Below are 56602 nucleotides of genomic sequence, written 5' to 3' on the forward strand. Positions count from 1 at the left end.
CAACCTGATCATCGAAGAATATTATGACCATGAAGCATTGTCATTGAAATGGATCGCCGCCCATCTTTTGTACTTAAATCCTGAATACTTAGGAAAAACCTATTACAAAGAAACCGGGATTCGCTTCAATCAAAAATTAGCCGAATACCGCATCCAAAAAGCACAAGAACTGCTGAAGAAAAACTACAAAGTCTACGAAGTGGCAGCGATGACGGGCTTTAGCAATGCGCCTGAATATTTTGTTCAAACATTCAAAAAGATTACTGGTATGACACCAAAGAAATTTTTGAAGCAGCAAGAAAAAGCTCTTCTCTCTTAACGTTTCTTCTATACGAAAGCATTGTTTTGCTATTTCAACAAAAGAGGTAGTCCGCTCACATTCGTGAGCGAACTACCTCTTTGACTAACCAGTAATTGATGTCAAACAATTGATGCGACCGTATTCGTTTTAAAAAATGAACATTTTTGTTTAGCTTACAGCGTAAAGACTTCCCTTAACTCCTGTGTCACTGGCGAATCATCCGAATTTGTTTCCATGAGTTCTGCCATGTAATGCCACCATTTTTGGTTGATCTCGGTTGCCGCTAAATGCTGCCAGCGGGTTTCATCTTCAATCTCAAGGTAGCCAAACAACGCAAGGGTTTCTGGATCTAAGAAAATCTGGTAGCTTTTCGCCCCGTGTGCTATGAGCTGCTCTTTTAGTTCTGGCCATAGTTCGCGATGCCGTTTTTCATATTCTGCTTCATAACCAGGATGTAACTTCATCCGAATCGCTTTTTTGATCATCTTTGTCTGCTCCTCTCTTTATTACGTAAGGTGTTCAAATTAACAAAATGAAACCAATAGTTCAGTAAATGCTAAGACTGTCAGTGATTGTCCGTAAGGCATCGCCGTAATCGCAATGTTTTTGTAGTACGCCAAGTCTTCTCCCATTCCAGTACCGATGGAAACATTTTGGACTTCTCCATCTTCTGCGACTTGTTCGATCAAACCGGCTAAAGCTTTATAGGCAACATCTTCCCAAGCTTTGTCAATGTAACGCTTATGAACGGCTTTTAAAATCCCATAGGCAAAACCAGCCGTCGCAGAAGCCTCCACATACGAGCTAGGATCGTCTAACAAGGTGTGCCACAGGCCACTTTCATCTTGCATTTCTTGCAAGGCAGTTAGTTGGTCTAAGAGGGTATTGATCAAGAAGCTACGTAACGCATCTCCTTCTTGCAAGTCGAGAATGTCAATGATCTCAGGAATCGCAATGGTGATCCAGCAGTTGCCTCTTGCCCAAAGCGCTTGTGCATAATTGTGGCGTTCTTCAAAGGTCCAGCCGTGGAACCAAAGCCCAGTTTTTTTATCCACTAAGTATTTGATATGGATTATAAATTGTTGTTTTGCTTCTTCGATATAAGCCGGACGATTCAGCAACATGCCAATTTTCGCCAAAGGCAAAGCAGTCATCATCAAGGTATCGTCCCAAAGCTGGTTGCGATTTTCTGGTCCATAGGTCGCATGCTGCAGACCATTTTCGTCGGTTCGCGGCATATCATGCATGACCCATTCCGCCCATTGTTCAAGGTAAGGCAAGTAACGAGAATCTTTGGTGTCTTCATAAAGATACGCCATTGCCAAAAGCGGCGCCATCGTGTTGACATTTTTAGGCGGCGCGCCTTCTAACATCCGCTGCTCAAACCATTCTTCCACAACTTGGAGCGCTTTAAGATTTTTGGTGATTTGGTAGTTTTTATAAATGCCATATAGTCCCACCCCTTGCGGCCAGTTCCAAATCCCCCAGCTTTTATCATCAACGATCAAGCCGTCAAAGTCTATTAGAAATTCACCATTATCATCCTTGATCGTCGTTAAATTTTCGATCATGCGATCAATTTTTTCTTCCACGACACGTTTTTCCACAAATAACTGTTCTAAAATCACCATTGGGTTCATCCTCTCATTTCTCTTTGATAGATTGATCGTAACACGCTTACATTTACACAAAAATAGCAGTTATTGACACTTTACTATCTATTCTTGTATGATAAAATCAAACGAGCACGAAAGGAGCCAATCATGGAGAAGCAAAGTGCGGACACGATGATCAACGATCGCTTTGAGGCCTTTCATATCAAAGACATCGTAGAAGAAAGCAATACCCTTTATCATTACCATAGTTTTTATGAGATTCACTGTACCCTAAAAGGATCAGCGATCTTCTTTATCGATGGCGGAGAATTCCCTCTAGAACCTGGTACGATCATCTTGATTCCTCCAAACGTCTTGCATCGAATCGTCCATCAAACTTCTGATTTTTTCGAGCGAACCTACCTGTATATCAATCCTAGTTATCTCACTGCCCTCTCCACTACCCAAACAGATCTCACTGCCTGTTTTCGTAGCAACGGCGGCATCAACAGTCGTATTTTATCGATCGATGCCGACCAATTAGACCAGCTATTGCGACCTTTGCGCAAAAAAACGGATAGCAATTATGGCACCGACTTACTTTATCAAAATCATTTGATCGCGTTTTTGATTTCCATCAATACGATTGCCTATCAGGAAAAAGAACCGCTGTTTTTATCCGACTCACTCTATAAAAATAAAGACATTTTGGCTGCCATTACCTATATCAATCAGCATTTGACCGCTGATCTCTCCTTAGAGACCGTCGCCAAAGCCCTTTTCATGAGTCCATACTCGCTTTCTCGGACCTTCAAAAAAGAAACTGGCGTCGCCTTTCATGCCTATGTCGTCAAGAAACGACTCTTAAAGAGCAAAGAAATTTTACGTAGGACCAGAAGCGCCACCGCCACCTTCGAAGCTTGCGGCTTCAACTCCTATACCCATTTTTTACGCTGCTTTAAACAAGAGTTTCAACTGACACCAAAAGAATTTTTACAAGAAGAATCCCAAAATCAGTTTGTCCGTTTTACGCATTTCGCAGGGAAAAAATAGCAAGCCGATGAAAAGATTTGCTTAAAAAAAGACTCTCTTACATTGACGATCGTAAGAGAGTTTTTCATTCAATCTTTTAAAAACAGCTACCCAAGTTCTTCAGCAGTTCCCCGCTCAAAATAAAGAAAATAGCGATTGCTGATCACTGACACAATCCCAATCATAACCAACAAGCCCCCTGATAGGATCATCTGCATCCCTGCTGTTTCATTGCCGCTGACTAGTATCAGCAAGCGTGATGCATAAGGTGCTAACGTGACTCCTAAGTTGTAAGCAACGATCGAGACGACCGTGCCAAACTTAGCTTCCGCTTCACCACCAGTCGTCAGTAAGTGGGTGAAAAAAGGCATGATGCTGCGAAAGGCAAAGCCTAATAATAAAGAACAACCCAAGAGTAGCCCCACCGTCTGCAAGGGATAGGTCAAATAGATGCTGCTTCCTGCAAGCAATGCCGCAATGGGCAGCAACCAGCGATGTAAGCGACTGTATATCAAGCCAAAGGCATTGCCGGCGATAAATGCCCCCGTCGCAATGGCGGCAATCATGTTACTGCCTTCGGTGGCGTCCCCGATTCCTTTTTCCAACAACAACGGTGTGATCTGTAAATTGTAATTGATAAACAAGACAACGATTAGAAACAAGAGCACACCCAAAACGAATGATCGCTGTTTCCGTTCTTTTGAAACCGTGACGTTCGCCAATAACGTCTCATTAGTCACAGCCTGTGTTTCGTTGGGAATAAATAGCTGGACAAAGAAGAGACTGATCAGGGCAAAGCCATAAACCAAGAAGGACATTTCCCAACTAATCTTCACTAGCTGTCCTACGAGCAAAGTCATAAAGATACCACCTAAACCACCGACGGCACTTTCTAATCCAAGAGCTTTGGCTTTCTTTTGCGGCTCATTTTGAAACAGCAAACTAATCATTTGAATCGCCAAACGATTGAATAAGCCGATCCCGAAGCCAAGAATCCCTCGAGAAAGAAACAAGACGGGAAAGCTCCCCTGATACCATGCCGGCAGCGTGCCAAAAATCGCCACAATGACCAATCCGGTGACCATCGTGTATTTTTTGCCGATCCTTTTTTCGATCATGCTAGTAGTAAAAATCCCCAGCAAAAGAAACAATGACGGAATCGTGGTCAGTAACCCAATGTAGACCGCATCAACTTCTGGAAAGCTTGCCGCAATCGCTGGGACATTGGCAGAAATCGCCGGTGCCGAATAGACGACCATTGCCACCGACAACAGTGCCAACAACTTCATAGAAAAAAATTTCATAAATACCCCTTTCCTTAAAAACACCTTTTCTTCCTTGTCTCTGAACCCAATAGTCCAAGATGACAAGTGATCCTTTCACTACCTTATTATTCGCTAGATTATCCTCGTTGACCAATGCTTAACGCGCTTGGGCTTTATGCTTGAAAAGCATTGGTCTTCTGTATTTTGCTGCAAATCATCACCGATTGTTTGCGAAAAAACCTTGCAGTCTGTTTTTCTGCAAGGTTTCCTTCGATCATTCATTTTTTAACAATCATATCAGCTACACAAGACACCCTAAGAGAACTTATTTCTGCAGCTGTTCTATGACATCTTTCGTAATTTCCTCAGCAGTGATACCAAGTTCAGATAAAACGTCTGCTGCCCGGTAATTATCATAAAATTTCTTTTCTAAGCCATAGTTTTTGACGGCAATCTCACGATCACCCAGGTAGCTGGCAATCATTTGTCCATAGCCACCCTCTCGTATACCATCTTCCAACGTGACAACGAGTTTGTGCGATCGTGCCACAGCATCCAACAACTCTTTGTCGACCCCTGAAATAAACTTAGGATTGATCACCGTTGGCGTAATTCCATGTTGCATCTTCAATTGATCTGCGATCTCTTCCGCTAGCGCATAAAAGTTCCCAACACCGACGATGGCTACCTGCGTGCCAGCTTGAGTCACTTCATTTTTTTGATCGCTATAGTCAGTAGAGACTGCTACTGCCGTTTCGTTGACAGGTCCAACCGGTACCCGGATCGCAACTGGTGCGTTGGTTTGTTCCAGCGACCAATCCAACATTGCCAGATATTCTTCTTTAGAGGTTGGCGCAAGATAAATAAGGTTGGGAATATGTGCCAAAAATGGAATATCAAAAATTCCCAAATGGCTCTCGTCATTCATGCCGTGAATCGATGCACCATATACCAAAATCGTTCCAGGCAGATGATTTAAGGACAAATCATGGGAAATTTGATCAAAACTACGTTGCATAAAGGTAGAAAAAACGGCCCAGACAGGTTTTGCTCCATTTTTTGCTAACCCAGCAACCATCGATACCGCATGTTCTTCTGCAATACCCACATCTACAAATTGTTTGCCTGCTTTTTCTCTTTGTTCCGGAGAAAAAAGCAGCATCGGTGTACCAGCGTTTACTGCCACGACTTTAGGATCTGTCGCCATTTTTTCTAATAAATAATCCGTCGTTAAGCTGTTGTAGGTTACTTGATTGCCGCCAGCAGAAATATATTCGCCGGTTTCTAAACTAAAGGGACCGCCTGCATGAAACTTTTCACGATTTTCTTCCGCAAACTTGAAGCCTTTGCCTTTGATCGTATGAATGTGTAATAAAACAGGATGATCAACATCTTTCACTTTTTCAAATAAAGCGATCAATGCAGCGAGGTCATTTCCTTCATCTAAATAATGGTACTCAAAACCAATCGCTTTGAACAGATTGTCTGCTGCTTGCCCCTTGGTTTCCCGCAATGCCCGCAAATTCTGGTACATCCCTCCATGGTTTTCTGCAATCGATTGGTCATTGTCGTTGAGGATCACGATAGTATTGGTGCCTAATTCCACGATATTGTTCAAGCCTTCAAACGCTAAGCCACCTGATAGAGAACCATCGCCAATCACGGCAACGACATTATACGTTTCATTTTTTAGGTCACGGGCTTTCGCCACACCATTTGCTAACGAAACTGAGGTGGAGGTATGACCGACCGTAAAGAGATCGTGCTCGCTTTCTTTCGGATTCGTGTAACCAGAAACCGCATCATACTGCGCAGCATCAAGAAAGGCATGGGCGCGTCCCGTCAACATTTTATGGATATAGGTCTGATGAGACACATCAAAAATCAGCTTATCTGTGGGAGAATCAAAGACTTTATGCAACGCGATCGTCATCTCAACCATCCCCAGATTGGGGCCATTATGCCCCCCATGGTGACTGATTTTTTCCAATAAAGCAGTTCGTGCTTCTACTACCAGTTCTTGAAGTTGCCCACTGGTCAATTCTTTTAACTCTTTGGGGCTTTTGATTTTTTCTAATAACATGTACGTACCTCCTGTAGAAATGTTTGAATGGTTCGTGTGTTTACTCACAAGGAAAAAGACACGAAGTCGAAATGAGTGGATCGTTTTCTAGAATGAAAAAAAGCGGCAATCGGAGCTAGACGCTCTTTTTAGAATTCCTATCAAACCGAGAAATAGCAAGTTATCCTAAAGGGAAATCGTGATTTTTTGAGTTTCAACAATCGCTGCTCATTTCTTCTATCTAAAAAGATACCACCTAGAGTTAACTTTAGGTCAAGCACTTTTTGAAACATTTTGAACAAAGTGAGGCTGATTTTTTCTAATACATATTCCTAGAGGTTCATTTGATATGTCATAGTAAATTATAAAAAACTGCCATTAAACAGGATCCATTCCCTGCTTAATGGCAGTTTGCTTATTTCCGATACATCTTCAATTCCAAGAACAAATCATTATAGATGCCCAGATACTCAGCACCTAAGTTTTCATAGACTTCGAGGTGTTCCATCAATTCATCGGATGGATAGAATTGTTCGTCTTCGGTGATCTCGTCTGGCAGTAATGCCATGGCTGCTTGGTTAGGTGTGGAATAGCCGATGTATTCTGCGTTTTGTGCAGCGTTCTCGGGTTCCAGCATAAAGTTCAAGAAGGCGTAGGCGCCGGCTTCGTTTTGTGAGGTCTTAGGAATGACCATATTATCGAACCACAGGTTGGAGCCTTCTGAAGGGATCACGTAATGAATGTGCTCGTTCTCGTACATCATGTCGGCTGCTTCCCCAGAAAATGTGACCGCAACCGATGCTTCTTCATTGGCCATGTACATCTTGATTTCATCTGCAACGATGGCTTTGATGTTTGGGGTCATGGTCCGAAGCTTATTGAATGCCTCTTGCAGCTGATCATCGTCTTTGCTGTTTAGAGAATAGCCTAAGCTGTCCAAACCTAATCCCATTACTTCACGCGCGCCATCGATCAGCATGATGCTATTTGCTAATTCGGGTTTCCAAAGATCGTCCCATTGGGTGATTTCACCTTCATCAAAGAACTTATCGTTATAGACGATCCCCAGTGTTCCCCAGAAATAAGGGATCGAATATTGATTGCCAGGATCAAAACTCAGGTCCAAAAAGCGAGGGTCGATATTGTCTAGCCCTTTGATTTTGCTGTGATCCAATGGTTTTAAAAGATTTTGTTCCATCATTTTCTCAATCATGTATTCACTCGGTATGGCGATGTCATAAGACGTACCGCCTTGTTGGATCTTCGTGAACATCGCTTCATTTGAGTCAAAGGTTTCATAATTGACTTTGTAGCCTGTCTCCTCTTCAAACTTACTGATCAAATCAGGGTCGATGTAGTCGCCCCAGTTGTAGATGTTGACGACCTCAGCGCCTGCCATACCAGAGGAGCGTTCCAATTGACGGACACCAAAGAGCAAGATCAGGACGATCGCAACAATACCGATAATCAGAGATTGTAGTCGTTTCATCGCAGATTTGCCACCTCCACACGGCGGTTTTTACGCAATTTCTTCGCGCCGTTTTCTTTACTGATAAAGTAATAGCCTACCACCAGGATCATGGAGAATAAGAAGACAAGTGTGCTTAATGCATTGATTTCTAAACTGATTCCTTGACGTGCTCTAGAATAGATCTCTACCGATAAGGTACTAAAGCCATTGCCTGTCACAAAGAATGTCACGGCAAAATCATCGAGTGAATAAGTAAATGCCATGAAATAGCCGGCGATGATGCCCGGCGTCAAGAAAGGCAAAATGATATTTTTAATGACTTGAAAATTATTCGCGCCTAAATCACGGGCAGCGTCGATCATTGAATCGTTCATCTCTTGCAGTTTCGGCAAGACCATCAAGACCACGATCGGGATACTAAAGGCGATATGCGAAAGCAACACGCTGAAAAAGCCTAAGCTAAACCCACGGAACAAGTTGCCGATCATCGTAAAGAAAATCAAGAAGCTGGCACCGATGATGACATCTGGTGAAACCAACAAAATATTATTCAAACTCAACAATGCCGTTCTCGTTCGACGTTTGCGGGTATAGTAGATGCCCATCGCACCAAATGTGCCGATGATCGTTGCCAGTAATGCTGATAAAAATGCCAGCATAAAGGTGTTCAACACGATGATCATCAAGCGGGTATCTTGAAAGACGGATTGGTAATGTTCAAAAGTGAAACCCGTAAAAGCATTCATGGTGCCTCCTTCATTGAAGGAATAGAAAATCAAATAAAAGATCGGCACGTACAAAAGAATAAAGACGACGATCAGATAAAGATTGGACCAGCGAAATTTTTTCATTTACGTTGCCCTCCTTTTTTCTTTTCTCCCGTAAACAACATCACGAGGAACATGGCGATGATCAAAATGACGCCGATGGTCGAACCCATGCCCCAGTTTTGGGTAACGAGAAAGTGCTGCTCGATCGCTGTACCAAGCGTGATCACGCGATTGCCCCCAATCAAACGGGTCAACATGAAGAGGGAGAGCGACGGAATGAAGACGGCTTGGACGCCGCTTTTCACACCGTTTAACGACAGAGGGAAAATCACTCGTCGGAAAGTATCATAGCTGTTTGCCCCTAAATCGCGACTGGCACTGATCAAAGAGGGATTCATTTCTTCTAAGGCATTAAAAATCGGCATGATCATAAAGGGCAGTTCGATATAGACGGCAACCGTCAAAAAGCTGAAGTCGGTAAACAAAATCTGCTTTGGTCCAACACCCATGATTTCTAGGAAGTTGTTGACACTGCCATGAATGCCGAAAATCCCAATAAACGCATAGGCTTTTAACAATAAGTTGACCCACGTCGGTAAGATGATCAGCAGCAGCCACAAATCTTTGTGACGCAGCTTAGTTAAGAAATAGGCTGTCGGGTAGCTGATCACTAAGGTAATCAAGGTGATCAAAAAGGCATACCAAACCGAGTTTAAGGTCATGATCAAATATTTGCCAGAACCTAAGTAGCTTTGATAGTTGACCAGCGAAAAGTTGCCGTTCATATCAAAAAAGGATTGGTAGATGATCAATAAGACTGGTGCAATAACAAATAGCAATAACCAAAAGACATAGGGTATCGCATAAAAACGACGCATTTTCGTCATTAGCTTTCCCTCCTAATCTTCGTAGCTCTCTAAACGAGCATCAAAATCTTCTTCGGACTCATTGAAACGCATGACGTGGATATCTTCTGGTTCAAAGGAAAGCCCGATCTTGCTTCCTTCAGTAGCTTTTCTTGTAGAGTGAACCATCCATTCGTTGCCTTGTTCGTCATAACAAATGATCTCGTAATGCACGCCTCGGAACAATTGCGTGTCTACTTCAACGACCAGCTTGCCATTTTCCGCCGTCGTCAAATTCAAATCTTCTGGACGGATCACGATCTCAACGGCTTCATTCGGCCGCATCCCGCCATCTACACATTCAAATTGCTTGCCGACAAACTCCACTAAGTTGTCTTCGATCATCGTGCCTGTGACGATGTTGCTTTCACCGACAAAATCCGCCACGAAATGGTTGATTGGTTCATCGTAGATATCCACTGGTGTGCCGCTTTGGACGATCTTCCCTTTGTTCATAACGAAAATCTCATCACTCATGGCCAACGCTTCTTCTTGGTCATGGGTGACAAAAATAAAGGTGATGCCTAGTCGCTGCTGCAATTCCCGCAGCTCGTATTGCATGTCAGTTCGCAATTTCAAGTCCAATGCGGACAATGGTTCATCAAGAAGCAATACTTTGGGTTCATTGACGATCGCTCGTGCGATTGCGACCCGTTGGCGTTGACCTCCTGACATTTCGCTGATTTCACGATTCTCGTAACCAGGAAGTTGTACTAACCGTAACGCTTCTAAGACTTTTCTATTCACTTCATCTTTTGGTAATTTTTTGATTCGCAGACCAAATGCCACATTTTCAAAAACGTTCATATGTGGGAATAAGGCATAATCTTGAAAGACAGTATTCACTTGCCGTTGATTGGCAGGAACGTCATTGATTCTTTGTCCATCAAAATAAACGTCGCCTTCTGTTGCGTCCGAAAAACCCGCAATGATACGTAAAATAGTTGTTTTTCCACAACCTGAAGGACCTAACAATGTATAAAAGCGACCTTCTTCAATATCAAAACTCACTTTTTTCAAAACTGTTTCATCATCATCAAATCGCTTCACCACATTGTTGAATGAAATTATTGTTTTTCCCACACTCTTTCCTCCTGTACTATAAATAAGAATCTGTCACAACTACAAGCACACGGCTTTTTTTGCCCGCAATATTTTTTAATTGATGCGGCTCAGTCGCCTGATAATAAATCGATTGGCCTTTACGAGCCTTGTACTGCGTTTCTCCAAGTGTCAACGCCACACTGCCCTCTAAGACATAGATAAATGTTTCTGCTAATGATGGTTCAAAGGTCTTGTATTCGCCCGCTTTATCAAAAGTCAGCAAGACTGGCTCCATTTCTTTTTCATTGGAATCGGGAATCAGCCACTTCAATTCATAGCCATTTTCTTCATCATAATAAAGCGTACTGTCTTCTTCGCGATAAACCACTTGATGCTGCGCATTTTCTTCTCGGAAAAATTCCTCTGGTGTCACGCCTAAAACTTCTAAGATCGTAAAAAAAGTTTCCATAGAAGGCGAACTCAAATCACGTTCCAACTGTGAGATATAGCCTTTCGTCAAATCGGTCCGCTCGCCTAATTCTTCTTGGGTCAAATTCTTTTGAACGCGCAAATTGCGCAGCTTCTCGCCAATCTCCATGTTCATTCCCCCTTTGATTGACACAACTTCAAATAAAAAAGTTTGCTATAAGTAAACTTCATGTTTAATTTCACTTTTTCTAGTATACAAATAATTGCAAAAAACACAAGCCTTTTTTCTGTATTTCTTTGAATTCTTTTCTTCCTGATCAAAAAAAGGAGTGACGCTAAATGCTTGTGCTATAAAGGAAAGGATTGGCGATCCCGTCATTTTCGCTTTTCACAGGTTTAAAAGAACAGCTTCTATTTTAACGAAGAAAAGGTAGATTTAATAATGATCTGTTTTTGCTGATTTTTTGATAAGAAGCCCTGCCTTTTCTTGCTTCACTGGTTAAAAAAATAAAACTTATGGTATTATGAGTACAAACCATCAAAGGAGTGTCTGAAATGACGAATTTCTCTACCTTTCGTGTCATGAATGAACCAAATTTTACTGCTTCACTCACAACTGCAACCCTTGACGAGCTGCCAGCAGGCGATGTGCTTGTCCGTGTTGATTACTCAGATGTCAATTACAAAGATGCCTTGGCAGCAAAAGAAAATGGCGGCGTGATCCGTACGTATCCGATGACGCCGGGAATCGATTTAGCAGGGGAAGTCGTGGACAGTCAGTCTGCTGATTTTGCCCCAGGCGACCAAGTCTTAGTGACAGGTTATGGCTTAGGGGTTTCTCACCCAGGCGGTTACAGTCAATTTCAACGGGTCCCAGCCGAGTGGCTCGTGAAACGTTCTGCTGGTTTTTCAGCAAAAGACAGTATGACTTATGGCACTGCTGGGTTCACAGCAGCTTTAGCGGTGCAAGAATTAGAACAGCTGCACTTAGCAAAAGACGCTGCTATTTTGGTGACAGGTGCGAGCGGTGGCGTCGGCAGTGTCAGCATTGCTTTATTGAAAAAACTGGGCTATACAAATATAGTGGCGCTATCTCGGAAAACCGATGCGCAATGGTTGTTGGACCTAGGCGCAGCAAAAATCGTCAGTCCTGATGAAGTGGTACCCGAAAAGGTCAAACCATTAGCAAAACAATCGTTTGCAGCGGTCATCGATACTGTTGGCGGTCCATTGCTTGCGGCAGTGCTTCCGCAAATCGCTTATGGGGGCGGTGCCTTCTTATGCGGCAATGCTGGTGGAATCAAAATCGAAACGACTGTCTTACCCTTTATTTTGCGTGGGATTCGCGTAATTGGGATCGATTCAGTCAATGTTTCCCATGAGATCCGCACGGCATTATGGGAGAAATTAGCGGGTGAGTGGAATGTGATCGATCAGCTTTACACGAAAGCCATCACTTTGGAAGACTTGCCAGAAACGTTGGCAGCTTTATTAGCTGGCACGCACCAGGGACGAACGATCGTTGAGGTGTCACAAGGGCAATGAGAATTTTGATTACGGCTGGCGGTACTTCTGAAAAAATCGATGATGTCCGTGCAATCACGAATCATTCCACGGGTTCACTTGGTCAAGCGATTGCCAAGGAATGGCTGCAGTCCCCTGAGGTGACCATCGATTACGTTACGACGAAAACTGCCAAGCAACCGCCGACCGATCCACGCGTTACCTGTCATTTCATTGAAGGGACCACGGACTTGTTGGCGCAATTGACCGATTTATTGACGACCCATTCGTATGCTGCCGTGATCCACAGTATGGCAGTTAGTGATTTTACCCCTGCTGCTCATTTTTCAGAAGCAGCCTTTTATGAAGCAATCAACGATGCCCTACCGACTTATGACAACCAGGTCACTCCGGCATTGATGGCACACGTGCTCGCACAATCTGAAGCAACGGCAGGCAAAGTTTCTTCCAATACTGATCATTTGTTTTTAGTGTTGAAGAAAACCCCGAAAGTGATCCAAACCATCAAAGCATTACAGCCGACAACCTTATTAGTCGGATTCAAATTATTAGTAGACGTCGCAGAAGACGAGTTGTTTGCGGTCGCACGAAAAAGTTTACTGGCTAGCCAAGCGGACTATGTGTTGGCCAACGACTTGACGCAAATTTCAGGAAACCAGCATGTTGGCCACCTTTTGACACAAGAAGGACAAATCGGGACTGGTCGCACAAAAGCTGAGATTGCAACCTTGATCGTTGACACATTACGCAATGACCTGCGTGCTTAGCTAGATGTTTTTTTAGAAAAGGAGAAAGAATCATGAAACAAAAACACGTTCTGCTTGGCGTCAGCGGCAGTATCTCTGCATACAAAGCAGCCGACCTGACCAATGAATTAACCAAAAAGGGCTATGCAGTGGATGTCTTAATGACTCAAAATAGCACACAATTTATTACGCCTTTGACGTTACAGTCATTATCCAAACGCCCGATCCATGTGGATGTTATGCAAGAGCGCCAACCAGATCGGATCAACCATATTGAACTAGCCAAACAAGCCGATCTTTTCTTGCTCGCCCCAGCCAGTGCCAACAGTATTGGCAAGCTGGCGCATGGTTTAGCCGATGATTTGATCTCAACAGTTGCCTTAGCGTTGCCGTTATCCGTGCCCCGCTTGATTGCGCCAGCCATGAATACCGTCATGTATGAAAACCCGATTGTTCAAAGAAATTTGGGGATTTTGAAAGAAGTCGGCTTCCAAGAGATTGAACCCCGTGAAGCGTTACTGGCTTGCGGTGATTTCGGCAGAGGCGCATTAGCAGCAACAGAAACGATTCTTGAAAAAGCATTGACTGCTTTGGAAGTACGGAGTGTCTAACAATGAAAAAAATATCAACTTTTGAACTTGTCTTAACAGCTTTCTTTTTAGGAATCTTGATTCTTTTAGCATCGGTACCCTTTCTTGGGTTTATTCCCTTAGGACCAATCAATGCGACAACGATGCACATTCCTGTCATCATTGCTTCCATTGTATTGGGCCCTCGGATCGGCGGCTTTTTAGGTGGCGCCTTTGGGATCATCAGTATGGTGCGTTCGACGTGGATCATCACCCCGCTTTCTTTTGTCTTCTCTCCTTTCGTACCGATTTATGGGAGTGATCAAGGAAGCTGGAAAGCGATCCTCGTAGCGCTGATTCCCCGTATTTTGATTGGTGTCGTTCCTTACTTTGTTTATAAGGGCTGTCAAAAAATCTGGAAAAACAAACAGCAAAGTCTCTCGCTACTGATTGCTGGTGTTGCTGGAGGCTTGACGAATACGATTCTGGTAATGAACTTGATCTACTTCTTGTTCCAGCAAGAATATGCGGAGGTTGTGGGGAAAGCTGGCAATGCTGTCTATGCAGCGATTTTAGGTGTAATCTTCGCCCAAGGTGTACCTGAAGCCATTGTAGCGGGAATCGCCACGATGGCAGTTGGAACCGTCCTTTTGCGCTTAGTCATGAACCGCAAAAAAAATCGTATCTAAAAAAATAGCGACCGCCCAAAGTTAGCTTTTTGGCTAACTTAGGCGGTCGCTTCCCTTTTGAGTGACTCATAGACTTCGCACTTGGAGTGCTTCGACAAGCTCTTGATACTGCTCTTGGGTCAAATACTCTTCATAAAATGTCAGATAATCATCGATATCTGCTTGGGTCAAATAAGGCAGCTCTTGCTTGATTTGCAGCAGCAGTTCTTCAAACTCCTCATCACTCAGCATATAAGAAGACCAATCATCGGCTTCATCATAGCTATCCCAGTACTCATCATCATAATCATTTTCATCCCCATCGTCATAGCTGTCATCCCAGCCATAATCATAGGGAGAAAACAATTCTTCTGGGTCAATCAATTCTTCCGCTGTGGGAATCGCAACCGCAGTATCACTTTTCTTCCCTGTAAAAGTCACCGTGGCTCCGATAGTGGTTTGCAGCTCATCTGCTTGCACGAAGTGAAAAGCCATTTTCTGCTGATTTGTTTTCGTATTGACGGTCATAGCTAAGTCAAACTGCTCGACTTCTTCCAGCATCGTTTCTAATTCGGCGACTTGCTTTTGATCAGCGCCGTGTTCTTGAGCATAGGTTGCATAATCTGCCAATTCTTCTTTGGTAAACGTGTGGCTGATCGTATCTCCATCTCTTTTGAAAGCATCCGGTTCAAAGGTTTTCAAATAGTCTGCAAATGTCTCATTATGAAAAAGACTGTTCATGGTAAAGAGGTTTTCAGGCTCTTTTTCTGCTTCGGTCGTCCCCTCGTCGTCCTCTGCAAAAGTTCCTTCGCCAAAGTAAGAATCTAAGGTTTCTTGATCGATGCGCAGGTATTTGCCCTCATATTCCCCAGCGTCTGGTTTTGTTCCATAACTGTCATCACCAAATGCGCTGATATACCCTTGCAGTGTTTCATAGATTTCAGCTGACACATATGCTTCTTGTTTTTCTGGATCGACGATCAGCTTGATCGGCAGCTCCTGCCCCCCAAAAGCGACTGCCAGGTTGAGTAAAATCGCTTTGGTTTCTTTGTCTTGGACGAAGTCCCCTTTAAATGACGAGCCGACTAACTGTGACATCAACATAGAGGCGTACCTATCGGCTTCTTGACCGTATTCGCTGCTATTGCCTATCTCAAAGGTATCGATCGTCGCTTGGAATTCACCAGCATTCGTTGCTTGCTGATTCGTCAACTGTTCGGCAAACTGTTCTTGCGGTAATTTCGTACAACCACCGAAAAGAAAGGCGAACCCAACAAACAAAATGACGCGTCCCCACTTTTTCATCCTGCTCACTCCTTTTCGTTTATTGTACCGAAGACTGCGAAAGCTTACAATCCTAAGCTCTTTTTATTAGCTCTCATGAAAAAAAGATTGCCCCTCGGGACAATCTTTTCGCTAATCTATTCTTCGCCGATGATTCGGACTTCTGTTTCTAAGGTGACATCAAAGGTTTCTTTGATGACTTGTTGGATATGAGCGATCAGTTCAACGTAATCCGTGGCTGTTGCTTGATCGACATTCACGATAAAGCCCGCATGTTTTTCCGAAATTTGGGCTCCGCCCCATTTCAATCCTTGTAAGCCTGCATCTTGGATCAGCTTGCCGGTAAAATGACCGACTGGGCGTTTGAAGACACTCCCACATGAGGGGTATTCTAGCGGTTGCTTCAATTGCCGCAATTCTGTCAGTTCATCCATCCGCTTTTTGATTTGTTCTTGATCGCCTTTTGCTAAATCAAAGCGACTGCTCAAAATAATCATCTTTTGCTCTTGCAATTTGCTATGACGATAAGCAAATTCCATTTCTTCCTTGGTATAAGTCACGATTTGACCATTAGCCAGCAAAACGTCGCAGGACGCGAAGACATCTTGGATCTCGCCATCATAGGCGCCAGCATTCATAAAGACGGCACCGCCGACACTGCCGGGGATCCCGCAGGCAAATTCAAAACCAGTCAACGATTCATGCAAAGCGACATAGGTAGTATCGATCAACTTTGCTCCAGCATCGACGATCAAAGAAGTGCCGTCCACCACGATTTGGTTCATTTCTGATAGCATGATCACCACGCCACGAATACCACCGTCACGGACGATCAAGTTGCTGGCATTTCCTAAGACGATCCAAGGAATCGCTTGTTCTCGGCAATAATCAAGCAGCTGTTTGGCTTCATCTGCTGTTTTGGGAAAAGCCAAAATGTCTGCCGGTCCACCAGTTTTTGTATACGTATAGTTCAATAAGGGTTCATCTTTTAATAAGGCAATTTCAGGGAATTGCGCAATCATCAAGTCTTTATTCACGAGAAGGTTTCCTTTCACAATAAACATCTCACTTATTTTAGCATGTTCAAGGAAAAGTTGCTACCTCTGGTGAATCAAAGAAAAGCTTAATAATCGAATGACCTATAAGCGCCTCTTTTCGAATGACCTGATTAATAAAGAGTAAGCTTCAAAAAAAGTGTTTTGTTATTTCAGATAATCGTTCTTTCATCTCCGTAGTGACTTTATCGACTACTTCTAAGTTGCTGCGATGCAAGAAGTCCACACTGCAAATATGCTGACAAAGAATCGTCCCTTGAACTTTACTTTATTGTGTTTCGGTAACTGTTTGAAACGCATTCGATCGAGCAAATTTTTCTTCTACATATTTTTTTGAGCTACTGAGTGGCATCACTAAGATGGTATTGAAACTCTTGTTATAATAATCATTACTAACCACTACACACGGTCTTTTTTTGCCATTTCATTTCCTTTGGTGGGATTTAAGTCAATAAAAGAATATCTCCTTGCCTTACCATTCAATGTTCTCCTCACCTAAATCTTTTTCAAAAAACATCTCACCTGTGTCAAATTTTCCCATTTCTTCTATGATCGCTAATTCTTGTTTCCAAAAAGCTTCAAAAGAAGGTGCTGCTTTTTCGCCTCTTACCTTGATCTCACCTTCTGGGGTAAATTCAAAAATTACCCAGTGATTCTCTTTTAAGCCTAGTATTTGCCGCACACTTTTTGGAATAGTTATTTGATTTTTCGAAGTCATTTTCGCTGAAACTTGCGCTTTGATCGTCATGAAACAGCCCCCCTTTTCAAAATGACTGTATCATAAAATGGAAGTAAACGTAAGGAGCCATCGTTCCTTTTTCGTACCACAAACGAATTTTCTCTAGCATCCAAATTTAATCCTCATTCTTCCTCCTTGTTTTCCTCATTCCGCTCACTTGCTTTGCGCTTCTGGCTTTTTTAGGTAAAATGGGAGGCGTAGTGGAAAATAAGGAGGAGTCTCAATGAAATTTATTTCTTGGAATGTGAATGGTTTACGGGCCATCGTTAAAAAAAATTTTTCTGAAGTGTTTGAAGCCCTCGATGCTGATTTCTTTTGTTTACAAGAAACAAAGCTGCAAGAAGGTCAGATCAAATTGGATTTACCAGGCTATCATCAATACTGGAATTATGCGGAGAAGAAAGGCTATTCTGGCACAGCAATTTTCGCAAAAGAACCTGCACTATCGGTCCGGTATGGATTAGGAATCGAAGAACATGATACGGAAGGTCGCGTCATCACGCTGGAGTATCCTGAATTTTTCTTGATTACTTGCTACACACCAAATTCCCAAAATGAATTGCGCCGCTTGGATTATCGCATGACTTGGGAAGATGCCTTTTTGGCTTACTTGACTGAATTGAAACAACAAAAGCCAGTGATTCTCTGTGGTGATTTGAATGTTGCCCATAAAAATATCGACATCAAAAACTGGAAAACCAATCAAAAAAGTGCTGGGTTTACACCTGAAGAACGGGAAAAGTTTTCGACTCTTTTGGCTGCTGGCTTTACCGATACGTTCCGCTATTTCTATCCAGATGCAGAAGGTATTTATTCTTGGTGGAGCTACCGTTTCAACGCTCGCAAAAACAATGCTGGCTGGCGCATCGATTACTTTGTCGTTTCGGATGACTTAAATGAGCGCTTGCTAGACGCCAAGATCCATACAGATATCATTGGCAGTGACCATTGTCCGGTGGAACTGGATCTCAACTAACCGTAGGAAAACTTCAGTTTTTCTTAACGTTTGTTCGCTTTTCATTCTTTGATTTTGTGCTAGAATGGCAATGAGGTGAGTCTGATGAATTTTATCGCAATGGACTTTGAAACAGCAAATTATCAAAAGCATAGTGCCTGTTCCCTTGCACTAGTCATGGTACAAGATAGCAAAATCGTGGGCGAATATTACACATTGATCCAACCGGAAACGGAATTTTTTTGGAAAAACATTCAAATTCATGGCATCCGTCCAGAAGATGTACAAGAAGCGCCTAAGTTTCCTGACGTATGGAAACAAATCCAACAATATTATCAACTGAACAGTTTGATCGTTGCGCATAACGCTGGTTTTGATACTGGAGTTTTGGCGGGATGTCTTGATTATTATGGGTTGTCACAACCAAATTATCTTTCCTTATGCACGGTGCGAACGAGCCGCAAGCTGTATCCAGAATTTACGAACCACAAATTAAACACGGTTTGTGAGCAATTACAGATTCCTTTACTAAACCACCATGATGCACTAGAAGATAGTCGGGCATGTGCCCAAATCTTATTGCGTCAAGAAGAAGAATTTGGTATCGATCCATTAAAAAAATTGGTTTTAGTCAAATAAATAAGAACGTGCGTCCTAAAGTCAGCATTGCGCTAGCCTTTAGGACGCACGTTTTCATTTAAGGAAGGATTCATTTTAAGTCAGATCGATCCAATAATGACAGATTATAGCGCCATCTTCAGGATCAATGACTTTTTCTGTCAATTTACCACCGTTGTTTTCAATGACTTTGGCGGAGGCGCGATTGGCTTCTTCACAGGTTACTAACACGTTGTTCAAGCCAAATTGTTTGGCCTTTACCAATGACTGTGCCAACATTGCCGAGCCGATGCCTTGCTTTCGATGGTCTGGGTGCACTGAATACCCGATGTGTCCGCCAATTTGGCGCAAATACGCATTAAGTGTCAGACGCAGATTCAAGAGACCGACCACTTTTTGATCTTGGATAGCCAGATAGGTACGGGCGGGAACGAATCCTTCTGGTACCGTTTCTGCTGTTTTAAAATCCACCAATCCCTCTAGCCAGTCTTTGGCTGTCGGACTTTCTACAAGTCCTGCCCCACCATGGATGACTTCTTGATTCTTCTCGAAGGCTTGCCGATACGCTTCGATTTGATCGCAGTCTGCGATCGTCGGTTCCCGAAACTCCATTTCCTTCACTCCTTTTTTATGATTCAAAAAGACGTGCCATCATCAAGACGTCAACTTTTTGCCCCTCGCGGGTTTGCACCGCTTCTTTCATGCAGCCTTCTGTTAAAAAACCAAATTTTTGATACAGATGGATCGCTCGTAGATTTCTCGCTTGGACGGTCAATTCGATGCGGGTCAATTCGCCAACTTCTACTACCCAGTCCAGTAATTCTTCAATCAGGAGTGAACCTAAGCCCAAGCCCCAATAGTCTTTTAAAATTGAGATACCGATCTCCCCGACATGGGCTAATTGCCACTCTTCATTGCCTTTGACTGATGCCATGGCGATCAACTGTTCTTGATCAAATGCCAACAACAGCAAATAGTCCTCCCGTTCATAGATAGCATCCAGCTGTTCTGCCAATAAGGCTTCTGGCAACGCCAAGCCGCTTTCGTCCATTAAGAGAAAATCCGTTTCTTCTCCTAGCTGTTGACTGACTGCTAACACGGCTTTCGCATCAGCACCCGTGGCTTCTTTGATCTGTAATTGGATCTCACTCATGGGCTGCCTGCCATTTGGTTGTGATCCGTTGCAAAAAGGCGGTTGCTTTGGTGCCATATGCATGACATTTCACAAAACGTTTTTGTTCATCTGTATCATCTTTTTCCAAAATCAGTTCTAAATAATCCTCTGGCAGGGAGGCTTCTAAGAGATTGCCCCACTCGATCACACACAAGCCATCCCCTTCGAAATAATCATCCAGTCCTAAATCTTCTGCACCGTATTCCACCCGATAGACATCCATATGGTACAGTGGTAGCCGCCCATTGGTATATTCACGAATGATCGTATAGGTCGGACTTTTGATCAGTTGCTCGATTCCTAGCCCCAAGGCGATGCCTTTCGTCATGGTTGTTTTGCCAGCACCTAAGTCGCCCGTCAATACCAGATTATCCCCTGGCTCGGCTACCTCTCCAATGATTTTTGCAAATGCTGCGGTTGCTTCTAAGTCGTTAATGGTAAACATAGTCCCCATCCTTTGATCAATCTAATTTACTAGTTGCTAGTATAGCCTGTTTTTCAAGGAATTGTAAAGAAGGAGCTTAGGGAAAATTTCCCGACGATCACTGGATCGTTTCTTTTGCGCTCACTTCCTCCTTTGCTGCCCTCAACTTTCCAAGAGCAAAACAAAAAACTGACCCTCAAGGGATCAGTTTTTCATCAGTGCAGCGATTGGCTGCTTATTTTTCCATTAGTGTTTGTGCCGCAGTAATGATTGATAATTTGTAGACATCTTCTTCATTTGAACCACGAGACAAATCAGAGATTGGTTTGTTCAATCCTTGCAAGATTGGTCCAATCGCTTCAAAGTTACCGAAACGTTGGGCGATCTTGTAACCAATGTTTCCTGATTGTAAATCTGGGAAAACAAAGACGGTTGCTTTACCAGCTACTTCAGATTCAGGAGCTTTCAATTGCGCAACTGCTGAGATATACGCAGCATCGAATTGCAATTCTCCATCGATTTGGTATTCTGGTGCCAATTCTTTGGCGATTTTTGTTGCTTCAACGACTTTATCTACTTCTGGTGCTTTCGCAGAACCTTTCGTTGAGAAGCTTAACATAGCAACTTTTGGATCGATTTCAAATAATTCAGCGGTTTTCGCTGAGTCAACAGCGATTTCTGCTAATTCTTGTGCAGTTGGGTTTACATTGATGGCACAGTCTGAGAACAAGTATTTTTCTTGGTCACGACCACGAACCATTAAGAATGCACCACTTGTACGGCTCACACCTGGTTTTGTTTTGATGATTTGTAAAGCGGGTCTTACTGTATCACCCGTAGAATGGATCGCTCCTGAAACCATTCCTTCAGTAATGCCCATGTAAGTCAACATTGTACCGAAATAGTTGACATCTTTTAAGATTTCTTCTGCTTGTTCTTTCGTTGCTTTGCCGTTGCGGCGTTCCACAAAAGCTTCAACCATTTCATCCCAACGATCATAATTTTCAGGATCTAAAATTTCAAAGTTTGATACGTTGATTCCGCGAGCTTCTGCTGCTTTTTCGATTTCAACCGGGTTACCGATCAAAACGGGTTCAATCAATTCTTCTGAACGTAAACGGCTAGCAGCACCTAGGATACGAGGATCTGTTGCTTCTGGAAAAACGATTTTGATATGACGACGCACGATTTTAAATTTTAAACTTTCGAATAATTCCACGGGTAAAGACCTCCAGTTTTTTTATACCCTTCCATTGTACAATAACTGCGAAAAAAAGAACAGATAAAAATCCTGTATTAGTCGATTATTTTAAATATCGTTACCTTTTTCACAAATCCACTCATTCTAAATAACACAGTTTTACAACTGTGTTATTTTTTCTGGCAACGCCCAGGAAATTGGTTCTTCCCCTAATGCCAGCAACGCTTGATTGATCTTAGAAAAAGGTTTTGAACCAAAGAATCCTCGATGTGCCGACAACGGACTTGGATGAGGCGCTGTTATAATAATATGCTTGCTGGTATCTAGCAAAGCGGCTTTCTTTTGAGCGGGTTTGCCCCAAAGCACAAAAATGACCGGTTTTTCTCGTTGATTCAATTTTTCAATAATCGTATCTGTCAGCTGCTCCCAGCCACGTCCATGATGTGAATAGGCTTGCCCTTCACGTACCGTCAATACGGTATTCAACAATAAGACCCCTTGTTGCGCCCATGGCACAAGATAGCCATGGGACACAGGTGCAATCCCTAAGTCATCGGCTAATTCCTTGTAAATATTGCGTAAGGAAGGCGGTATTTTGACCCCCGGCTGCACGGAAAACGACAGTCCGTGGGCTTGGTGCGGGCCATGATAAGGATCTTGACCTAAGATGACAACTTTTACGTCATGGTATGGCGTCAGTTTAAGTGCTTCATAAATATGATCCATCGCTGGATGGATCGTTTGCTGGGCATATTCTTGTTTCAAGAAAGCCCGTAGTTGTTGGTAATAGGGTTGCTCAAATGATTCTTGCAATTGCTCTTGCCAATCATTGTCCAATAGTCGTTTCATGGCGAATCTCCTTTGTTTTCTTCTAGGATAACAAATCCCTCCCCTTAGAAACAAGAATTACTCTTCGAAAGAAAAAAATCCGTGATTTATGGTACACTATTTGTAGAAACGATTAAGAAAGGACGCTGACAATGATCAAATTAATTGCTTCTGATATGGATGGTACGCTTTTAAATGCCAGTATGCAGATTTCAGAAGAAAATATCCAAGCAATCAAATATGCCCAATCCAAAGGAATCGAATTTATGGTCGCAACTGGCCGTAACCGTAAAGAGGCATTGCCGCCGCTGCAAGAAGCCGGGATCGACTGTGCCATGATCACCTTGAATGGGGCCCAAGTCTATGACGAAGCGGGTAATTCATTATTTACTGTGCCGATCAGCCATGAACAAACTCGTTCGTTGATCGACCTACTAAAAGAAAACGACATCTATTTTGAGATCTCAACGAGCAATGGGATCTACTCGGAAAGTCAGACACGTCGGATCGAAAATTTTGCGATCCATACGGCAGAAGCAATGCCCCATCTCACTCATAAGATGGCGATTGCTATGACAGCTGCCCGTTTAGAATTTTTACCGATCAATTATGTCGATGATTTCAGTGAGTTGTTTTCGATCGAAGAATTAGAATTTTTGAAAGTGATCTGCTTCCACCAAGACGGTGCCCGGGTATTGGGTCCTATCACGAAAATCATCGATGGGTACGGCGATCTAGTGGTGACTTCTTCTGGACAAAACAATATTGAGATCAACCACCGAAACGCGCAAAAAGGAATCGCAGTGGCACATGTCGCCAAAGATCGGATGATCTCACTGGCGGAAGTGTTGACGATCGGTGACAACTTAAATGATGTAAGTATGCTGCAACTGGCAGGCGTTAGTTTTGCAATGGGAAATGGCGAGTTAGAGGTAAAAGAAGCCGCGAAGTATTTGACGGACACCAATATTGAGGCTGGTGTCGGCAAAGCAATCGTTCGGGCAATTGATGAAAATCTTTAAACCACGCAGCTTTTTGGGGATACATGAGGAGGCGTAAGTATGTCAGAATTTTTCATCCAAGATAGGCAACTTAGCAGAGTCACACGAACCATTGTCAAAGATGAAACAGGCAAATCACTATTTTTGATGGTGGGACGTTGGGGAACTAAGGGCGATGCCCTCTCCCTTTACCGTTTAAATGGGCAAATGGTCGCTAGTATCAAACAAATCAGTTTTACTTTTGGTACACGCTTTGAGATCTACAAAGACTTTGAGAAAGTCGGTACACTGCAAAAAATCTTTAACTGGCCAGGTGATTTCTACTATATCCAACAGCTTCACTGGGCAGTCCACGGCGATATCTACAATCATCGCTATGGGATCCATCATTTCAATAAAAAGATTATGGAGATGAACAAAGCGACCTTGTTGACGGGGGATTATTATGTACTGGATGTTGTCGATGACCGGGATGCGCCGGTCTGCATTTGTATTGCGGCCGTCATGGATTACTGGCTGTACAATCGGCACCGCAAAAAAGACCATCCTCTTGAGCTTCGACTAACAAATGGAACCAGCTGAAAAATCAGCTGGTTCTTTTTTGCATATGGTCGTAAAGATGGCCACTGATCTCTCTTTGGGCCACGACTTCAAAGCCGTGCTTTTCATAGAGCCGCTTCGCATGGGGATTTGCTCGGTCAACACTCAAGCCGATCACCTCATAGCCATCTCTAGAAGCAATTTTTGGCAATGCTTCTAATAAGGCTGAGCCGACACCTTTGCCCCGAAATTTCTCAGCCACACAGATGGTATCTAAGTACCATTCATTTGGTAAAGTCTCTTCATCGATAAACAGCTTCATGTCTTTACTCAAACCGTACTGTTCCAGCACTTTATCTAGAGGCTGATCGATCGTCGCCTCTTCTTTGTCTGGGTATCCAAAGGCGACCCCAGCAACTTCTCCGTCGATCTCATTGACTAGCGCACGGCGAAAGCCGTAACGATAATCGGGTTCTAGCATGGCATCTGCCAAGATCTCTAAGGTCTTGGCTTCTCCGATCTCTTTGACAAACGGCAATTCCATGTCCTTTAAAATGACTAAAACGAGTTCAGCCATGACAAACCGATCTTCTTCTTTTGCAAATCTTATCACGTTTTTTCCTCCTTGCTTCTATACATAGAATAACAATTCTTTTAAGAAAAACCAAGTTGAATCAAAAAAATGTCCTACCTGAAGTTCCCTCTATTTATTCATGCAATTCCAAAGGCAAGCCGTCTGGATCTTGGAAAAAGGTCATTTTCTTATTCGTAAAGGTATCAAAACGAATCGGTTCGCACACAATCCCTTTAGCGGCTAACTCCGCTACGACTGCTTCAATATTTTCCACCGCAAAGGCCAAATGCCGCAAGCCGGCTGCTTCGGGAAAACTTGGTCGTGCTGGTGGGTTTTCCACCACAAACAGTTCTATTTCTGATTCCCCAAAGCGCAAGTCGATTTTTACATCTTTCTTTTCTGGGCGTGCGTGTTCACGAATCACTTCAAAGCCTAATTTTTCTACATAAAATTCTTTGGTCTGCTGGTAATCACTGGCGATGATCGCCACATGATGCATTTTTGAAAACATTATTGCCACTCCTTTGTATTGGACTCCTCTCTCAGTTTAAAGCCTTTGGCTGCATTTTACTAGAAAAGACTGCCGAAGTTCTCCTCTTTTCATAAATGGTTTCTGTTATACTAGAAAGCGGAAGGTGATGAAAAAAATGAAACTACTTTATATTTCAATCTCTGGAAATACCCGTGCATTCGTCAACCGCTTGTTGGCCTATGCGGATCAGCAAGACACTCCGAGTACTTGGGAAGCCAAAGAAATTCATGACAACAGTGTGTTTGAACAAGAAGACGAACCTTATGTGGTTTTTGTCCCTACCTATTTAGAAGGTGGAAATGGCGTCGATAACGGCGATCAGGAGATTCTCACAGAAACCATGCGGGAATACATTGACTATGAAAACAACGCAGCTCTTTGCTTAGGCGTGATCGGCAGTGGCAACAAAAACTTCAATTATCAATATTGCTTGACCGCAAAGCAATATGCGGAGCAATTTTCGATCCCGTTCTTAGCGGATTTCGAGCTGCGAGGCACGACCCAAGATATTGAACGGATCTATGCTTGTTTGAAAGAAATCGATCCTGCCCACAGCAACACTTAACTTTAGCCAGCATTCATTAGCCATTAGGAGGACTTTTGCATATGGAACCACAAACGATGGTCATTTTGATCATACTCGCCAGCATTCTCATCTTGACCGCACTAGATATCTGGAATCGATACAAAGTACGCCGTTACGTTCGGCTTGCTTGGGGAAAGCTTCCCCGTCAGCCCCGCTTTGATAAAGAAGCGAGTTTGAAAAAGGCTTGGCTGACTGAGAAGAAGTTTCACGATTTTGATAGTGAGATCGATGACATCACTTGGTATGACTTGGATGGCTTTTCGTTGTTTGAGTCCATTAATCTGACGTTTTCCAGTGTTGGTTCAGAAGCATTGTACCAGCAATTACGCAATTTTCGCTTCAAGACGGACAAACAGCTGACCAAATTGATCGACTTTTTTGCTGCTGACAGTGCCGCACGCGAACAATCCCAATATACGTTTGCTCGTTTAGGAAAACAAGATGATAATTTTTCGAAAGCCTACTTGGCCAATGAAGCTGCGCAATCGATCGGCTCTCTGCCGTTCTTTGTCTTTTTAGGTGTGCTGCCGTTAGTCGGCATCTTGCTGCTCCTGCTGGGGTTTGTCCAAGGCATCCTGTTGACGTTGGTTAGTGTCGTTTTCAATACGATCTATTACTCCATCAAAAAAGCCAAGCTGGAAACAGAACTGAACAGCATGCGCTATTTGGTTCAAACAATTGCCTGTGGCAGTCAGATCGCTAAAATCAACACGCCCCTCCAAGATGAGATCAAACAATCCTTGGCACCATTAAAGAAGATCACTCGTTTCGCTTTTTCGTTTCGTGCCAAAAACGGCAGCGAAGGAGACATGTTGTTTGAATACATTAATATCATTTTTATGCTGCCGTTTATTTCCTATCAAACGGTCACTACTACCCTGGCAAAGCACCAACAAGCAGCCATCGATCTGTGGAATTTGCTGGGAAAATTGGAAGTCGCAGCCGCCATTTTAAATTTTCGCACGTATATGCCCATCACTTGCCTACCGACCTTCCAAACAAGCGGAGGTGTAGAAGCAACGGGTACGTATCATCCCCTTCTGAGTGAAGCAGTCATGAATGATGTCACTTGGACCCACAATACCCTTGTAACTGGCTCCAATGCCTCAGGCAAATCGACATATGTCAAAAGTGTCGCCATCAACTGTATTTTGGCACAAACGATCCAGACAGCAGTAGCTGAAACCTTTACGATGGTTCCTGGTCACGTCATTACCTCGATGGCTGTCGAAGATGATCTATTTGAAGGCGACAGCTATTTCGTGGCGGAGATCAAATCCATCAAACGCCTGCTAGATACCGTTGCCACGAAACAGCGCTGCTACTGTTTTGTTGATGAGATTTTAAAAGGAACCAATACGGTGGAACGAATCGCTTCTTCTGCTAGCATCATCCATTGGTTGCGAGCCTACCCATCATTAGCCTTTGTCGCTACCCATGATATTGAGCTGACTGAAATTTTGAAAAATGATTGCCGCAACATTCATTTTTCTGAACAAGTCACGGAAGATGACGGCATCTCCTTTGATTATAAGGTCAAATCCGGTCCTGCCTTGAGCCGCAACGCGATCGCCCTCTTAAAAGTCATGGGCTACCCTGAAATGATCGTTCAAGACGCCTATGCCGCCGCCAATGATTTTGATCAAAACCGTAAATGGCAGGAATTATAACTTCACACACAAAAAAGCGCCTTATCCCAGTGTCAGTCACAGGATAGGGCGCTATTTTATGTTTCATTTAGTCAAACAAACCAGTCGTTAAACTGTATTGCTCTCCTTGTAGCACATCGTATTGGATCAAACTATAGGCATCATAGATTTCTTGGGCTTCTTGATCCAACGCAAGAGTCGTCTGCCATTGTCCCTCTTGATAATATTGACCCAGTTCAAAAGCCGGCAACTCATCTTGCAAGGCCAACAACAACTGGTAAAACCCGCTGGTTGGTTGATCACTGGCTTCTAATAGGTTCGGCGCAAAGTAAAAAGGACTTGTTACTGGTACATCTTCTGGTGCAAAATTCCCTTGCGAATCAACCATCAAAAACTCGGTTTCATGCAGGGCAGCCGTTTCATTTTGATCCTTGATCTCATCGGCATAAATGCCTGGTAAATGATCGCCCCAAAAGACGACCAGCGTTCGCCGATCCAGCTGCTCTAATTCAGCCACAAAGTTTTTCAACGCTGTACTGCTATAAGAGATATCCTGTAGGTAGTTTTCCAAGGAAGCCATATTGCCCGGACCGCTCGCTTGGTAATTCAGCGTATCGTATTTGCCAGCATAGGGCATATGGGTCTGCATCGTCACTAAATGGACAAATTGCGGTTGCTGATCGTTTTCCAACAATGCCAGCACTTCTTTGTAGGCCGCCTCATCAGAGATGTAAGGATTATTTTCGATTTTGTCGGTATAGGTCATCGTCTCTTGATCGATAAACTGTTCAAACCCCATCACCCCATAGACATCCTTGCGTTTGTACATCGATGTATCGTAAGGATGGATCGCCGTTGCCGTATACCCGGACTGTTCCAAGAAAGAAACGAGGGATGGCAGTTGCGTCAATTTCGGCACCAGCATCGTATAAGGTGTCGTCATTTGCGGATTCAATAGACCCATGGCAAAACCAGTCAACGCTTCAAACTCGATGTTTGCCGTACCGCCCCCATAATTTTGCGAAAGCATTTTTCCACTGATGGTTTGATCAGCGACGTGGTAATAGTCTTTCAACGGATCGCCGGTGATCGACAAGCCATTTAAATGGCTCGGGTCGGAAAAGCTTTCACTCATCACATAAACGATACTCGGAGCTTCACTTTCACGATCTTGGTTTTTCTCCGCCGCCTGTGCATTGTAGGTGTCCGCAATCGCTTGGATCGCTTCTTTTGAATACCCCTCAGGCTTCGTCATGGCATCTACCCGCAAGTTGTACAAAAACCCACCGATAAATCCCGTATTGTAATAGTTCATTTTTTGTGAATACGGAATCCAGAGCGCCGTCTGATTGTAGGCTTTGCGTAAAAGGTTGTTGCTGTCGTTGAAGTGAGAAACATAGACTAAGCCTAGCGAGCATACGACCAGCACTGCCCCTCGCATCACTTGCAAACGCCGGTTTAATTTGCGGCTGCGATAGATACTCCAGCCGATCGCTCCGATCGCCGCCAGAGCGAAGAGGATGGCTAAGAAAAAGGCGCCATTGCCGATCATAGTTCGTAGAAGGTCGAATTGAGTGACCATCTTTAAATCATCGGGATAGATTGGTTCTTGGCGATAGACCATCTTCGTGTGGTTGGCATATCCTAAGATTCCGATGACGACACTATAAAAGATGCCCCCGATCAGTACCGAACCTGCCAAGCTGGCAAACACCCCATACACCAGCAGTAACACCCCACAAGCCAAGAAAAACTTTGCTGTATGCCACGAAAAGGCAAATTTCAAGGCTAATTCAACGGAAAGATTGTTTTGACACCATTGCAAATATAAATTACTGAAAATGATCAACAGGACGATGGCGATGCCTTTTAATGCGATCTTCAGATAAGGATGGCTATTTATTTTCACGAAGGAACATTCCTCCTTTTCTACACGTTCTAGGTACCCCCGTATTTTATGCTTTCAGGACAAGAAAGTAAAGCCAGGGCAAGAAGCTTTTGTTATTTTTAAAGAAAGCAACCCTCATATAAAAAGAGTCTAAGGTTTCTTGCCCCCTAGACTCTTCTTTCTATCTGAATGGAACGGAATCACTGGTTTCGTTTATTTCCAAAAATCGTCAAAAATCGTGACGGGCAAGTGGCGTTTGTGTTGCGTTTTGTTCCACCAGTTTTCAATGGTTTGTTGGGCTTCAGCCGAAATTTCCTTGCCTTCTAAATAGTCATCGATGTCGTTGTAGGTCACTCCTAAAGCTGCTTCATCTGCCACTAAAGGTTTACCATCTTCCAAGTCCGCAGTTGGGACTTTTGTATACAACGCTTCTGGCGCGCCTAAGTATTGCAAGAGTTGACGGCCTTGGCGTTTATTCAAACGAAATAGTGGTAAAATATCGGCTCCGCCATCCCCATACTTCGTAAAGAAGCCGGTGATGTTTTCCGCAGCATGATCTGTTCCCAGAACAGCCCCTGCTTTTTCACCCGCAATGGCATATTGTGTGATCATCCGTTGACGGGCTTTGATATTGCCTTTATTAAAGTCAGAAACCGCTAAGCCTGCTTCTTCCACCGCTTGCACTTGGGCATCGACGGCGGCTTTGATGTTTACCCGCAGCTCAATATCTGGTTTGATAAATTCAATGGCTTTTTTGGCATCTTCTTCATCTGCTTGTTCCCCATAAGGTAAGCGTACCCCTATGAACTGATAGTTGGGATTCCCGGTTTCGCTACGCATTTCCTCCATCGTCAATTGCGCGATTCGGCCGGCTAACGTCGAATCTTGTCCACCACTGATCCCCAAGACAAACGTATGCAAGAACGGATTCTTTTGCAGATACGCCTTTAAAAAATCAATACTCTTACGAACTTCTTCTTTCGGGTCGATGGTCGGTAAGACTCCTAATTCTTTGATAATTTCTTGTTGCATGGTCATAGAAACGCCTCCTCTTATTTTTTGAACCAGCTGACTGATCTTAGGACCAGCGCAGTTGCGGATTACAAAATCGCGCCATTGGTCTGTTTGCGTACTTTTTCAATCGTGCGCATTTTATGATCCCAGCATTCTTGCGAGAGATCGACTGGGTATTTCTGTGGATTCAAATCACGTTTGTACTCATCCCAAAGGGAATCCAAGCAATTCGTCGCATAGGCTTTGACGTGTTCTAAGTCAGGCACTTGATACACTTGCTGGCCATCTACAAAGATGTCTTGCAATAATGGTCGCGCATCAAAGTCCGTCACTGTTTTGTTGATAAAAGTGTGAACAGGATGGAACATGAACAGTTCGTCTGCTGCTTGGGGATTTTCTTCCCATAACGTGACATAATCGCCTTCGGACTTGCCGTCCGATTTACGGGTGATCCGCCAGACTTGTTTTTTCCCAGGGGTCGAAACCTTTTCGGCATTGCTGGATAATTTGATGGTGTCGATCATTTCTCCCTGCTCATTTTCGATGGCAACCAGTTTATAAACCGCACCTAATGCCGGTTGATCGTAAGCGGTGATCAGCTTGGTGCCGACACCCCACACATCGATTTTCGCCTTTTGCATTTTCAAGCTTAAAATCGTATTTTCGTCTAGATCATTGGAAGCATAGACTTTGGCTTCCGTGAATCCCGCTTCATCCAGCTGTTCACGGACTTTTTTCGAGATATACGCCATATCGCCGCTGTCGATCCGCACACCTAAGAAATTGATTTTATCCCCCATCTCTTTGGCCACACGAATCGCATTTGGCACACCTAAGCGCAATGTATCATAGGTATCGACTAAGAATACGCAATCTTTGTGGGTTTGGGCATACGCCATAAATGCATCATAGTCATTGCCGTAGGATTGCACGAGGGAATGGGCGTGGGTTCCGCTGGCTGGGATGCCAAAAATCTTCCCTGCCCGCACATTACTCGTTGCATCCGCTCCGCCAATATAGGCCGCTCGAGTCCCCCAAATGGCTGCATCCAATTCTTGTGCCCGCCGTGAACCAAATTCCAACAAGGGATCCGTGCCGATCACGGATTTGATGCGGGCAGCTTTCGTGGCGATCAAGGTTTGGAAATTGACCATATTTAGTAACGCTGTTTCGATCAGCTGCGCTTGTGCCAACGGCCCTTCTACTTGAATGATCGGTTCATTGTTGAAGACCAAATCGCCTTCTAACGCTGAACGAACGGTACAAGCAAACTTGAACTCTTTTAGATACTCTAAAAAGGCTTCTGGGTAGCCGCCGATTTCTCGCAAGTAGGCAATATCCGTTTCTGAAAAGGATAAATCGTTCAAATAATCGATCAATCGTTCCAGACCGGCAAAGATCGCATAGCCGTTTTCAAAAGGCATGTCACGGAAATAGCATTCAAACACCGCATTACGATCGGCTCTGCCTAACTCCCAATAGGTTTGCATCATGTTGATTTGGTAGAGATCGGTGTGTAGCGTCAAGCTGTCATCTTTAAATAATTTCTGCATGTTCTTACTCCCTCTAGCTTACTTCTTCTCATTATAGCAAAAAAAACACAAAAGACAGAAAAACTTGTTTTTTCAAAAAAAAGTTGGGTTTTTGCCAGTACAAGACAATCCACCTGAGAACAAATTGCTCAAAGCATGGGTCAACCTCCTACTTATTGCGCATTATTTACGCGCTCGTATAAGGTCGCCCCTTTGTTCAACGTTTGATTACTCTTGCAACGTGCATGTCCCAACTTCTTTCAACTAGTGTTCTTTCACAGGCAATTGAACAAGAATGACATCTTTTCTCGGTTTAGAAAAGGTGATGCCTCTTGCTTCCATTTCTTTACGAATATTAACATTGACGGTCACGTCTTTGCGATCGACCTTCAGCAAACGATGAATCGCTGTGTCGACTTCTTCCCGACTGATTTTCTTTTTATTGTTGATCAATACTAAAGAAATCGTATCAAAACTACCCACATAGAGAATCTGCGTCCGATCAAGCGAGTACAATTTATAGTATTTGATCGCTATTTTGTCGAATAGGTACTTGGAGATGTTCGGGTAAAAAGTTTCCATATTTAGATTTTGGTTTACTGGGGTTTCAATCAACTTCATGCACAACATCCTCTCTCGAAACTAATTCTGTTAAAATAAAGCGGCCAACACCGCCGTCTTCCGCGCGCTCAATGGTTCGATCACAAACTGCTTTGATCGCTGGGCTGGCATTTGCTACAGCCAAAGAAACATCCACCGCTTCAAACATCGCAAGGTCATTTTCACCATCACCGATCCCATAGCTTTTGGCAGCGGGAAAAGCTTCTAAAAAGGAACGGATCGCGGCACCTTTGGTCGCCAATGGATCAACGATCTCCAGTGTTTGGACAAAGGATTGAAAAATCGCAGCCGTTTCTGATTGGATCATCTCCCGCAGCCGTTCTCTTTTTTCGTCTGACGCTTCCATCAGTTCGATTTTGATGACCTTTATCTCTGGATGTTCCTTCATAAACTGCAGCACGTCGTCTTTATGAAGACATTCGTTGTAGAAGAACTCGTATTTGTAGTCAGCGATGATTTGTCCTCGCTCCCCTAACTCCGCGAGTAACTGCTTGCGGCTTTCTTGAAATTGCGCTTCATACAAATGCGCTTGTGGGGAAATGATGCCATGGTCAGTATGTAAGAAATAAAAAACCTCTTCTGTTTCTAAGATACCAATCACTTGCGCCAAGGTCTTATAGGGCAAGGTATGCGTCAAAACAGGCGCTTCTCCTTTTACCATCAGACCAGCGCCGTTTCCAAAAATCACATCGCAGGAAAGGCCTTCTTCCGCCATCATATCTTGAACAAGCTCAAATCCTCGCCCTGTGACAAACACAAAGTGATCTCCTTGGGCTTGCAAACAACGGATGGCTTCTTTATTGATCTCATGAATCGGGTGCCCCATTTCTTGAAACGTCCCATCAATATCAGAAAAAACTATTTGCATCTTATCTTCCTTTCTTTGTTATAATTATAGCACATTTTAAAAAACGCAAAAAAATTTTCTTGACTTTGTCGTTACGTCAACCTTTAGGATACAGGTGTAAGGAGGGAAAAGCCGATGGAATATACGATCAGTGCCTTAGCCAAACTGTCAGGAGTCAGCAGCCGTACCCTGCGGTATTATGATCAGATCAAGTTGTTACAACCGCAACGCACCAACTCAGCTGGTTACCGTATCTACGGGAGGCAGGAAGTCGATCGCCTACAGCAGATTTTGTATTTTAAGTCTTTTGGGCTGTCATTAGAAACGATCCGCGGGATCTTGGATGAGCCGCAAGCGTCGATCCAAACGGTCTTGTTGCAGCATTACCAACAGCTTTTACAAGAACGAGCAGCCCTGGACAGTCTTTTGACCACCTTAGCGCAAACAATTGATTATTATGAAGGAGAAAAGACGATGACCGATCAAGAGAAATTCAGTTATTTTAAGGAACAAAAAATTCGTGAAAACGAAGCAAACTACGGTGCCGAGTTACGAGAATCCTACGGTGAGGAAATCATCGAACAAAGCAACCAAAAGTGGCAGCAGATTACCCAAGTCGATTATCAAGCACTGACCGACAACGAAAACCGCTTATTGCAGCTGTTAAAAGAGCTATTGACTGAAAAGGAAGGAAAACGAATCCCTTCTGACAAAGCCCAAATGGCTTTTGCTGCGCATCAAGCATGGCTTACACAAGCAGCGCCCTTTTACTCAGCAGAATATCACCGATCTTTAGGGGAAATGTACGTTCAAGACGAGCGTTTTACCGCCTATTACGATCAAAAAGCGGGTGTCGGCAGCGCCCAGCTGTTGAAACAGATCATTGACCATTACACCAAATCCCATTAAAAAAACGATGCGCAAGCACTGCCCGCTCAGGGGCTTTGTTTGCGCATCGTTTCGTCTATGCTATCGTTTGATGAACTCATAGGGCATGCGATAGTTGCCGCTTTTTTCCATTATCGCCAATTGGACGGCAGTCTCCCCGCAAGCTTGCAAGTGATGATCGATCGTTGAAAGCTGCAGCAGCTCGCTGATGTATAAATTGTCCCGTCCAATCACAAGCCATTCTCCCGGCGCCTGCGACTGGATCCCAGCTGCAACATGATCCCCATTGGTGAAGATCGCTTCGACCCCTTTATCTGCAAAATAAGCAGCTGCTTCTTTGCCATCTTCTTCCGTCAAACAATCCCAAAAGATCAAGTCTTCGGAAAAGGTCGGAAAATAGTCATGAGCCAAACGGACCGTGATTTTTGAATTGCTGCTTAGCTTACGGCTACGTCCCAATGTCACGCCGATTTTCTGGATACCTTGTTCCTTAAAATACGTAAAGACTTCTTTGATCGATTCCTCCCGATCGATATAGGTGCAGCCGTCAGTCAAATACGGGATATTCTCACAAAAGACGATGCGACCGTAAGAACGATAAGGCAATAAGGTTTCGATCGGATTCGCCCGCGAGGCAATGATCAAGGCATCAAAGCTTTTCGCCGCAAATTCTTGCAAATACGCTTCCTCTACTTGCGGATCATAGTTCGTGGCTAAAAGCGTCACCTTATAACCCCGGGCAAACGCTGCTGTCGTGATGCCGCTCAACAAGCGATCGAAGTACGGATGATTGACAAATGGCAGAATCACACCAATATTTTTGGTTTTGCCAACACTCAATGCCCGTGCCGTGTAATTCGGAATATAGTTGACCTCTTCCATGACAGCCAGGATCTTACGACGCTTTTCTTCACTTACATACGGATTGTTGTTAATGACTCGTGAAACTGTGGAGACCGAATAACCGGTCAAGCGTGCAATATCCCGAATGTTTGCCATGACTCACTGCTCCTTAAACGAATAATTGTTCTTTCATATAGTCTATCACACTTAACCCACATGTATAAAATTCATAGTAATCATTGTGATGAATAAAACCGATCCGCTGAGAACCGAAGTGTTCATCACATGTCAAATGACTGATCTCATCCACCGGAATTTCTACCAACCGTTCTTGAAAGAACCCTTTTGGTTTCGTCAATACCAATTGTTGTCCATCAAAAGCCAACGTTACATAACAACATTCCGCACCATTTTTCTTCATGTACGTATTCATTTTTTCATCCCGCCTTCCTTTTTATGAATCAAGCATACTGTATGAAACGCGTCTCAGAGCAAGTCATTTGTTTCACTTTTTAACAAAAACCGATCGACCTTCATGTGAATTACTTCGCATATTTTGCTTTTGTTGGTACAATAAAAAGAGAACAGTGCGAAAGGAAGCGCGATTTTTTTAAGGAGGACCGCAAAGTGACATTAGAAGAAGCTTTTTTATTAGACACCTTGCGATGCCGCTTCAAATTTTTAAGAGAAGAACGCGGATTGAGCCCAAAAGAAGTATGCCAGCATCTCGATGTGCCTTACCCCGATTACACCTTATATGAAGCAGGCGATCGCTTACCCGATGTATTGACGCTGCTACACGCAGCTTCCCTCTATAATGTCTCTGTCGATTACTTACTAGGACAGACAGAACGACCAGAACGGTATTTATGCTAACAATCGACTTTATCGAAAAAACGATCAAACGGTCGTTTTTTCTTTTGTCTCTTTCCCACTTTTAATCAATTAGCAACAATCGTTATCTAATCGAATGAAAAAATCAAAACATGCGGTTCTTCTTGAAAAAAAATGATAGAATAAACCATCATACATAGAAGGAGTTCAAACAAACATGACCTATGCACTAGAACTAACCGATTTACGCAAAGTCTATGCTACCGGCGTTGAAGCGTTGCGGGGCATAAATTTGACGGTGGAAGAAGGCGACTTTTATGCCTTGTTAGGCCCAAACGGCGCTGGAAAGTCCACCACCATCGGCATTATCACCTCTCTTGTCAATAAATCTTCCGGAAGCGTCAAAGTCTTCGGCTACGATTTAGATAAAGAATTGGTCCAAGTCAAACAACAGATTGGTCTAGTTCCCCAAGAATTCAATTTCAATCCCTTTGAAACGGTCCAGCAGATCGTGGTCAATCAAGCCGGGTATTATGGTGTCCCCCGCAACGAAGCCATCAAGCGCAGCGAAAAATACTTGAAGCAGTCGAATTTGTGGGAAAAACGCAATGTTCGTGCGCGGATGCTGTCGGGCGGGATGAAACGCCGTTTGATGATCGCTCGTGCCCTGATGCATGAACCACGGCTATTGATTTTGGATGAACCGACGGCAGGTGTCGATATCGAATTGCGTCGGGAAATGTGGAGCTTTTTGCGGGAGCTGAACCAAAATGGCACAACGATCATTTTGACGACCCATTATTTAGAAGAGGCGGAAATGCTTTGCCGCAACATCGGTATCATCCAATCTGGTGAACTGATCGAAAACACCAGCATGAAATCCTTGTTGGCAAAACTGCAATTTGAAACCTTTCTTTTTGATATCGCACCGATCAAACAAGCCCCAACGATCACTGGATATCCGATCCAAATGGAAGATGAACAGACCATCGCCGTTGAAGTCGCTCGAAACCAAGGCGTCAACGATCTTTTTGCTCAATTCAGCCAGCAAGGGATCAATGTCCTCTCCATGCGCAACAAATCCAATCGCTTGGAAGAACTATTTTTGAAAATCACCGAAGAAGCACACGAAGCGGAGGAAAACCATGTTTAGTCTTTATTTTACAGCCTTAAAAAGTTTAGCGGTCAAAGAGACCAACCGCTATCTACGGATTTGGGTGCAGACCCTCGTCCCACCCGTCATCACTACTTCCTTATACTTTATTATCTTTGGGAAAATGATCGGCAGCCGCATCGGCGAAATGGGCGGCTTTTCTTATATGGAATTTATCGTTCCTGGGCTGATCATGATGTCGACGATCACTAGTTCTTACTCTAATGTGTCTTCTTCCTTCTTTTCACAGAAGTTTCAAAAAAACATTGAGGAACTCTTAGTGGCGCCGGTTCCTACCCACGTCATCATTTGGGGCTTTGTCTTTGGCGGACTTGGCCGTAGTATCTTGGTGGGCACATTGGTGACCATCATTTCCCTTTTCTTCGTGCCATTACATGTGTATTCTTGGGTCATCGTTGTCTTAACCCTAGTCATGACCGCCATCTTATTTTCATTAGCAGGGTTGCTAAATGGGATCTTCGCCCAATCCTTTGACGATGTTTCCATCGTGCCAACCTTTGTTTTACAACCATTGACCTATCTTGGAGGCGTCTTTTACTCCATCAGCATGCTACCGCCGATTTGGCAAACGATCTCCAAAGTCAACCCGATCGTGTATATGATCTCTGGTTTCCGCTACGGCTTTTTAGGCACCATCGATGTCCCAATTTTCCTATCCATCGGTATTTTGGTCTTGTTCATTGTTGTCTTATACAGCGTATGCTGGTACTTGATCCAAAAAGGCCGCGGGCTGCGTAGTTAATTGCAAAGAAAAAAGATGAACTTCGTTAACGAAGCTCATCTTTTTTCTTTTATTAGACATTCAAAACAACTTTTTCCAGTAATGCCCCGGCTTGGTGTCTGCCTTCTAAATCAGTACTTCCAGAAAATTGCTGCACGCGATCCATGTTGGTGATCAAAACGATCACCATGGTTTCTTTGCCTTGCTGCTTGATAAACGGCAGATCCATTTGTGCCAGTTTGGTTTGCGGAGTGACTTGCTCCCCAGCTTTGACAAAGACTTCAAAGCCTTGACCGCCAAGGGAAACTGTATCGATCCCCATATGCACAAGAACTTCAACGCCGTTTTGGGTTTTGATCCCGACGGCATGTTTTGAAGGGAACACAGTGGTGACTTCGCCACTGACTGGTGCAAAGATTTGGCCATCTTGTGACTCGATGGCATAGCCTTCTCCCATCATTTTCGTTGAAAAAACTTCATCTGGTACATCTTCTAATGGGACGTATTCACCATGGGTCACGGCATGCAGATCCACTTCGTTGGTGTAACGATCGCCTTCTGCTGCTTGATTTGGCACCAAGAACCAGCTCATGGCAAAGGATAAGCCGATCGCCAAGATGATCCCTAGAACAGCGTAGATAAAGTATTCCCCGATATAGGCTGGCAAACTAAAGATACTTGAAAGAATGTACCCATAAATACGAACACCGAAGAAACTGATGAAGGCAGAAGCCACAGAACTACCAACTGTTGCTGCGATAAAGGCTTTTTTATACTTCGACAAAATCCCGAATAACGCAGGTTCTGTGATCCCTAACAAGCCTGAAACCGCCGACGATAGAATGATCGATTTTTCTTCTTTGGTTTTGACTTTGAAATAAATAGCTGCTGTTGCGCCGGTGATTGCCATATTTGCCATAAACATCATTGGCATCAGCATATCATATCCTTGATTGGCAAAGTTTTGCAAAGCGATCGGGGTCATGGCATGATGCAGTCCCGTGAAGATTGCGATTGGTCGAATCGCCCCTACCACGATTCCTGCTAAGACAGGCGAGATAGTGAATAACCCAGCCACGCCAGCAGCCAATAAGTTTCCTAGATGGATACTGATTGGACCAATGACCGTTAATGTCAAGATACCAGCGACAAACAACGAAATCGTCGGTGTAAACACGGTACGCAGCACTTGTGGTAAGAGTTTATCGACCCAACGGTAAATATAACTGAGCGCCAGCACAGCAAAGATAATGGGAATCACTGTCCCTGCATAGTTAAAGACGGGTACTGGCAATACGCCGAACAAACGAAAGGCGGAAATGCTCCCTTCGGCTACCGCATTGGTCATCGTTGGAAATTGCAGCGTTGCCGCGATTGCGATCGCTAAATATTGATTGGTTTTAAAAATCCGAGCGGCAGAAGCAGCAACAAAAAATGGCAAGAATGTAAATACGCCGCTCGCAATCATGTCGATCACTAAATAGGTATCTGTTTGATTAGAGATGACATTCAATGCCACCAATCCAGCCATCAATCCTTTGATCATTCCTGCGCCAGCGATAGCTGGAACGATCGGACCAAAAACACCAGAAACGGTATCCATAAATAAGGAAACGGCGCCTTTTTTCTCTGATGTTTCCCCTTGGTTCGCTTCATCAAGACCTAATTCTTTGGCTAGAGGTGCATAATAATCAGCAACGTCCGTTCCTATCACTACTTGCAGCTGATTGCTTTGATATTTTGTTCCTACGACTTTGGGTGTTTTTTCTAACGCCGCATAGTCGACTTTTTTCTCATCCTTTAAATCAAAACGCAAGCGAGTCATACAGTGCCACGCATTGTTGATATTGTCTGATCCGCCAACATCTTTAATGATCTGTTTTACGATGTCTTCTTTGGTCATCTTTTTTTCCCCCTGTTGTTTGCTAACGGTCCTGATCCTTTTGACGGGCGCCCTTTCAGGTGTTTCCGTTTTCACACACATAGTAGCATGCTCACACAGACTTGTAAAACCAGTCCTTTTTTGATAAAAGCAGAATAAAAACGCTATATATCAACGTTTCATTATAAAACACTCAAAAATTGGACTGGTTTTATGGTGTATATTCAGTTTTTATTAGACCAAATTGACAGCGGTTGCCAAGCATGTTTCAATGGCTATAGCACCTAGAGACAAAAATTGGAGTGAATGAAATGACACCAACGATCATCACCGACGTCAAAGCCTTTGCGATCAAACCTGATCGCCATAACCTTGTTGTCGTTAAAGTAGAAACGAACAAAGGCGTATCTGGGTTAGGTTGCGCAACCTTCCAGTTTCGCCCACTAGCCGTAAAAACCGTCGTTGACGAGTATTTACGCCCCCTCTTACTTGGCCGCGATGCCAATCAAATCGAAGATCTTTGGCAAGTGATGAATGTCAATTCTTACTGGCGGAATGGTCCGATCACCAACAATGCCATCTCAGGAGTCGACATGGCTTTATGGGACATCAAGGGACAATTAGCCGATATGCCATTGTATCAACTGTTAGGTGGAAAAGCGCGTACGGCGATTCCCGCCTATACTCATGCCGTGGCAGATAATCTCGAAGACCTTTACCAAGAAATCGATCGCTTCTTGGCTGAGGGGTATCGCTATATCCGTTGCCAATTAGGCTTTTATGGTGGAAATCCTAGCCAACTGCAAACACCCGATCAGCCCATCGCAGGTTCCTATTTTGATCAAACGGACTACATGGATACGACACTGAAGATGTTTGCTGCGATCCAAGAACGATACGGCAATCAATTCCAAATGCTGCACGACGTGCATGAACGGCTGCATCCAAACCAAGCGATTCAATTTGCAAAAGCCGCTGAACCTTTTAATCTCTTTTTCCTCGAAGATATTTTGCCGCCGGATCAAAACAAGTGGTTGCAGCAACTCCGCAGCCAGTCGGCGACCCCGATCGCGACCGGCGAATTGTTCAATAATCCGATGGAATGGCAAGAGCTGGTCAAAAATCAACAGATCGACTTTATGCGTGCCCATGTCTCACAAATCGGTGGGATCACGCCAGCATTGAAATTGGCTCACTTCTGCGATGCGATGGGCATTCGGATCGCTTGGCACACACCGTCTGATATCAGCCCTGTCGGCTTAGCCGTCAACACCCATCTAAATATCCATCTCCACAATGCCGCGATCCAAGAAACGATTGCGATCCCAGCAAATACCCAATCGGTCTTTGGTGGCAGTCCGCAACCAAAAAATGGCTATTTTTATCCCATCGAGAAAAGTGGGATCGGGATCACGTTTGATGAAGCAGCAGCTGCGGAATTTCCCGTGGTTTACCGTCCTCATGAATGGACCCAGAGCCGTACACCAGACGGCACATTGATCACTCCTTAAACACAACAAAAGACATCTCCTGTCCACCGACAGGGGATGTCTTTTGTTCTCTCTGGGTAAAGACGACTCAACTGGCACCTTTGCTTTCCCGAAATCAATCGATGCGTGAGCGATGGATCTCACGGTCAAAGGGACGGATGTAGGTCACGGCATAATCAATGGCAACGATATTGCTGAACTCATACACGCGGCCGTCTTCTAAAATCGCCCGATTGCTGATCTGCATTGCTGGCGTCCCCCGCTTGCACAATAAAATGCCGGATTGCGCGGTCGATGTGGTGATGGGAGTATAGCTGGTGATGTAGTGGGAAATGCGGTATCCGCAGCTTTCGACATAGCGTTGGATCGAGTGCTCCACGATTTCTTGTGTCAATTCGGGAAATAGGCTGACGGGCAATTTAGAAGTCTCCAGCTGTTCGATTTTGTAATTAACGATCCGCACTCGTTCAAAGGTCCAGACTTCCTCGTCTGGGCCTATTTGGAAAATCTGCTGTTCATCCAACGTTGCTGCCGCCTTATTCAAGGAAATCATTTTGGAACGGATTCGGTCATAAGGGGTGCGGGTCAAGGAATTAAAGATCATTGGGTTTTTGACCCATTTTTCATGGATAAAAATCCCTGAGCCTTGAACCACTTTGACGATCCCGATCTCTTCAAGGTTTTTGATTGCTTGCTGGATCGTAAACCGAGAAACACCATAGGTTTGCGCAAGGGTTCTTTGGTTGGGTAGTTTGCCGGCAGAAAATTCTTCCTGATAGATTTTACTCAACAGATCTTGTACGATAAATTCACGTTTTTTCATAACGGATCCTTCATTTGAGCGGGAGCGATCTCGCTCATGGACCAACTGCAAGCCTTCATATCGATACGACCACTGGCTTTGAAGACCACCCCTTCATCGACGAGTGCTGCTTTTCGCACATTGGCGGTAGGACCAACTAAGACGCCATCTGCCCGCACGACTCGATGGGCAGGGACATCCTGAGGGCTCAAGCGCATCGCTCGACCGACTGCCCGCGCACCGTTGATTTGTCCCAATTTCCATGCGATCTGACTATAGGAGACGACTTTACCAAAAGGGATCTGCCGCGCCAGCGCATAGACTTCTTCATAGAATGGATTCATACTGTTCGCTCCTTCTTTGATCTTTCTATCATAGTACTGGATTCCCTACCAATAGTAAATGAACAGACGCAACTTTAGCAATAGCCGTACAAAAACTCGATCCCTTCTCTAGTAAGCCAAGAACGAATCGAGTAGTCATTAGTTTGGAAAATCAAAGTAGGTTTTCGCATTGTGATAAGAGATATCTGCGACGATCTGTCCTAAATATATTTCATCTGCTGGCAGTTGACCGTCTTCCACCCATTCACTGATCACCTGACACAAAATCCGCCGGAAATACTCGTGGCGTGGATAAGACAAAAAGCTGCGGGAATCCGTCAGCATGCCGACGAAGTTTCCGAGAATCCCGCCTTCTGCTAGGGTCGTCAACTGATGCCGCATGCCAGAATACGTATCATTGAACCACCAAGCAGAGCCTAATTGCAGCTTACCTTTACTTTCTTCTTGGAACGCCCCCATCAGCGCAGTCAACACCGGATAATCTTTGGGATTCAGTGAATACAAAATTGTCTTCGGCAGTAAGCTTTCCGCCTGAAGCTGCGCCAATGTCCGACTTAAGCCCCTCGCTAGACGGTCGTCCCCCATCGCATCACCGCCGCTATCAGGTCCTCGTTGTTGGAAGAGCTTTTGACTGTTGTTGCGAGTCGCCATCAGATGCAATTGCGCGGTCCAGCCTTGTTTCGCATACTGGCGCATCAAGTCAATCAGCAAGCCGGTTTGAAACTGTCTGATTTCTTCATTAGTCAATGTCTCAGTGGTCAAACGCTTTTGAAAAATCGCTTCAAGTGCAGCGACATCATAAGCTTCCTCTCCAAGACGTGACAGACTGTGATCTGCTAAACGACAGCCCTGTTGCTGGAAATAAGAAATACGTACGGTCAATGCTTCAACTAGCGTTTGATAGCTAGTGATCTCTTTGCTCGCAGCTACAGCCAATTGCTTAAGGTATGCTGGAAATTCTGGATTCTGCAGATTGATTGCTTTGTCAGGACGAAAGGTAGGATACACAGCAAAGGATTCTTCTGCCAGCTTTTGATGATACGTCAACGAATCAATGGGATCATCCGTCGTACAGATCACCTCAACGGCCATCTTTTTGATCAGCCCTCGTGGTGAAAATTCCTTCGTTTGCAGCTGTTGATTGGCTTTTTCCCAAATGCTTGCTGCATTGGCTAGTGTCAACCGCTCATCAATACCAAAGATTCGTTTCAATTCCAAATTGGTCCAGACATATAAGGGATTGCCAATGCAAGCCTCCAAGGTCTGCGCCCAAGCACAGAATTTTTCGTAGTCGTCAGCATCGCCAGTGATCAATGATTCCGCAACACCATTGGCTCGCATCAAGCGCCATTTGTAATGGTCTTCCGCCAGCCACGCTTGGGTGAGATTGGTGAAGTTTTGGTTTTCGAAAATCTCTTTCGGCTCTAAATGGCAATGGTAATCAATGATCGGCTGCTTTTTTGCATACCCATGGTATAACTGTTTGGCAAAGCTGTTTTTCAAAATAAAATCATCAGTTAAAAACATTTCTTCGCTCCTTTTCTTAACGCCCCACGCTCTTGTCGATGGCTTCCCACAACCCTAATAAGTAAGAAGCGCCGATCGCCCGATCATACAAGCCATAGCCTGGACGTCCCGTCTCTCCCCAGATCATTCGCCCATGATCTGGTCGAATGTAGCCGTCAAAGCCATTTTTGTACATCGCTTCTAGGATTTGATACATGTCTAAAGAACCTTCAGAGGAGAGATGCGGTGCTTCATAAAAGTCTTTGTCATTACCCAAGTATTGAATGTTACGAACATGGGCAAAAGGAATCCGGTCCCGGCGACAAAACTCAGCCAAAATCTCATAGACATTATTGTCTGGGTCTTCGGCGATACTGCCAGTACAAAGTGTGATGCCATTTGACGGACTGTCGACCACGTTGCAGACCCAATCCAGATCATCGCGGTTTTTAACGATACGCGGCAGACCAAAAATCGAATAGGGGGGATCATCTGGATGAACAGCCATCTTGATGCCGACCTCTTCACAGGTGGGAATGATGGCTTTTAGGAAGTAAGCAAAGTTTTCTCTTAATTTGTCATCATCGACATCCTTATACGCAGCAAACAGTTCTTTGACATGTGCCAAACGTTCTGGTTCCCAGCCTGGCAAGGTATAGCCAGAGCTTGATTCCTCGACTTCTTTGACGATCTCTTCTGGGTCTTTGTCGATCCCTGCTTTTTCAAATGCCATCGTAGAAGAACCATCAGCCAATCGATAATCGAGATCCGTTTTGATCCAATCAAAAATCGGCATAAAATTATAGCAGATCACTTCGATCCCATATGCTGCCAAATTTCGAATCGTTTCTTTGTAGTTTTCGATATACAGGTCTCTCGAAGGCAAGCCAATCTTGATGTCATCATGAATATTGACACTTTCGATCACCTTGAGGGAAAGTCCAGCTGCTTCGACTTCTTCCACGAGCGCCTTGATCCGTTCTTTCGGCCAAACTGCCCCAGCAGGCAAATCAAAGAGTGTGCCGACAATGCCTTTCATCCCAGGAATTTGCCGGATATCTGCTAATTTGATTTTATCGTAGTCTTTTCCATACCAACGAAATGTCATTTCCATTTTTTATTCGATCCCTTCTACTGTTTCATGTAATGTTTTACGGACTGCGCCGGTTCCTGCCAGCATCTTAGCAAACAAGTGACCCACGTTTTCAGCGATTCCTGCTTGATAGAGATCCAAACCAAAAATCTGCGGATTTGCTAAGATTGGTCGAATGATCCCTTGAACATCGGCGACTGTCCCCAACTGACACTCATGTAAATTCTCTTGTAATTCTGCTAAGAGGGGATCAGGACTTGGGCCAAATGGATGGCCTTCATCATCGATCGCTAATAGATAACGCAACCAGCCTGCAATCGCTAAGGGAATGAAAGTCAGCTCAGAAGCCGAGCCTTCTTTTTCCACATACTTTTTGATGGTTTCGCCAAAACGGATGGCGATTTTCTGTGAGGTATCTGCGGCGATCCGCTGTGGAGTGTCAGGAATCAGCGGATTGGGTAAACGAAGGCCGACCACCTCATCGATAAATTTCTTTGGCTGAATGATCTCAGGATCTTCCACTACCGGCAAGCCTTCACGATAGCCGATTCCTTTGATCAAAGCAACAATATCAGGATCGGACATTTCCGCAGCAATGGATGTATAACCGAGTAAACAGCCGAACAAACTCATTGCGGTATGCAGTGGATTCAAACAAGTTGTGACTTTCATACTATCGGTTTTGTCGACGATCTCTCGACTCGTCAAGATCACCCCCGCTTTATCCAAATTCGGGCGACCATTTGGAAAATCATCTTCAATCACTAAGTAATGAGTCGCCTCTGTATTAGCAAACGGAGCGATCGTCGTTCCTTTATCGGTTCGGATGACTGGCAACTGCTGAATGCCAGCTGATGCTAATTCTTCTGCAACTGCTGTTGAAGGATTTGGCGTAATCCGATCGATCATTGACCACGGAAACGTCACCTGCGCGTTGTTTTCTAAGTATCGGACAAACGCTTCTGAAACATGCCCCAGCTTTTGCCATTCTTTTGCAATGGTGACAATCGCCGTTTGGAAACGGAGCCCATTTTGCGAAAAATTATCGGTGGAAACCATGGCGATCGGAAGTGCCCCTGATTGAAAACGATCCCATAAAAAGCTAGCCAAAATGCTCATTGTATGGTTGACCTGATGGGGACCCGCAGCGAGATCCGCTTGGACAACAGGTAAAAAATTCCCCTGACTGTCTTTTAAGCCATAGCCTTTTTCTGTGATCGTTACGGTAACCAACTGTAGTGACGGCTCCTGAAATACTTTGCGTATTTGCTCATAACTCGCAGCACGGGAAGGATGGCAATAATAACTAGCCGCCGTTGACTGGAGCAATTTTTTCTCCAACCGTCCCCCTTCGTGCATGATCACTTCTAAAATGTCATTCTCGTAAGGGGCATATACTTGATCAATTACCTGTTCATCAAAGGTTTCACAAACTACGATTCCTTTTGTCAGCGCTTGTTGATCGATCAACGTTTGGGCTACTTCTGCGTGAAATGCCCGATACAAATTTCCCCCACCAAAGTGTAGCCATTGAAACTGAGTATCTGATTGATCCGTCACTTCTTTGGGAACGATCGGCATCGTAACTCCTGCCTGCTTCAAGGCAGCAAAATCAAACATCCTACTTCCTCCTTTTTCTCGAAACTGATATATTAGTATTCTAGTTCATTCTATACTGAATTGCAAGCCTTTACAAAAGGTTATTCAACTTATATACTAGTTTTATTACTCAAAACTATCCCTAGGCACCTTCCTTCAGAGTTTTTCTTTAGAAGGGAATTGAATGCCTGATACAGAAAGAAGCGTTTATGTTGAACCCTACAAATTTTCAATCACAAGCTTATGAATCAATCAAAGAGTTGATCTTAACCGCCAAACTGATTCCCGGTCAAAAAATATCTGAAAAGGAATTGGAGCAACGGCTAACCATTGGCAGGACGCCGATCCGTGAAGCAATTATTCGTCTGCGCCGTGAAGCACTGATCCATGTCGTTCCCCAAAGCGGCACCTATATTTCTAAAATCAGTATCAAACAAATTGAAGAAGCTCGTTTTGTCAGAGAGACGCTTGAAAAAGAAGTATTCGTAGCTGCCTGCCAAGCCGTTACAGAAGAACAGCTGAAAGAACTAGAAAAACTCGTTGTTTTGCAGCGGACCTATGCCCAATTGAAGGATGAAATCGAGTTTTTCCAACTCGACGAGGCCTTCCATCAGTTGATTTATAAAATCGCCGACAAAGAAAATGTCTGGAATTGGCTACAAACGATCAATCTCCCTTTAAATCGCTTTCGCTTCTTACGTTTAGAGGTGGAGGAATTGTCTTGGGAAATTATTTTGCGGGATCACGAAGAAATCTTAGCCACTTTAAAAGAAAAAGACCAAGCCAAAATTGCTCCCTTGGTCGGACAACACATTGATGTCATTGATAACGATTTGATTTTTGTGGAAAAGGCCTTTCCCGATTACTTTACGGAGTAAAGCTATTTGAAAATCATGGACCCTAAAAACCACCCTCGTCGAGTAGATAGCCTACTTGACGAGGGTGGTTTCATACGCTGAACAAGCGAGAATACGCTCATTCGATTGGGTGATAACTAAAGCCTTGGCCCAGTACTTCTGAGACATTATTGACGATCACAAACGCTTTTGGGTCAATGGTCTCAATGATTTGTCTGATCTGCATAAACTCTTGGTCGCTGGCCACGATCAGCAACACTTGCTTGTCGGCTTGCTGGTAACCGCCTTGGGCAGCCAATAGAGTGGCACCACGAGCTGTTTTATCAAAGACCGCTTCTCGAATCTCATTCACGTGGTTCTCACTTAAGATCATGATGGATTTCTTCCGGTTAAAGCCCGTTTCAATGTAGGTCATCACACCAGAGGTGATCACGATCGATAATATCGCAAACAAGAACTCTTCAAACCCGAAAACGAACAAGTTCATGGAAACAACGATCGCATCGGTCGCCAGCAAGCCAATCGCTGGATTCAAATTAAAGTATTTCTTGAAAATCAGCGGTGGAATCGTTGTGCCGCCGCTGGAAGACTGATTTTTGTACAAAATCGCTACTCCTAAAGCAAAAATCGCACTGCCAAATATCACGGAAAGCAGCCGATCTTCAGCCACCATATATTCTGGGACTAAAGCAATTGCTACTGGAAAAGCAAAACTACCATAGAGGACTTTCAGAAAAGGCCCCTTCCCTAAGAAAGCATAGGCCAGAATAAGCATAAAAATATTCAACACCATAATAACAGCCGCTCGATCCCAACCGAGTGCTGACTCTAATAAAATACCGATTCCGCTGACACCGCCAGCTGCCACATGATGCGGGCCTAAAAATAAATTGATGCTTGCCGCTAGCAAAAAAAGTGCTGCGGTAATTTTTCCATAAGTTTTCAGAATTGTCATTTGTTTCCTCTTTTCTTTGTCATTTTCACAAGTTGATTCCGTCAGTGACCGCCTAGCAGCCATTCTTACTCCTCACTATACGCCCATTTGATGTCTCCGACAAAATTTATGTTTAGCCAGAGGGAATAACCGGATATCTGTCGGCTGATTGCTTGATTCAACCGTTCTCGCAAGGGATCTTGCCGCCCAACTGTATCGAGAGGACTGGCAGGTAAAATCACCACATCTAATTCCACAATGACTTGATTGCCGACTTTGGCGGTACGTAACACAAAGTCCACCACTTCTTCTGCGCGCAATTCTTTTTCAACGATCGTCATGATGGACTCTCGTAGTTCTTCTTTCGGTGTTGAAGAAGTCAATTCCAGAATGGCCGCTTTCAACTCTTTAATCGAAAGCTGAATAAAGAACAAGGTGATCCCGATGGAGATGATTGGGTCGACATACATTGCGAAATTTCCATAGGGACTGGCTTGGATCAGCCAGGACACAAGAAACGAACCGACAACACCCAGACTAAAGAAAAAGCCGAAACGCCATTGTTCTAGTTCCACCCAATAAAAGGGATGAGTCAGTGGTTTCTTTTTTAAGTACAAGTAAAAAGAGAAACAGTAGATCGTACCAACCAGTGAGAAATACAAACCGATTGGATCAATCATGCCGTCACTAACGTGTAACAAACTAAAGGCAGACTCAATAATCCCATAAATTGAGATCAGCAGGATGATACTATATTGAATAAATACCACTAATGGCATCAATGCCTCTTTACCGAATGGGAAACGTTCAAAATCTTGGGCTTGGATATACTTTGCTACATATAAAGCAATCAGCGACATCACTGCACCAATCAATGTATAAACTCCATCTAACAAGAGAACGTTATAACTGACCAGTAACCCAAAAAGCAAGGCACCGCCGCCATAGATACTTCCAGCGACAATCGATGCCAGCAAGAGCTTGCGTATTTTTTTCTTTTCACTCATGATATTCCTCTTTCTTTTTTTCAAAAAAACTATCAATTTGATTGCATTCTTCTATCTATAAGCCTATCTTCCCATATAAATAACATAAAAAACAGTCATTTTTTTCATACAAAGCGGAAAAAAATAGTGTTGCTGTCACTCATTCTTCCTAGTCCTCGTTACAGATACTCGATTTCCCCGGCCTATTCTTTTTACATTCTGGTGTAAATTCCCTTGACTACGCAGATTGATTCCCTTATCATCAAGGGTAACCATATTCAATCAGAATTTTCAGAATATTCCGTTATATTTTTCATAACGGCGATTCATTGGAAGACAGGGAGGATGAAGAGAGTGAATGAAGCAAAACAAGTCCCATGGACAGGAGAACCTAACCAACGAGCGATCAACTATTTGAATGAAGAAGGCAAAGTGATCGTCTGCCCCACCAAAGTCGGCTATATTATTGCCGTCTCTGATAAAAAAGGGCTGGAACGCAAGTTTTCGGCAAAGAATCGCAAACGTAATAAACCAGGTGTCGTTCTTTGCAGCTCATTGGAGCAGCTACACGAACTAGCTGAATTAAATACGGAAACCGCCGCTGTTTATGAAACGTGTTGGAACAATGACGTGTTATTCGGTGCGATTTTGCCTTGGAAAGAATCAGGAAAAGCCTATATCCCAAACGATGGCTCAGAAGAATTGATGACGGACGTTCGGGGAACTAGCTGTTTCGTGATCAAATTCGGTGTCCCTGGTGAGCAGATCTCAAAAGAACTTTGGGATCAAAAAAAGAAATTGCTTTTCGCCAGCTCAGCGAACCCTTCAGGCAAAGGAAATCGTGGACTTGTTGAAGGGATCGGTGAACAAATCGCTCAAGAAGCCGATCTGATCATCGAAGGAAACGACTATGTTGCATCGATCCAACCAGATAAAACGCTGGAAACCCGCTATGAGCAAGGAGTCATGGTTTCTTTCGTTGACCAAGACGGCAACTTGATTCCAGAGCAAGGAGACCAACGCTCCATCACGCCAGCACCTGTCTTGATCCGTAAAGGACTCGATGTTGAAAAAATCCAAATGTACCTTTCTGATCAGTTCAACTCATGGGACTATCGCCACGGGGAGTACTATTAATCTTTCATCGTCAACAAAGAACCGAAGAACCAGCTAGCTGCCTCCTTTTCAAGGAAAAACGCTCAGCTCGTTCTTCGGTTTTTCTATCGCGTCTCATACATTTTTTGCTACTGTTCCGTTTGAATCTTCAGCTTTCTAGTTAGCGGAAGACCTCATGGCATTCCTTTCATTCAATTACCCTTTCTCCATGCTATGAATCAGTGTCTCTTCTTTTATAAATAAAATTCAACTGGAAGCTATCTACTTATACAAAAAATATGAGCATTATATATAAATCATTATATTTTTTACGAAAAACGAATCCATAATTAGGATCAATATTTTTATCTATTTTAGAATTCCAATTCTTTCTCTGCTATAATACCCTCATAAACACATAGGAGGGACTCTATGAAAAAGCATTCCTCAATTGCTTTCTAGGGGACGACGCCAATGACAGTGACTTTGGACTACACTTACTGCTGGGTTGTGGGCTGCCGCAACACAGTGCTTAGCACAAAACAAAAAAACTAAGCGTGGTACGGATTGCGAAATCGCATGAAGCTGGAAGCAGAAGTAATCGTTACGGACGGTGAATGTGTCCCTAGCCAAAGAAGCCTGATGAAGAACGAACGGAACCCTTTTCTCTCAAAAGAAATCATTCTTTTGGAGGAAAGCAAAATGAGAAAAGATGAAAACACGACCTTTGTTTGTAAAAACTGCAGTACGCCTGTTGCCCCCTTGACCAATGGTTCGTACCGCAACCATTGTCCCCAATGCCTCTACTCGTTACACGTGGATATTCGCCCGGGTGATCGTCAAAATACTTGCCATGGCCTGATGCGACCGATCGACTATCGCCAACACTCCAAAAAAGGCTATCAGCTGCTGCATGAATGCACTCGTTGCAAAGACCAGCAGTGGAATATCGTGGCACAGGATAGGCAACAGCCAGACCATTTTATTGAGTGGTTGGCACAAACCGCTGCGTATCACTAAAAACCAAAGAAGACCATGTTTCAGGCTGGTCTTTTTTTGGTTATCAGAACAACGGACCCCTTATACCACTAACTGCTCATAGACATTGTGGTCATAAGAAGCGCTTACTCTAACCTAAAAAACAGCCCGCTGTTTCGTCGATTGGTTGACGAAATCAGCGGGCTGTCCTGCTAGTGTCTTCTTAATGATTTTACGTTGGTTTGCGCTTATTCAAAAACGAATTGATTGTGATACAGTTCCGCATAAAAGCCGTCGGCAGCCACCAACTGATGGTGATTGCCTTCTTCAATGACTTCGCCGTCCTTCAAGACAACAATACGATCGGCATTCAAAATCGTCTTCAAACGATGGGCGATCACAAAACTGGTTCGTCCTTTGATTGCTTCATCCATTGCTCGTTGAATTTTCGCTTCAGTCACGGTATCAACGTTACTGGTGGCTTCATCCAAAATCAACAATTCTGGATTGGTCAAAATCGTTCGGGCAATACTCATCAATTGTTTTTGACCAGTACTGAAAAGATTGTTCTCTTCGGTGATCTCCGTGTCATAGCCTTTTTCCAACGTCATAACAAACTCATGGATATTGGCTTGTTTCGCTGCTGCAATGACTTCGGCTTCAGTCGCTTCTGGTTTCCCAAAAGCAATGTTTTCACGAATCGTCCCTGAGAACAACACGGATTCTTGCAAAACGATCCCCACTTGAGAACGCAGCAGATCCAAGTCTAGCTCCCGGATGTCGATGCCGTCAAAGGTCACAGAACCACCATTCACATCATAGAACCGATTCAACAAGTTCATGATGGTCGTTTTTCCAGAACCAGTCGGCCCGACCAATGCGACCATTTCGCCTTTGTTGACCGTGATCGAGACATCTTTTAGGACTAATTCTTGACTGTCATACCCAAAGTCCACATGATTCAAAGCAACCGCCTCTTTGATGCCCTTCACTTTGATCCCGTCTTTTGGTTTGATTTCATCAGGTTCATCAAACATTTCATTGATTCTGCGCGCACCGGTGATCGCCAACTGAATCATGCTGTAACCAGAAGAGATCTGCATCAACGGTTGGTAATATTGCTGCGAATACTGGACAAAGGTCACAACTAATCCTAAGGCAACGGAACGTTCTAAGTCACCGTTCAATGCTAACCAGCCACCAAAGAAAATCACGATTGCCGTGTTCAACAAGGACATCCCTTGCATCAAGGGGAAAAGCAGCCCAGAGTAGACTTGCCCTTTGTAGGTAGCTTCGCGGACTTGTTGGTTGTGGACCAAGAAACCGTCGATGGTTTCTTCTTGCAGTCCATTGGTGATGATGATTCGTTGCCCACTGATTTTTTCATCGATATAGCCGTTTAATTTTCCGACTTCATCTTGCTGTAGATCGACATATTTGCGGGCTTTTTGGATCACGATCACCGCGATTAAGACCGCAATCGGGGTAGAAGCAATCGTTGCCCATGCCAATTCAACGTTTTGACGGAACATCATGATCAAGATCCCCACCATTAAGACTACATTGGTCAGCACTTGCAACAATGCTTGGTTCAGACTATTTTGGATGTTATCCAAGTCACTGGTGAAACGGCTCAAAATATCACCGTCTTGATGGGAATCAAAGAATTTGATCGTCAATTTTTCCAGTTTATTGAATAAGCCGATCCGCATTCTGTTGGTTGATTTTCCCACCACTTGCGTGAACAAGATACTATAAACAAAATTGGCTGCACTGGCTAAGACATAAAAAATCAACAATTTCCAAATGATTGATAGAAAAGCCGATTTATCATCGACCCCTTGCATCAAACCACCAACATAATTCGCCAACTCTTGGAACGCTTCTCCAACAAAAACTGGTGCTTGCACTTGCAGATACGTTGCCAGAATCACCGTTACAAAAATGAATAGAAACGACCACTTGTATTGTTTTAAGTAATGATAGAAAAATTTACTCGCTTTGAACAAATCTGTCATGGTTACTCCTCTCCTTTCTGTGTTGCGAAGATTTCTTGATAGATGGCATTGTTATTGGCTAAAAATTCATGGCTTCCTTCACCAACCAGACGTCCATTATCTAAAACGAAGATACGGTCGGCTTTCACAACAGAGGCAATCTTTTGCGCGATAATGATTGTTGTCATGTCTTTTAATTGTTTTTCAAATGCTTCGCGAACCAATTTCTCCGAACGCGCATCTAATGCACTCGTACTATCATCCAAAATCAAAATTTTCGGTTCACCGATCACGCCTCGAGAAATCGATAAGCGTTGCTTTTGTCCTCCAGAAAAATTGCTGCTGCGCTCGGAGACCGGCGCTTCAAAACCCGCTGTCAATTTTTGAATAAATTCACTGGCTTGGGCGATTTCTGTTGCCCGAGACATCTCAGACTCTGAAGCATCTTTTTTCCCTTGCCGCAAGTTTTGGGCAATCGTTCCTGAAAAGAGGATCGCTTTTTGCAAGACAAAGGCGACCGTTTTTCGCAAGCTTTGTTCATTGACTTCTTTTAGGTCAACGCCGCCAACCCGCACGACACCTTCCGTTGGGTCAAACAAACGGGGAATCAGCTGCGCCAGTGTTGATTTGCCGGCACCAGTCGCCCCTACAATCCCAATCATTTCGCCAGGTTTGATGGTAAAACTGATATCCGTTAGGGCATTTTTTTCATCCCCAGGGTAACGGAAGCTGACGTTTTCAAAAGCGACACTTCCAGACAATTCTTGTTCTGGGACATCTTGGTATTGCAGATCTGGTTCGGTATCTAGAATCTCTTTGATCCGTTTTAGCGAAACTGCAGCCCGTGATGTCATCATCATCATCATGCCGCCGATAATGATCGCCATCATAATTTGCATCAAATAGTTCATGAATGAGGCAATTCCCCCAATCAAGGTTGGGTCATCTTTCGCTAGATCACTGACAAAGAAAATCGCGCCGACCACTGCTAAGTTGGCCGCCAGCATAAAGGAGGGGATCATTACAGAGAACAGGGTTCCTACAATAATATTATGCTTCGTTAACGTTTCACTGACTTTGGAAAAGCCTTGCAGTTGGTTGTCTTCTTGGACAAAGGATTTCACCACACGAATCCCCATCAAATTTTCTTTGGCGATCCCGTTGATTTTATCGATCAAGTTTTGGATGATCATAAAGTGTTTCCCCATCCGTGTAAAGGAGAGTGCCGTAATCACTAGAACAGCGATAATCAGTAAGACGATGATCCACCACAGTTGTGGCATGGTTGCCATCGCCAAAATGAAGGCACCGATAAATAAGAACGGGATGCGAAACAACGATTGTAGAGAGATCATCACTAAGTTTTGAATTTGCGTGATGTCATTGGTCAAACGCACCACTAAGTTTCCTGCCGAGAAGGTTTCGATATTACCAAATGAGAAGGTCTGGATTTTCCGAAACATTTCTTCTCGAATATCGGCACTAACGCCTTGCGCCACTTTCGCAGAAAAAACCGTATTGATGATCCCTGCAACAAGGCCTAGCAATGCTAGCCCAATCAGCTGCACACCAATTTTTTTCATTTCATCATTGTTTTCGGTAATAATTGACTCTAGCACTTGCTGCAAGAGCTTCGGCTGCCATAATGCAGCAACGACCATTAAAATGACCGATAATAAGGCAATGCCAGTTGCCGCTTTGTACTTTTTGACATGGCGTAAGACCAGATCCATATACGTACCACTCCTTTGTGTTTAGCAGAAAAGACTGCCAAAAAATTTCGGTTGCACAACAATTTACCATGGATCACGACTAGAAACAAGCGAACAAATAAAACAAAAAGAGCTTTCATGAAAGCTCTTTGAAAATATTGCATAAACGTTGGCGAAAATAACGAATAATAAAGGGATTATGATGATCCTCAATAGGGTCTTCCTTATTTTCTGTCGCTAAATCTTTGACTTACGATTCGCTGTTTTCCAGCTCACTTTTTTGTTTTTTTGTCAGTTTTTGTTTGACTAGATCGTAGGAAACCAAAATCATTTGTTCGATGTTTTCTTCCATCAAGGCATCAGATGCCAACTTGATGGTATTCCAATGGGTCTTATTGGCATAATACCCCGGAATGATGACGTCAGGAAATTGCTCTCGCAGCGTTTCGTTGACCTCGGGCAGATTTTTCAAAGTCAAAAACGCTGTTTCTTCTGCTTGCGGACTCATGATCCCAAACTGTTTTCCTACTAAATCAAAGTAGATTGCATCCCAATCTTCGCGGTAATAGACTTTGGCTCCCGGCAAGCCTTCCCCAAATGCTTGAAATCGCTGCATTTTTTGTGCAATTTTTTCTTCAATCGATGTACTCATTGTGTGCCCCTCACTTTCTACTATCAAAACCGTCATTTTCTGTCTCAATTTTTGACAGATTGAATCGCCTTCTGCTCTACTTCCTACTATTATACATGGTTGCCGTGTAAAAAGGGATTTTTATCAATGGCATGTCGACTGAAAATGACTCTAGAGAGTTGCATGCGGCGTTACATTCATCTCTCTCAGAAGATACAAAAAAACCCTTATCAGCGAGTAAGATGTACTCGCCAATAAGGGCAATTGATTACTAGATGTCATGGACAAGATTCATTTTAGAATCTTAGTACCAACCATTTGCTTCCCAGAATGCTTTGGCAGCAGACCAAGAACCATAACGTGATGCTACATATTCATCGGCAACCTTTTCTTGGTTAGCAGCTGAATAGTCACCATTTAAGTAAGAGTTGGTTAATTGGTAACGACCATAGTATTGTCCGTTTGTCGCTGTGTAAGAACCACCAGATTCTTTGTTTGCGATCCATTCTTTTGCTGAAGCTTCTGAGCCGCTAGCTGAAGAGCTATAGCTTGAGCTGCTTTGAGTGCTTGCAGCAGCAGATTGTGTGTTGCTTGATTGTGAAGCTGCTGGTTCACTTGGTTGTTGTACACTTGCTGCAGCAGTCGTGTTTGCAGATTCTGTATAAGTTGCAGTGCCATCTGTAGGGATGATCAGTGCTTCCCCAACAAAAATCAAGTTTTTATCAGCAATCTCGTTTGCTTCAACGATCGCATTGATCGTATCATCAGAGCTATAACCATAAAAGTTAGTAGC

At 43.8% G+C, this 56602-nt stretch carries 59 protein-coding genes (2 of these 59 cut by a window edge); 20 read left to right on the top strand and 39 right to left on the bottom strand.

Going from position 1 to position 56602, the window contains the following annotated elements; all coding sequences use genetic code 11:
• On the top strand, positions 1 to 319 hold the 3' portion of the coding sequence (locus IAE45_RS05895) for a response regulator (protein ID WP_005234181.1). The gene continues 1133 nt to the left of window position 1, outside the view; the window shows 319 of its 1452 coding nt (coding positions 1134-1452); the start codon falls outside the window, past its left edge; it ends in the stop codon at positions 317 to 319.
• Between the two features lie 155 nt (positions 320 to 474).
• Here IAE45_RS05895 and rhaM read toward each other — a convergent pair whose 3' ends face one another.
• Together rhaM and bglB are read right to left on the bottom strand one after the other, a co-directional pair.
• Positions 475 to 786 (bottom strand): L-rhamnose mutarotase, encoded by a 312-nt coding sequence (rhaM, locus tag IAE45_RS05900; RefSeq protein WP_200125390.1) that lies wholly within the window; start codon positions 784 to 786, stop codon positions 475 to 477.
• A 39-nt stretch (positions 787 to 825) separates the two neighbouring features.
• Entirely contained in the window at positions 826 to 1932 is a 1107-nt protein-coding gene (bglB, locus tag IAE45_RS05905; RefSeq protein WP_200125392.1) for a beta-galactosidase BglB, read from the bottom strand.
• 132 nt (positions 1933 to 2064) lie between these two features.
• Here bglB and IAE45_RS05910 point away from each other — a divergent pair, with 132 nt between their 5' ends.
• A complete protein-coding gene (locus IAE45_RS05910; RefSeq protein WP_200125394.1) occupies positions 2065 to 2949 on the top strand; it encodes a helix-turn-helix domain-containing protein in 885 nt (294 codons plus the stop codon).
• Positions 2950 to 3035: 86 nt separating this feature from the next.
• On the opposite strand, the gene IAE45_RS05915 is transcribed toward IAE45_RS05910, so the two are convergent.
• The 7 genes from IAE45_RS05915 to IAE45_RS05945 all read right to left on the bottom strand — a co-directional run bounded on the left by IAE45_RS05915 (position 3036) and on the right by IAE45_RS05945 (position 11043).
• Positions 3036 to 4232 (bottom strand): MFS transporter, encoded by a 1197-nt coding sequence (locus tag IAE45_RS05915; protein ID WP_200125396.1) that lies wholly within the window; start codon positions 4230 to 4232, stop codon positions 3036 to 3038.
• Positions 4233 to 4518: 286 nt separating this feature from the next.
• A complete protein-coding gene (locus IAE45_RS05920; RefSeq protein WP_096741607.1) occupies positions 4519 to 6276 on the bottom strand; it encodes a 1-deoxy-D-xylulose-5-phosphate synthase in 1758 nt (585 codons plus the stop codon).
• 394 nt (positions 6277 to 6670) lie between these two features.
• Positions 6671 to 7744, bottom strand: a complete 1074-nt coding sequence (locus IAE45_RS05925) for an ABC transporter substrate-binding protein (protein ID WP_195266534.1) — start codon at positions 7742 to 7744, stop codon at positions 6671 to 6673.
• Positions 7741 to 8577, bottom strand: coding sequence for an ABC transporter permease (locus tag IAE45_RS05930; protein WP_005228535.1), 837 nt, complete (start codon positions 8575 to 8577; stop codon positions 7741 to 7743). The genes IAE45_RS05925 and IAE45_RS05930 overlap by 4 nt, the downstream gene beginning before the upstream one ends.
• On the bottom strand, positions 8574 to 9383 hold the full coding sequence (locus IAE45_RS05935) for an ABC transporter permease (protein WP_005234157.1): 810 nt from the start codon (positions 9381 to 9383) through the stop codon (positions 8574 to 8576). The genes IAE45_RS05930 and IAE45_RS05935 overlap by 4 nt, the downstream gene beginning before the upstream one ends.
• Positions 9384 to 9395: 12 nt before the next feature.
• Positions 9396 to 10484 carry an ABC transporter ATP-binding protein gene (locus IAE45_RS05940; RefSeq protein ID WP_077451918.1) on the bottom strand — a complete coding sequence of 363 codons (1089 nt, stop codon included), beginning with the start codon at positions 10482 to 10484 and terminating at the stop codon, positions 9396 to 9398.
• A gap of 16 nt (positions 10485 to 10500) precedes the next feature.
• The gene (locus tag IAE45_RS05945) at positions 10501 to 11043 is read right to left on the bottom strand and encodes a helix-turn-helix domain-containing protein (RefSeq protein WP_015510239.1); all 543 of its coding nucleotides are present in this window, start codon (positions 11041 to 11043) and stop codon (positions 10501 to 10503) included.
• A gap of 386 nt (positions 11044 to 11429) precedes the next feature.
• Here IAE45_RS05945 and IAE45_RS05950 point away from each other — a divergent pair, with 386 nt between their 5' ends.
• Genes IAE45_RS05950 through IAE45_RS05965 form a run of 4 tightly spaced genes read left to right on the top strand, consistent with a single transcriptional unit; the run spans position 11430 to position 14402 of the window.
• A complete protein-coding gene (locus IAE45_RS05950) occupies positions 11430 to 12419 on the top strand; it encodes an acrylyl-CoA reductase family protein (RefSeq protein WP_077451920.1) in 990 nt (329 codons plus the stop codon).
• Positions 12416 to 13165, top strand: a complete 750-nt coding sequence (coaB, locus tag IAE45_RS05955; protein WP_081117960.1) for a phosphopantothenate--cysteine ligase — start codon at positions 12416 to 12418, stop codon at positions 13163 to 13165. Before IAE45_RS05950 ends, coaB begins: the two co-directional genes overlap by 4 nt.
• Positions 13166 to 13197: 32 nt before the next feature.
• Positions 13198 to 13755, top strand: coding sequence for a phosphopantothenoylcysteine decarboxylase (coaC, locus tag IAE45_RS05960; protein WP_008380717.1), 558 nt, complete (start codon positions 13198 to 13200; stop codon positions 13753 to 13755).
• Positions 13756 to 13757: 2 nt separating this feature from the next.
• A complete protein-coding gene (locus IAE45_RS05965; RefSeq protein ID WP_005228527.1) occupies positions 13758 to 14402 on the top strand; it encodes an ECF transporter S component in 645 nt (214 codons plus the stop codon).
• 66 nt (positions 14403 to 14468) lie between these two features.
• Here the strand turns inward: IAE45_RS05965 and IAE45_RS05970 are convergent, their stop codons facing one another.
• The 4 genes from IAE45_RS05970 to IAE45_RS05985 all read right to left on the bottom strand — a co-directional run bounded on the left by IAE45_RS05970 (position 14469) and on the right by IAE45_RS05985 (position 17468).
• Complete coding sequence (locus IAE45_RS05970) at positions 14469 to 15686, bottom strand: hypothetical protein (protein ID WP_200125398.1); 1218 nt, start codon at positions 15684 to 15686, stop codon at positions 14469 to 14471.
• A gap of 116 nt (positions 15687 to 15802) precedes the next feature.
• On the bottom strand, positions 15803 to 16687 hold the full coding sequence (gene murB, locus IAE45_RS05975) for a UDP-N-acetylmuramate dehydrogenase (protein ID WP_371875350.1): 885 nt from the start codon (positions 16685 to 16687) through the stop codon (positions 15803 to 15805).
• A gap of 301 nt (positions 16688 to 16988) precedes the next feature.
• On the bottom strand, positions 16989 to 17120 hold the full coding sequence (locus IAE45_RS18855; protein ID WP_005228524.1) for a hypothetical protein: 132 nt from the start codon (positions 17118 to 17120) through the stop codon (positions 16989 to 16991).
• Positions 17121 to 17192: 72 nt separating this feature from the next.
• Complete coding sequence (locus IAE45_RS05985; RefSeq protein WP_005228523.1) at positions 17193 to 17468, bottom strand: AbrB/MazE/SpoVT family DNA-binding domain-containing protein; 276 nt, start codon at positions 17466 to 17468, stop codon at positions 17193 to 17195.
• 214 nt (positions 17469 to 17682) lie between these two features.
• On the opposite strand from IAE45_RS05985, the gene IAE45_RS05990 reads away from it, so the two are divergent.
• The gene (locus IAE45_RS05990) at positions 17683 to 18435 is read left to right on the top strand and encodes an exodeoxyribonuclease III (RefSeq protein ID WP_200125400.1); all 753 of its coding nucleotides are present in this window, start codon (positions 17683 to 17685) and stop codon (positions 18433 to 18435) included.
• Positions 18436 to 18519: 84 nt separating this feature from the next.
• Complete coding sequence (locus tag IAE45_RS05995) at positions 18520 to 19053, top strand: 3'-5' exonuclease (RefSeq protein WP_010749886.1); 534 nt, start codon at positions 18520 to 18522, stop codon at positions 19051 to 19053.
• 75 nt (positions 19054 to 19128) lie between these two features.
• On the opposite strand, the gene IAE45_RS06000 is transcribed toward IAE45_RS05995, so the two are convergent.
• The 5 genes from IAE45_RS06000 to IAE45_RS06020 all read right to left on the bottom strand — a co-directional run bounded on the left by IAE45_RS06000 (position 19129) and on the right by IAE45_RS06020 (position 22680).
• Entirely contained in the window at positions 19129 to 19644 is a 516-nt protein-coding gene (locus IAE45_RS06000) for a GNAT family N-acetyltransferase (protein WP_010749887.1), read from the bottom strand.
• Between the two features lie 16 nt (positions 19645 to 19660).
• Positions 19661 to 20185, bottom strand: coding sequence for a GNAT family N-acetyltransferase (locus IAE45_RS06005; RefSeq protein WP_008380704.1), 525 nt, complete (start codon positions 20183 to 20185; stop codon positions 19661 to 19663).
• Entirely contained in the window at positions 20178 to 20651 is a 474-nt protein-coding gene (gene tsaE, locus IAE45_RS06010; RefSeq protein ID WP_200125409.1) for a tRNA (adenosine(37)-N6)-threonylcarbamoyltransferase complex ATPase subunit type 1 TsaE, read from the bottom strand. The genes IAE45_RS06005 and tsaE overlap by 8 nt, the downstream gene beginning before the upstream one ends.
• 214 nt (positions 20652 to 20865) lie before the next feature.
• On the bottom strand, positions 20866 to 21849 hold the full coding sequence (gene pta / locus IAE45_RS06015) for a phosphate acetyltransferase (protein WP_005228517.1): 984 nt from the start codon (positions 21847 to 21849) through the stop codon (positions 20866 to 20868).
• A gap of 141 nt (positions 21850 to 21990) precedes the next feature.
• Entirely contained in the window at positions 21991 to 22680 is a 690-nt protein-coding gene (locus IAE45_RS06020; protein ID WP_200125410.1) for a uracil-DNA glycosylase, read from the bottom strand.
• Positions 22681 to 22811: 131 nt separating this feature from the next.
• Between IAE45_RS06020 and IAE45_RS06025 the strand changes: the two genes are divergently transcribed.
• Both IAE45_RS06025 and IAE45_RS06030 read left to right on the top strand, forming a co-directional pair.
• Positions 22812 to 23681 (top strand): Cof-type HAD-IIB family hydrolase, encoded by an 870-nt coding sequence (locus IAE45_RS06025; protein ID WP_195266522.1) that lies wholly within the window; start codon positions 22812 to 22814, stop codon positions 23679 to 23681.
• Between the two features lie 39 nt (positions 23682 to 23720).
• Positions 23721 to 24242, top strand: a complete 522-nt coding sequence (locus IAE45_RS06030) for an LURP-one-related/scramblase family protein (RefSeq protein ID WP_077451944.1) — start codon at positions 23721 to 23723, stop codon at positions 24240 to 24242.
• 4 nt (positions 24243 to 24246) lie between these two features.
• On the opposite strand, the gene IAE45_RS06035 is transcribed toward IAE45_RS06030, so the two are convergent.
• A complete protein-coding gene (locus IAE45_RS06035; protein ID WP_005234129.1) occupies positions 24247 to 24813 on the bottom strand; it encodes a GNAT family N-acetyltransferase in 567 nt (188 codons plus the stop codon).
• Between the two features lie 94 nt (positions 24814 to 24907).
• Positions 24908 to 25285: an SMU1112c/YaeR family gloxylase I-like metalloprotein gene (gloA2, locus tag IAE45_RS06040; protein ID WP_200125412.1), complete on the bottom strand. Its 378-nt coding sequence runs from the start codon at positions 25283 to 25285 to the stop codon at positions 24908 to 24910.
• 136 nt (positions 25286 to 25421) lie between these two features.
• Here gloA2 and nrdI point away from each other — a divergent pair, with 136 nt between their 5' ends.
• Both nrdI and IAE45_RS06050 read left to right on the top strand, forming a co-directional pair.
• Positions 25422 to 25871: a class Ib ribonucleoside-diphosphate reductase assembly flavoprotein NrdI gene (nrdI, locus tag IAE45_RS06045; RefSeq protein ID WP_005228511.1), complete on the top strand. Its 450-nt coding sequence runs from the start codon at positions 25422 to 25424 to the stop codon at positions 25869 to 25871.
• 41 nt (positions 25872 to 25912) lie between these two features.
• A complete protein-coding gene (locus IAE45_RS06050; protein WP_200125414.1) occupies positions 25913 to 27562 on the top strand; it encodes a MutS-related protein in 1650 nt (549 codons plus the stop codon).
• A 67-nt stretch (positions 27563 to 27629) separates the two neighbouring features.
• Here the strand turns inward: IAE45_RS06050 and IAE45_RS06055 are convergent, their stop codons facing one another.
• The 5 genes from IAE45_RS06055 to IAE45_RS06075 all read right to left on the bottom strand — a co-directional run bounded on the left by IAE45_RS06055 (position 27630) and on the right by IAE45_RS06075 (position 33464).
• Positions 27630 to 29450: an LTA synthase family protein gene (locus IAE45_RS06055; protein ID WP_200125416.1), complete on the bottom strand. Its 1821-nt coding sequence runs from the start codon at positions 29448 to 29450 to the stop codon at positions 27630 to 27632.
• Between the two features lie 192 nt (positions 29451 to 29642).
• Positions 29643 to 30467, bottom strand: a complete 825-nt coding sequence (gene nadE, locus IAE45_RS06060) for an ammonia-dependent NAD(+) synthetase (protein WP_195266520.1) — start codon at positions 30465 to 30467, stop codon at positions 29643 to 29645.
• A 62-nt stretch (positions 30468 to 30529) separates the two neighbouring features.
• A complete protein-coding gene (locus IAE45_RS06065; protein ID WP_200125418.1) occupies positions 30530 to 31996 on the bottom strand; it encodes a nicotinate phosphoribosyltransferase in 1467 nt (488 codons plus the stop codon).
• A 243-nt stretch (positions 31997 to 32239) separates the two neighbouring features.
• Positions 32240 to 32596, bottom strand: coding sequence for a DUF1827 family protein (locus IAE45_RS06070; RefSeq protein ID WP_200125420.1), 357 nt, complete (start codon positions 32594 to 32596; stop codon positions 32240 to 32242).
• Positions 32583 to 33464: an HAD-IIB family hydrolase gene (locus IAE45_RS06075; protein WP_086337935.1), complete on the bottom strand. Its 882-nt coding sequence runs from the start codon at positions 33462 to 33464 to the stop codon at positions 32583 to 32585. Before IAE45_RS06075 ends, IAE45_RS06070 begins: the two co-directional genes overlap by 14 nt.
• A gap of 114 nt (positions 33465 to 33578) precedes the next feature.
• Here IAE45_RS06075 and IAE45_RS06080 point away from each other — a divergent pair, with 114 nt between their 5' ends.
• Positions 33579 to 34352, top strand: a complete 774-nt coding sequence (locus tag IAE45_RS06080) for a MerR family transcriptional regulator (protein ID WP_200125422.1) — start codon at positions 33579 to 33581, stop codon at positions 34350 to 34352.
• Between the two features lie 60 nt (positions 34353 to 34412).
• On the opposite strand, the gene IAE45_RS06085 is transcribed toward IAE45_RS06080, so the two are convergent.
• Together IAE45_RS06085 and IAE45_RS06090 are read right to left on the bottom strand one after the other, a co-directional pair.
• Positions 34413 to 35330, bottom strand: a complete 918-nt coding sequence (locus tag IAE45_RS06085) for a LacI family DNA-binding transcriptional regulator (protein ID WP_081117944.1) — start codon at positions 35328 to 35330, stop codon at positions 34413 to 34415.
• A 13-nt stretch (positions 35331 to 35343) separates the two neighbouring features.
• Positions 35344 to 35607, bottom strand: a complete 264-nt coding sequence (locus IAE45_RS06090) for a hypothetical protein (RefSeq protein ID WP_005228502.1) — start codon at positions 35605 to 35607, stop codon at positions 35344 to 35346.
• A gap of 194 nt (positions 35608 to 35801) precedes the next feature.
• Between IAE45_RS06090 and IAE45_RS06095 the strand changes: the two genes are divergently transcribed.
• The 3 genes from IAE45_RS06095 (at position 35802) to IAE45_RS06105 (ending at position 37924) form a co-directional block, all read left to right on the top strand.
• Positions 35802 to 36050, top strand: a complete 249-nt coding sequence (locus tag IAE45_RS06095; RefSeq protein ID WP_077451962.1) for a helix-turn-helix domain-containing protein — start codon at positions 35802 to 35804, stop codon at positions 36048 to 36050.
• A gap of 175 nt (positions 36051 to 36225) precedes the next feature.
• Positions 36226 to 37161 (top strand): ABC transporter ATP-binding protein, encoded by a 936-nt coding sequence (locus IAE45_RS06100; RefSeq protein WP_142424655.1) that lies wholly within the window; start codon positions 36226 to 36228, stop codon positions 37159 to 37161.
• Positions 37154 to 37924: an ABC transporter permease gene (locus IAE45_RS06105; protein ID WP_005228499.1), complete on the top strand. Its 771-nt coding sequence runs from the start codon at positions 37154 to 37156 to the stop codon at positions 37922 to 37924. Before IAE45_RS06100 ends, IAE45_RS06105 begins: the two co-directional genes overlap by 8 nt.
• A gap of 52 nt (positions 37925 to 37976) precedes the next feature.
• Here IAE45_RS06105 and IAE45_RS06110 read toward each other — a convergent pair whose 3' ends face one another.
• Positions 37977 to 39806 (bottom strand): glucose PTS transporter subunit IIA, encoded by a 1830-nt coding sequence (locus IAE45_RS06110; RefSeq protein ID WP_200125424.1) that lies wholly within the window; start codon positions 39804 to 39806, stop codon positions 37977 to 37979.
• Between the two features lie 290 nt (positions 39807 to 40096).
• Here IAE45_RS06110 and IAE45_RS06115 point away from each other — a divergent pair, with 290 nt between their 5' ends.
• Complete coding sequence (locus IAE45_RS06115; protein WP_086291831.1) at positions 40097 to 41296, top strand: enolase C-terminal domain-like protein; 1200 nt, start codon at positions 40097 to 40099, stop codon at positions 41294 to 41296.
• Between the two features lie 94 nt (positions 41297 to 41390).
• Here IAE45_RS06115 and IAE45_RS06120 read toward each other — a convergent pair whose 3' ends face one another.
• From IAE45_RS06120 to IAE45_RS06140, 5 genes are all read right to left on the bottom strand, one after another.
• A complete protein-coding gene (locus tag IAE45_RS06120; RefSeq protein WP_142424657.1) occupies positions 41391 to 42098 on the bottom strand; it encodes a GntR family transcriptional regulator in 708 nt (235 codons plus the stop codon).
• Positions 42095 to 42421, bottom strand: a complete 327-nt coding sequence (locus IAE45_RS06125; protein WP_142424658.1) for an MGMT family protein — start codon at positions 42419 to 42421, stop codon at positions 42095 to 42097. The genes IAE45_RS06120 and IAE45_RS06125 overlap by 4 nt, the downstream gene beginning before the upstream one ends.
• A 138-nt stretch (positions 42422 to 42559) precedes the next feature.
• Positions 42560 to 43948: a glucuronate isomerase gene (uxaC, locus tag IAE45_RS06130; RefSeq protein WP_200125434.1), complete on the bottom strand. Its 1389-nt coding sequence runs from the start codon at positions 43946 to 43948 to the stop codon at positions 42560 to 42562.
• Positions 43949 to 43964: 16 nt separating this feature from the next.
• The gene (gene uxuA / locus IAE45_RS06135; RefSeq protein ID WP_194195123.1) at positions 43965 to 45041 is read right to left on the bottom strand and encodes a mannonate dehydratase; all 1077 of its coding nucleotides are present in this window, start codon (positions 45039 to 45041) and stop codon (positions 43965 to 43967) included.
• Between the two features lie 3 nt (positions 45042 to 45044).
• Positions 45045 to 46640: a mannitol dehydrogenase family protein gene (locus tag IAE45_RS06140; protein ID WP_200125436.1), complete on the bottom strand. Its 1596-nt coding sequence runs from the start codon at positions 46638 to 46640 to the stop codon at positions 45045 to 45047.
• 188 nt (positions 46641 to 46828) lie between these two features.
• Here IAE45_RS06140 and IAE45_RS06145 point away from each other — a divergent pair, with 188 nt between their 5' ends.
• A complete protein-coding gene (locus IAE45_RS06145) occupies positions 46829 to 47497 on the top strand; it encodes a GntR family transcriptional regulator (RefSeq protein ID WP_194195125.1) in 669 nt (222 codons plus the stop codon).
• Positions 47498 to 47594: 97 nt separating this feature from the next.
• Here the strand turns inward: IAE45_RS06145 and IAE45_RS06150 are convergent, their stop codons facing one another.
• Both IAE45_RS06150 and IAE45_RS06155 read right to left on the bottom strand, forming a co-directional pair.
• Positions 47595 to 48431: a YitT family protein gene (locus tag IAE45_RS06150; RefSeq protein WP_081117936.1), complete on the bottom strand. Its 837-nt coding sequence runs from the start codon at positions 48429 to 48431 to the stop codon at positions 47595 to 47597.
• A gap of 65 nt (positions 48432 to 48496) precedes the next feature.
• Complete coding sequence (locus IAE45_RS06155; protein WP_142424663.1) at positions 48497 to 49417, bottom strand: cation transporter; 921 nt, start codon at positions 49415 to 49417, stop codon at positions 48497 to 48499.
• Between the two features lie 324 nt (positions 49418 to 49741).
• On the opposite strand from IAE45_RS06155, the gene IAE45_RS06160 reads away from it, so the two are divergent.
• Together IAE45_RS06160 and IAE45_RS06165 are read left to right on the top strand one after the other, a co-directional pair.
• A complete protein-coding gene (locus IAE45_RS06160; RefSeq protein WP_185938613.1) occupies positions 49742 to 50533 on the top strand; it encodes an L-threonylcarbamoyladenylate synthase in 792 nt (263 codons plus the stop codon).
• Positions 50534 to 51193: 660 nt separating this feature from the next.
• Complete coding sequence (locus tag IAE45_RS06165) at positions 51194 to 51511, top strand: RNHCP domain-containing protein (RefSeq protein WP_200125438.1); 318 nt, start codon at positions 51194 to 51196, stop codon at positions 51509 to 51511.
• A 206-nt stretch (positions 51512 to 51717) separates the two neighbouring features.
• On the opposite strand, the gene IAE45_RS06170 is transcribed toward IAE45_RS06165, so the two are convergent.
• The 4 genes from IAE45_RS06170 to IAE45_RS06185 form a co-directional block, all read right to left on the bottom strand.
• Positions 51718 to 53487, bottom strand: a complete 1770-nt coding sequence (locus tag IAE45_RS06170; RefSeq protein WP_200125440.1) for an ABC transporter ATP-binding protein — start codon at positions 53485 to 53487, stop codon at positions 51718 to 51720.
• Between the two features lie 2 nt (positions 53488 to 53489).
• The gene (locus IAE45_RS06175) at positions 53490 to 55199 is read right to left on the bottom strand and encodes an ABC transporter ATP-binding protein (RefSeq protein WP_200125442.1); all 1710 of its coding nucleotides are present in this window, start codon (positions 55197 to 55199) and stop codon (positions 53490 to 53492) included.
• A gap of 229 nt (positions 55200 to 55428) precedes the next feature.
• Positions 55429 to 55830 carry an MmcQ/YjbR family DNA-binding protein gene (locus IAE45_RS06180; protein ID WP_008380641.1) on the bottom strand — a complete coding sequence of 134 codons (402 nt, stop codon included), beginning with the start codon at positions 55828 to 55830 and terminating at the stop codon, positions 55429 to 55431.
• Positions 55831 to 56113: 283 nt separating this feature from the next.
• On the bottom strand, positions 56114 to 56602 hold the 3' portion of the coding sequence (locus IAE45_RS06185) for a LysM peptidoglycan-binding domain-containing protein (RefSeq protein ID WP_008380639.1). 129 nt of this gene lie beyond the right edge of the window; 489 of the gene's 618 nt are visible here — the last part of the coding sequence; the start codon falls outside the window, past its right edge; it ends in the stop codon at positions 56114 to 56116.

It is taken from the genome of Enterococcus sp. S53, from assembly GCF_016516865.1.
GTDB classification, from domain to species: Bacteria; Bacillota; Bacilli; order Lactobacillales; family Enterococcaceae; genus Enterococcus_D; species Enterococcus_D innesii.

Excerpts from the sequence above, each read along its gene's own strand:
- rhaM (WP_200125390.1), bottom strand. The coding sequence starts at position 786 with ATGATCAAAAAAGCGATTCGGATGAAGTTACATCCTGGTTATGAAGCA.
- bglB (WP_200125392.1), bottom strand. The coding sequence starts at position 1,932 with ATGGTGATTTTAGAACAGTTATTTGTGGAAAAACGTGTCGTGGAAGAA.
- IAE45_RS05910 (WP_200125394.1), top strand. The coding sequence starts at position 2,065 with ATGGAGAAGCAAAGTGCGGACACGATGATCAACGATCGCTTTGAGGCC.
- IAE45_RS05915 (WP_200125396.1), bottom strand. The coding sequence starts at position 4,232 with ATGAAATTTTTTTCTATGAAGTTGTTGGCACTGTTGTCGGTGGCAATG.
- IAE45_RS05920 (WP_096741607.1), bottom strand. The coding sequence starts at position 6,276 with ATGTTATTAGAAAAAATCAAAAGCCCCAAAGAGTTAAAAGAATTGACC.
- IAE45_RS05925 (WP_195266534.1), bottom strand. The coding sequence starts at position 7,744 with ATGAAACGACTACAATCTCTGATTATCGGTATTGTTGCGATCGTCCTG.
- IAE45_RS05930 (WP_005228535.1), bottom strand. The coding sequence starts at position 8,577 with ATGAAAAAATTTCGCTGGTCCAATCTTTATCTGATCGTCGTCTTTATT.
- IAE45_RS05935 (WP_005234157.1), bottom strand. The coding sequence starts at position 9,383 with ATGACGAAAATGCGTCGTTTTTATGCGATACCCTATGTCTTTTGGTTA.
- IAE45_RS05945 (WP_015510239.1), bottom strand. The coding sequence starts at position 11,043 with ATGGAGATTGGCGAGAAGCTGCGCAATTTGCGCGTTCAAAAGAATTTG.
- IAE45_RS05950 (WP_077451920.1), top strand. The coding sequence starts at position 11,430 with ATGACGAATTTCTCTACCTTTCGTGTCATGAATGAACCAAATTTTACT.
- coaB (WP_081117960.1), top strand. The coding sequence starts at position 12,416 with ATGAGAATTTTGATTACGGCTGGCGGTACTTCTGAAAAAATCGATGAT.
- coaC (WP_008380717.1), top strand. The coding sequence starts at position 13,198 with ATGAAACAAAAACACGTTCTGCTTGGCGTCAGCGGCAGTATCTCTGCA.
- IAE45_RS05965 (WP_005228527.1), top strand. The coding sequence starts at position 13,758 with ATGAAAAAAATATCAACTTTTGAACTTGTCTTAACAGCTTTCTTTTTA.
- IAE45_RS05970 (WP_200125398.1), bottom strand. The coding sequence starts at position 15,686 with ATGAAAAAGTGGGGACGCGTCATTTTGTTTGTTGGGTTCGCCTTTCTT.
- murB (WP_371875350.1), bottom strand. The coding sequence starts at position 16,687 with ATGATTGCGCAATTCCCTGAAATTGCCTTATTAAAAGATGAACCCTTA.
- IAE45_RS05985 (WP_005228523.1), bottom strand. The coding sequence starts at position 17,468 with ATGACGATCAAAGCGCAAGTTTCAGCGAAAATGACTTCGAAAAATCAA.
- IAE45_RS05990 (WP_200125400.1), top strand. The coding sequence starts at position 17,683 with ATGAAATTTATTTCTTGGAATGTGAATGGTTTACGGGCCATCGTTAAA.
- IAE45_RS05995 (WP_010749886.1), top strand. The coding sequence starts at position 18,520 with ATGAATTTTATCGCAATGGACTTTGAAACAGCAAATTATCAAAAGCAT.
- IAE45_RS06000 (WP_010749887.1), bottom strand. The coding sequence starts at position 19,644 with ATGGAGTTTCGGGAACCGACGATCGCAGACTGCGATCAAATCGAAGCG.
- IAE45_RS06005 (WP_008380704.1), bottom strand. The coding sequence starts at position 20,185 with ATGAGTGAGATCCAATTACAGATCAAAGAAGCCACGGGTGCTGATGCG.
- tsaE (WP_200125409.1), bottom strand. The coding sequence starts at position 20,651 with ATGTTTACCATTAACGACTTAGAAGCAACCGCAGCATTTGCAAAAATC.
- IAE45_RS06020 (WP_200125410.1), bottom strand. The coding sequence starts at position 22,680 with ATGAAACGACTATTGGACAATGATTGGCAAGAGCAATTGCAAGAATCA.
- IAE45_RS06025 (WP_195266522.1), top strand. The coding sequence starts at position 22,812 with ATGATCAAATTAATTGCTTCTGATATGGATGGTACGCTTTTAAATGCC.
- IAE45_RS06030 (WP_077451944.1), top strand. The coding sequence starts at position 23,721 with ATGTCAGAATTTTTCATCCAAGATAGGCAACTTAGCAGAGTCACACGA.
- gloA2 (WP_200125412.1), bottom strand. The coding sequence starts at position 25,285 with ATGTTTTCAAAAATGCATCATGTGGCGATCATCGCCAGTGATTACCAG.
- nrdI (WP_005228511.1), top strand. The coding sequence starts at position 25,422 with ATGAAACTACTTTATATTTCAATCTCTGGAAATACCCGTGCATTCGTC.
- IAE45_RS06050 (WP_200125414.1), top strand. The coding sequence starts at position 25,913 with ATGGAACCACAAACGATGGTCATTTTGATCATACTCGCCAGCATTCTC.
- nadE (WP_195266520.1), bottom strand. The coding sequence starts at position 30,467 with ATGACCATGCAACAAGAAATTATCAAAGAATTAGGAGTCTTACCGACC.
- IAE45_RS06065 (WP_200125418.1), bottom strand. The coding sequence starts at position 31,996 with ATGCAGAAATTATTTAAAGATGACAGCTTGACGCTACACACCGATCTC.
- IAE45_RS06070 (WP_200125420.1), bottom strand. The coding sequence starts at position 32,596 with ATGAAGTTGATTGAAACCCCAGTAAACCAAAATCTAAATATGGAAACT.
- IAE45_RS06075 (WP_086337935.1), bottom strand. The coding sequence starts at position 33,464 with ATGCAAATAGTTTTTTCTGATATTGATGGGACGTTTCAAGAAATGGGG.
- IAE45_RS06080 (WP_200125422.1), top strand. The coding sequence starts at position 33,579 with ATGGAATATACGATCAGTGCCTTAGCCAAACTGTCAGGAGTCAGCAGC.
- IAE45_RS06085 (WP_081117944.1), bottom strand. The coding sequence starts at position 35,330 with ATGGCAAACATTCGGGATATTGCACGCTTGACCGGTTATTCGGTCTCC.
- IAE45_RS06090 (WP_005228502.1), bottom strand. The coding sequence starts at position 35,607 with ATGAATACGTACATGAAGAAAAATGGTGCGGAATGTTGTTATGTAACG.
- IAE45_RS06100 (WP_142424655.1), top strand. The coding sequence starts at position 36,226 with ATGACCTATGCACTAGAACTAACCGATTTACGCAAAGTCTATGCTACC.
- IAE45_RS06105 (WP_005228499.1), top strand. The coding sequence starts at position 37,154 with ATGTTTAGTCTTTATTTTACAGCCTTAAAAAGTTTAGCGGTCAAAGAG.
- IAE45_RS06110 (WP_200125424.1), bottom strand. The coding sequence starts at position 39,806 with ATGACCAAAGAAGACATCGTAAAACAGATCATTAAAGATGTTGGCGGA.
- IAE45_RS06115 (WP_086291831.1), top strand. The coding sequence starts at position 40,097 with ATGACACCAACGATCATCACCGACGTCAAAGCCTTTGCGATCAAACCT.
- IAE45_RS06120 (WP_142424657.1), bottom strand. The coding sequence starts at position 42,098 with ATGAAAAAACGTGAATTTATCGTACAAGATCTGTTGAGTAAAATCTAT.
- IAE45_RS06125 (WP_142424658.1), bottom strand. The coding sequence starts at position 42,421 with ATGAATCCATTCTATGAAGAAGTCTATGCGCTGGCGCGGCAGATCCCT.
- uxaC (WP_200125434.1), bottom strand. The coding sequence starts at position 43,948 with ATGTTTTTAACTGATGATTTTATTTTGAAAAACAGCTTTGCCAAACAG.
- uxuA (WP_194195123.1), bottom strand. The coding sequence starts at position 45,041 with ATGGAAATGACATTTCGTTGGTATGGAAAAGACTACGATAAAATCAAA.
- IAE45_RS06140 (WP_200125436.1), bottom strand. The coding sequence starts at position 46,640 with ATGTTTGATTTTGCTGCCTTGAAGCAGGCAGGAGTTACGATGCCGATC.
- IAE45_RS06145 (WP_194195125.1), top strand. The coding sequence starts at position 46,829 with ATGTTGAACCCTACAAATTTTCAATCACAAGCTTATGAATCAATCAAA.
- IAE45_RS06150 (WP_081117936.1), bottom strand. The coding sequence starts at position 48,431 with ATGACAATTCTGAAAACTTATGGAAAAATTACCGCAGCACTTTTTTTG.
- IAE45_RS06155 (WP_142424663.1), bottom strand. The coding sequence starts at position 49,417 with ATGAGTGAAAAGAAAAAAATACGCAAGCTCTTGCTGGCATCGATTGTC.
- IAE45_RS06160 (WP_185938613.1), top strand. The coding sequence starts at position 49,742 with ATGAAGAGAGTGAATGAAGCAAAACAAGTCCCATGGACAGGAGAACCT.
- IAE45_RS06165 (WP_200125438.1), top strand. The coding sequence starts at position 51,194 with ATGAGAAAAGATGAAAACACGACCTTTGTTTGTAAAAACTGCAGTACG.
- IAE45_RS06170 (WP_200125440.1), bottom strand. The coding sequence starts at position 53,487 with ATGACAGATTTGTTCAAAGCGAGTAAATTTTTCTATCATTACTTAAAA.
- IAE45_RS06175 (WP_200125442.1), bottom strand. The coding sequence starts at position 55,199 with ATGGATCTGGTCTTACGCCATGTCAAAAAGTACAAAGCGGCAACTGGC.
- IAE45_RS06180 (WP_008380641.1), bottom strand. The coding sequence starts at position 55,830 with ATGAGTACATCGATTGAAGAAAAAATTGCACAAAAAATGCAGCGATTT.